This is a genomic window from Paenibacillus glufosinatiresistens (genome assembly GCF_031470375.1).
GTDB classification, from domain to species: Bacteria; Bacillota; Bacilli; order Paenibacillales; family Paenibacillaceae; genus Paenibacillus_AQ; species Paenibacillus_AQ glufosinatiresistens.
On record NZ_JAVFHT010000002.1, the window covers coordinates 1 to 57245 of the forward strand.

A 57245-nucleotide genomic window follows, 5' to 3' on the forward strand; every position below is an offset into this window, starting at 1 on the left:
CCGCGGCGCAGCGGCCTTGGGCGCGCCGTCCGAAGCGGCGCGCGGCGGGGTCACCCCCGGCAGGACGCCGGGGGTAAGGGCGAGCGGCGCGGGGGTCTGCGCCGCCAGGGCGTCCGCGCGCGCCTTCGCCGCGCGGTCCAGGGCGGCCAGCGTCTTAGCGGCCGCCAGCGCCTCGCCCGCGGCCGCAGCGCGGGCCGCGAGGGTCTCCCGCCGCTTGGCCACAAGCGGCGGAAGCCCGGCGAGCGCTTCGTCCGCGAAGCTTAGCGCGGACTTGCGCGCGGCGGCGCGGATATCCGCCGCCAGTCTCTGGCAGAGGTTCAGCAGCCCTCCGCCCGAGGAAGGCGAGCCCGGCGGCACGGCAGCCGCCACCGCGTCCTTGTCCCAGACGGGCAGCGGCGCCTCCCGGGCCGCCTCCGCCGCTTCAGGGAGTCCTGTCTCTGCCGTCCATTCCGCAAGCAGTGCCCGCACATGCCAGTCCAGCGCCGCCCGTGTCGTCTCTGACCAGTCCGCGGCAAGCTCTTCCAGCCGGCGCTCCCGTTCACGCTCCTTCTTGGCCGCTGACGGCAGCAGTCCGACACGGAAGCCCGGTCCCAGAGTCTCCGCGTACCGGCCCACCAGCTCGCGCAGAGCGGCCGGCATCAGATTGGCACTCTCCAGCAGAGTGTCCAGCCGCTGCCGCAGACGGCCGCGGGATTCGTCTTCAAGATTATCCAGCCGCTTCCCCTCTGCCTCAAGTTCAGCGGCCTCCTCTTGAAGCTCTGCCGCCGTTCTCCGGCCGGCCATCGATTCCAGGGGCTCCCGCTTCCCGGCTTCTTCCGATTGGAACCGTTCCTGCATGGCCTGAAACGTATGCTGGACCGACCGGGAGACGCTGTAAGCCAGCAGTTCCCGGCGTTCTTCCAGAAGCTTGGCAATCAGCGCCGGGAGCTCCCGCCACTGGCTGAGCGGGTGATCCTTTGGTTTCAGGGAAGTGGTCAGCAGACCGGCATAGCGGATGCCCCAGTCCTTGAAGGCGCTTTCCACTTGCTGCCGGTACAGCCCGGCGTCAATCTCGTTCGCCCGGTGTTTGTCGATCTGGTTCACGATCAGGTACAGCGGTTTGCCCCAATCGCTGAGACTTTTGGCAAAAGCCAAATTGTCTTCCGATTGGACATGGTTATAGTCCATACAGTAGAAGACGACATCCGCCAGATGCAGCGCCGAACGGGTCGCAGAGCGGTGTCCGTCGTCGGTGGAATCCACGCCTGGCGTATCCAGCAGAACGCCGTGCGCGCCCAGAAGCGGCACCTCAGCCCAGACCTCAATGGACTCGTACCGGCCGCCGTCCCGGCATAGCTCCGCCAGACGCTCCGGCGTCGTCTCGAACGGCTGGCCCTTGCCTTCCTGAAGCCTCGGATAGACCACCACCCGCGGCGATCCGCTGCGGATTGCGACGACATTGGCGCTCGTCGGAACCGGGCCCGCAGGCAGAACGGTGCTGCCGCAGAGCGCATTAATCAGGCTGGATTTGCCTGCCGAGAAATGGCCGCAGAACGCCAGTGTCAGCTCTCCGTCCGCCAGCTTACCCGCCAGGTCCCGAAAGATGTCCGCAGCCTCCGGATTCCCCTGCTCTTCGCTCCACTGCGCAAGCGATTTCAATGGTTCTTGTGCGCTGCTGTCCGTATGCTTCTCCACCCGTTCCGCTTCCATGGATTTGCTGCCACCTTTGCGATGAATTCAAGAGCCCCTTTAATATGAATCCATTTTATCACCAGATTGCCACAATTTAAAGCAGGAAAGCGCCGCTGTCCGCAATCCGGGCATTCTTTGAAGAAACCCAACGTCAAACAGCCGGACGGGGAATCCGTCCGGCTGTTTGACGCGGCCGCTGCTCAAAACGAGCGGCGCGGCCATCTGTTCGGGTATTACGCTCTCTGAATGAAAGAATCCGTCTAGGCAATCTCCAGCGCCGGAAGCAGAATCTCAAATACTTTGCCGTGCTGCAAAATCGTCAGACCACGGGTCTTGTCCTTCATGACCACCACTTCAGGCTTCTGGGCCATCCGTTCCAGGTAGTGCTCGGGCACGTCGCCGGAATGGCTGATCGTAATCCCTTCGACTTCCTGCTCTTCGTTCTCCTCCAGCGGGCTCTCCACAACGCGGTCGAAAATATCGGAGAACAGCTCAAAATTGTTCGTGTAGACCGAAATGCACTTCATTCCTATCCCATCCTCTTCTTCATCTCTAGCTTTTTGGGGCTTTCGCCTGTTTCTTAGTTTTGCTGATCTGCGCAGATTTCATACGCTTCTTGCCTTCCCGGCACACATCGAGAAGCGGACATACCTGACAGAGCGGATTCTGGGCTTTGCAGTGGTAACGGCCGAAGAAGATCAGCCGGTGATGGGTAAGCGTCCATTCCTCGCGGGGGACCGCCTTCATCAGCTTCTTCTCCACCTCCAGCACCGAGTCGCCGATGCCGGCCAGACCCAGCCGCTTGGCCACCCGCTCGACATGGGTATCCACGGCGATCGCCGGCACGCCGAAGGCATTCGAGACGACCACATTCGCGGTCTTCCGTCCTACGCCCGGCAGCGTCACCAGCTGGTCATGGCGTTCCGGTACTTCTCCCCCGTACTGCTCCATCAGAATCAGGCACAAATTCCGGATATGCTTCGCTTTGTTCCGGTACAGCCCGATGCGCCGTATATCCTGCTCCAGCTCTTCCAGCGGGACGGATACGTAATCCTGCGGAGTCTTGTACTTCCGGAACAGATCGGCCGTCACCTTGTTGACGGTAGCGTCCGTACACTGCGCCGAGAGCAGCACCGCAATCGTCAATTCAAACGCATTGGCATGATTGAGCTCGCAGTGGGCATCCGGGAACATTTCACCGATGGTGTCGAGAATGTATCGAACTGCCGAAGACTTCATAGCCTGTCCCTCTCCAAAACGAATGACTTCTCCGGCATGGCGGAAGATTCATTATACCGAACGCCTTACCGCCTGACAAGAAGTCCGGGGGCATCGTTCCGTCATTTTCGCCCGGCCTCAAAAAAAACGTCCTGACGCGAATCGCGGGATTCGCGCCAAGACGGCGTCTGCCAAGAAGCCACCATTATAATTTCACGATTTCAACAACGACATTGTCATTGAAATATAGCGTTATTTTATCATTTTCTTTCAAGGATTGCACGGATAAAGTCGTGTCGCCTTGGTGAATGTATACATTCGGACTTAGAATAAACTGATTCTTCTCATCCAGCGTACTCCGGGTGACCACAATCTGATTGGTGGAAGACTCGTACCAGGCCAGTGTGCGGCTCAGAGAAGCCAGCACCTGAACGGTCAGCTTGCCGTCGGCATCCTGGCGAATCACCGCCCGGTCCTCTGCGGTCAGCCCTGCAAGCGTGCTGCTTGCGGCGCCGGAACGCAGAACCTGTACCCCTTTGGAGGCATCCAGGACGCGAACCCGGCCGCCATACTCCTGCACCGTCAGCTTGGAGCCTGCCGTGTCCACCGCCGAGATGCGTCCGGTCGTCTGCAGCACCCGCTGGACCGAGACCGGCGATCCTCCGACAGCCGTAACATTGAGGAGGTCCCCGCTCTTCAGATCACCGATCTTAATCACAGTACCGTTCTCATCGGTCATCGGCACGGTCAGCGTATAGATGTCCAGAGTACCTGCCGGCGTGTTCACCTTCAATTTATTAGCAGCCGCATCCAGGAAGCTGATCGCGAACTGCTGCGTCGTCTTCACTTTCAGGGAAGTGACCGTCGACTGGTTCGGCGCCAGCGTTGCCGTTACCATAGCGCCGGTCGGCACATCCGCAACCGTCTTGTTGTTCTGGCCGAAGATCTCGACGGCGCCCGGATAAGGCAGCGTCAGCGTTCTGCCATCGCTCGTCTTGATTGCGATCGTCCGGGCCGTTGCCGAATAAGAAGTGAACGTTCCGTCGTACTGGCTGACGAACTCCAGCGACAGCAGACGCTGACCAATGGCGTTCAGGTTCAGCTTGCGGTCTTCCGTCAGCATCGGGCCGACCGTAGCCAGCGTCGGCGTGATTCCGAAGTTGGCGGAGAACTTGGTCTTGTCGTCCAGCTTCACGGCCTTGGCGTTGCCGGAAGCATCCAGAACGGTAAGCAGCTTGGTTGTATTGTTGTATCCGGCAACGGTAACGCCGTAGTACTGATCCATCTGCCGCTTGACTACCGAGATGCCGGTAACCTTGTTGGCCGAGTCCAGCGTCAGCTCCACCAGATCGCCGCCGGCCGCATCCGCCACCAGATCATCCAGCGACGGCGAGGTCACGCCCGGAATGGTCACAAGCGGCTTGTCCGCCAGCATTTTGACCTCCAGCGATCCGTCAGCCTTCTTATAGATCAGGGAATTGGACGTCTTCTCGGTCAGCGTACCTTGCAAGGAACGGTTCTTCAGATCCGTGGCTTCAACGGACGCAATTTTGCTGTTCTGAATTTTGTATTTGACCGCAGCGCCAACCGTCAGATCGGCTGGAGTCAGAATACTGTTCTGGTACGTGAAGAGCGTATCGGAAGTCCACGCGAAGGTCTCCTCGGCGCCCGTCGAAGCGGTGAATGTTAGGGTCTGTGCGGTCCGGTCGATGGCCTTCAGGACGCCGGTCGCCGTTTTGTTGACTACGCCCGAGGTAACGACCACTTTAATGATCTTGTTCTGTCCCGTATACTTCTCGCGCAGAAGCGTAACTGCGCTGTTCTCGGTAATGGCGGACGGCTCCACCGCATTGCCCGCCGCATCCGTGAACACCGCCGCATCGTCATAGCTGTACTCCGGATAACCGTCATCCGTCATGAGCCACAGCTTCTTCGTCCCTGCCGAAATCCGGGCCAGCTTTCCCTGAAGGGTCTCGATCTGCGGAGTCGTATCCGTGACTTCAATGTAGGAAGCGACGGTTCCGCTGGCGATCACCGTTGCTCTGGTGTAAGGCTGAAGCTCGGTCAGAGCGATTGCGGTTTCGGAACCCGCCTTGAAATATCCCGTGCCGGACGACAAGGTGTATACGGTCTTGGCTGCCCCGTTATAGAGCGTCAGGCGGCCGTCTTTGATCTCCAGGATTGTTCCGCTTGCCGTATTGGCATAAGCCACGGTGGAGTACGCCTCCGCCCGGCTGAAGAAGGTGGCGAGCTGCGCCCGGGTCACTTCCCCCTTCGGACTGAAGAGGTTGCCGTTCAGACCGGTTGCCAGGCCAAGATCAACCGCTGTGTTTATGTATCCCCGCTTGTCGGCAGAAATTTTCGCATCATCCGCAAAACCTGAATTCTCTCCCGAAGCGGCCTGCGCATCGCCGCTCTTGCCGAGCGAACGGATCAGCAGCTCCGCGATCCATTCCCGGCTTGCCGGGCGCATTCCCCATGCCGTCTTGCCTGCTGCCTCTGCGGCCACTTCGGCCTTGTCCAGCAGGTTCATCTGAAAGGCAAGAATAACGTAAGGCTTGTAATAATTGGACACTTCGATGCCCCCAGGCAGTGCGGTGTCCACTGTGCCCGCAGCGGCCTTCGTATCAGCGCCCATAAACCGAAGCGCCATCAGAACCGCTTCCTGCTGGGTAACGGAATCGCCGGGACGGAACTTGCCGTTGTTCCCGATAATAATGCCCTGTCCGGCGAGCTTGTAGATATGCTTCTCGGCCCAAAAGCCTTTTGCTACATCGCTGAAGAATCCGGCTGCCGAAGGTGTGGCGGAGGCGGCGGGTGCAGCGGTAGCTGCGGGTGCAGCGGTAGCTGCGGGTGCAGCGGTTGCGGTTGGCTTGGCCGTGGCTGCGGGTGCAGCGGTGGCGGTCGGTTTGGCCGTAGCTGCGGGTGCAGCGGTGACGGTCGGCTTGGCCGTAGCTGCCGGGGCAGCGGTGGCGGTCGGTTTGGCCGTAGCTGCGGGTGCAGCGGTGGCGGTCGGTTTGGCCGTAGCTGCGGGTGCAGCGGTGGCACTCGGCTTGGCTGTGGCTGCCGGGGCAGCCGCTGCGGCCAGGGACGATGAAGCGGACGCTGCCAGTGCAGAGGCGCCCCCTCCCAGCGTCATGGCGCCTGCAAGCAGCGCCGCCACGGTCTTGGAAGCAAGACGGCTTCCGGCTGATGCTGCGGCATTCGGCTCTACATGAGACTCTGTATGATTTCGGTTGAACAAACGCATGATTCCCCTCTCTGCATGGTTCTCCTGAAGATCTGATTTGATTTCAAGCGGCCCCTGCGGCCGGATGGATACCCATTCGCCACAGGATGCGCTTATTCCTGCGAAGGCGCCGAATTGGCCCGGGTGAACGGATAGAGCAGATCGACATGGCCCATCAGGCTCTCTGTCTGCTCACCGTCTACCAGCACTTCGATATTCTGGACTTCCGTGAACTGGAACATCGTGGAAGTCAGCGCCTGAATGGCAAATGACTCGCCGCCAGCTCCGAGCTGCGCTTCCTGCGGCTTATGGATGTCCAGAGTCAGCAATCCGTTGGTGAAGGTGACCGACTTCAGTTCAATGCGTTCCCACAGCGGCACGAGATCCGGATTGTCGCTGGTCTGCAGCGCCCGGAACGCTTCGCGGTATTTGTCGGCGGCCTCGTCTTTGAACGAAATCTTCGCCTTTGCCGGGACAAGATCCATCTGTTCGGCATCGGTGTAATACACATTGATTTCGCGGCTCTGCTTCTCTTCCGTATCCGCCGGCGAAGACGAAGTTGCAGCAGGGGCCTGCGTCGCTTCTGCGGCGGCGGAAGCGGAAGCAGATGGGGACGGTGCGGCCGTCGCCGACGGCGCAGGGCTGGCCGCGCTCCCCTCCGCCTGCACGGCAGGCGATGCGGAAGCGGCCGACGGCGCGGCGGCCGGCTTCGATCCGCAGCCGGCAAGGAGAACCGCCAAGGTCATTCCGGCAGCGGCAATGGGCAATACTTTTTTCATCATAATCATAACGCCTCCCTATTGAACGAAGACCGTCCGCTCCATAAAGCGGGAGAATCTCCCGTATCAGAACGGCCCGGTCCGGCTCTTTATTTGAACTTGTAGAAGTGTCTTATTTCATACCCAGATATTCTTTGACGCCTTTGACTATGGCAGCCGCCACCCGGTTCTGAAGATCCTCCGTGAACAGCAGGGCCTCGTCGTTCTTATTGCTCAAGTACCCGACTTCCAGCAGAATAGCCGGCATCGTCGTCTCCCGGATGACATGGAAATTGCCATACTGCACGCCCCTGTCCTTGAGGCCGGTCGCCTCGACCAGGTACTTGTGCATAACGCCGGCAAAATCCTTGCTGGCTCCCGAACGCTTGTAGTACGTCTCGGTTCCGCTTGCCGCGGAAGAAGAGCTGCTATTGGCATGGACCGAGATGAAGAGATCGGCATTCAGATTCTCCGCAATTGCAACCCGTTCCTTCAATTCAAGGAAGGTATCATTGCTGCGGGTCGTCACCACATCGATATTGGCCTCCTTGCGAAGAAGCTCGGCGGCCTTGAGCACAACGGCCAGATTGAAATTCTTCTCGTATTTGCCCGTAATTCCGACCGCTCCCGAATCCTTCGCTCCGTGCCCGGCGTCCAGAACGATAACCTTGCGTCCGTCGCTGCCCGGCAGGACTCCTCCCCCGCTGTCTCCGGCGGACGGGACGCTCGCGTTCAGATTGACGACCGCCAGCCGGGAAGCGGAGTCCCCGGTCGTTTCGACGGCGAAGCTCTTCGAGCTTCCGGTCAAATCAATAACGAACCGGACCGTGTAAGGGTTGCTGCTGTAGAGCGAATAACGGACCTGCTTGACGTCGGGATAGCCGTCGACCGCAAGCGTTCCGACCAGCTCCGGCTTGAGCTGCTGGCCTGTGATGAACGAATCGGAGAACGTCGCGTTGGGAATGTCGATGATGATCTTGCCTGTCATCGTCGAGGTGACCGGCTTCGCGTCCCCGCTCATGGCAATCATGAACATATTGTCGCTGAAGCTGATGCCGTTGATCTGGCTTAGACCCGCCGTTGTGCCGGCCGGTGGAGACGTTACCGTTCCGCCGCTGGCGGCACCGGATGCGTCCCCGCCCGAAGTTCCGCCTGTGCTGCCGGACGGTCCGGTTACCGGGGCGGAATTCGGGGTAATAAGAGATACGATCTTCTGGGTGTTGTCCCAATTGACGGAGACGCCGAACTGTTCGCTGATGAAGCGGATCGGAACCAGCGTCGTGTAATTCTTCATATAGGGAACCTGGCTAAGCTCCAGCGACTTGCCGTCTACCGAGGCGGTCTTCTGGCCGACGACCAGCTTCAGTTCCTGGCTCTGTTGGGTAATCGTTACGGTCTGGGAAGCTTGATTCCAATCGACCTTGTACCCCAGATTCTCGCTTATCATACGCAGCGGAACCATAATGGTTCCCTTCACATTCTCAACCGGGACCGATTGCCCGGCCGTCACATCCGTTCCGTCGAGGATGATCTTGTTGTTTCCAGCGGCGGCATGCCCTTCCCGGGGCCATACCAGTACGAACAGAAGCAGCAGCAGTATAAAACCGAATTTCTTCATCTTTCACCTCTAAGACTCTAGTATTCCGCCCTGGAATTGGCGTTGTTGGGGCTTCCTGCGACGACCTTTGACATCTATTAGACGCCTTTCTTCCGCAAAAGTTGCGAATATCTCCCATTTCATTTGGCAGGTTCCGGCATCTTTTCTATTCTTATATTCGTCATCGGACTCCGCAGATTGAATGGTTGTCCGCAAAATAAAAACAGCCTTTCCGATAACCGGATTGTTCCGGCATCTATCGGAGAGGCTGTTTCTGCTGGCGATCAGGCCCGGGCGAACAGAGTATCGGCATTCCGCTGCTCGTAAGCGGCGATCTCATCCTCATGCTTCAGCGTGAGGCCGATATCGTCCAATCCCTGCAGCAGGAACTGGCGGCGGTGCTCGTCCAGATCAAAGTCGATGCGGAGTCCCGCTTCGTCGGTAATTGTCTTGTTCTCCAGGTCAACCGTCAGCGCATAGCCTTCGTGTGCAGCCGTCCGCTGGAACAAGTCTTCTACCTGCTCTTCGGACAGACGGATTGGAAGAATTCCGTTCTTGAAGCAGTTATTGTAGAAGATATCGGCGAACGAAGGCGCGATAACTACCTTGAAGCCGTAATCCAGGATGGCCCAGGGCGCATGCTCCCGGGAGGAGCCGCAGCCAAAGTTCGCCCGCGAGATCAGCACCGAAGCGCCTTGGTAACGCGGCTTGTTCGGCTCGAAGTTCTCATTGACCCGCCCTTCCTCGTCGAAGCGCCATTCGTAGAACAGGAACTGGCCAAAACCTGTGCGTTCGATTCGTTTCAGAAACTGCTTCGGAATGATAGCGTCTGTATCTACATTGACCCGGTCCACCGGGGCGACAATTCCTGTCCATTTCTTAAAAGCTTCCATATTCGATTCCCTCCGCTCTCTTCTTAAACGCCAACGGCTTCCGTCTTGTAGTTCCAATCCCGCACATCGGTGAACCGGCCGGTAATCGCCGCCGCCGCTGCCATTGCCGGCGACACCAGATGCGTGCGTCCGCCGCGTCCCTGCCGTCCTTCAAAATTGCGGTTGGACGTCGAGGCGCAGCGCTGTCCCGGCTGAAGCACATCGGGGTTCATCGCCAGGCACATGCTGCAGCCCGCTTCGCGCCATTCAAATCCGGCTTCCTTGAAGATCACATCCAGCCCTTCCTTCTCGGCCTGCATCTTCACTCGTCCCGAGCCTGGCACGACGATGGCCGTAACCTTGCCGGATACCTTGTGGCCCTGGGCCACCTTCGCCGCCGCCCGCAGATCCTCGATGCGCCCGTTCGTGCAGGAGCCGATGAACACATAGTCGATCTCGATCTCCGACATCGGCGTGCCGGGAGTCAGCGCCATATATTCCAGTGCCTTCTCGGCCGCCTTCCGCTCGTTCTCGGTCGCGAAATCGGCCGGATTCGGCACGGAGGAATTGATATCGGTGCCCATGCCCGGGCTTGTTCCCCAGGTTACCTGCGGAATCAGCGATTCCACATCGAATTCAACCACGGTATCGAACTCGGCGCCTTCATCGGTCACGAGCGCTTTCCAGCGTTCTACAGCGGCGTCGAGCTCGGCGCCCTGCGGCACATACTGGCGGCCGCGGAGATACTCGAACGTCGTCTCGTCCGGAGCAATCATCCCCGCCCGGGCTCCGCCCTCGATGGACATGTTGCAGACCGTCATGCGTTCTTCCATCGACAGCTCGCGAATCGCTTCTCCGGTATACTCAATGACATAGCCTGTGGCAAAATCGGTGCCGTACTTGGCAATTACGCCGAGGATCATATCCTTGGCCGTCACGCCCGGGTTGCGTCTGCCGACGAACCGGACTTCCATCGTCTTCGCCTTGGCCTGCTGGAGACACTGCGTCGCCAGCACGTGTTCGACTTCGCTTGTTCCGATGCCGAAAGCCAGAGCGCCGAAGGCGCCGTGCGTGGAGGTGTGGCTGTCGCCGCAGACAATGGTTTTGCCGGGATGGGTGAGTCCGATCTCCGGTCCCATGACGTGCACGACCCCTTGGTCGATGTCGTCAAGGTCGAACAGCCGGACGCCGAAGTCGGCGCAGTTCTTGGACAGCGTATCAATCTGCTGCTTGGAGATCGGGTCCTTGATATTGTAACGGTCCTGGGTCGGCACGTTATGGTCCATAGTAGCGAAGGTCAGCTCCGGACGGCGCACCTTGCGCCCGCTGAGACGCAGGCCCTCAAACGCTTGGGGAGAGGTCACTTCGTGTACGAGATGAAGATCGATATACAGAATGCTCGGCTTGCCCTCTTCCGAATGAATCACGTGGTTGTTCCAAATCTTCTCAAACATTGTCTTCTTGCCCATGTTCTCACCTCGTCGGTTTAATCGTTCGTCTGAAGAGAGCGTGGAGTCTCTCTTGAATGGTTTAAATATAACACGGGCTGCTTTATAATACTAAGATATAATAGCTATAGAAGTTATAAGTTGAACCTATAACAGAAGGGATGTTCTTCCATGGAGCTTCGCCAATTGCAATACGCGCTGCAGATTGCAGCCGAGCGCAATTTCTCCCGGGCCGCCGAGAAGCTGCACATCGCCCAGCCCTCGCTCAGCCAGCAGCTCTCCAAGCTGGAGAAGGAGCTTGGCGTTCTGTTGTTCCAGCGCAACACCAGCACCGTCGAGCTTACGCACGCCGGAGCCCGGTTCGTCGAACAGGCCCAGCACATCATCGATGCCGTTGAATTGCTCCGTCAGGAGATGTCGGATATCTCCCAGCTCCGGACCGGCCATGTCGTCGTCGGCAGCATGCCGATTACCGGCGCCCACCTCCTGCCCCATGTGCTTCCTGTCTTCCAGAAGAAATATCCCGAAGTCGAGATTACCCTGCTGGAAGACTCCTCCATGAATCTGGAAAAGCTTACTGCCGTCGGACAGACCGACCTCAGCCTGCTGTCTCTCCCGATCGAGAGCCCGGCTCTGTCCTGCCGTGTGATCGGGGAGGAGCGAATTGATCTGGCCGTTCCCCCCGGCCATCCGCTGGCGGAGCGGGCCGCGGCCGGGCAGCGGACTTCGCTGTCCGAGCTGAAGGATGATCCTTTTATTGTGCTGAAGGAAGGCCAGGGCTTCCGCAAAATGACGATCCAGCTCTGCGGCGAGGCCGGCTTCGAGCCGCGGGTGGTTTTTGAGAGCAGCAATATGGAGACCGTCCAGTCGCTCGTTGCCGCCGGCATGGGCGTTACGCTCGTTCCCCGCTTCATTGCCAGAGCGCCGCGCGGCGAGTTCGTTCCGGTCTATCTGCCGCTGGCCGAACCGGTACCGAGCCGGACGCTCGTATTCGCCTACCGCAAAGGACGCTATCTGTCCGTCGCTGCCGAAGCGTTCATCCAGACCTTCCAGGCGACCGTGGCAGAGCTTGCAGGGGAATAGTCCTCCCTGATTCCGCGCACAAGTTCCGGCTGCAACGCAAAACGCCTTTCCGTGATCGGAAAGGCGCAGGGCGAACGCTTCATTTCTTCCTTATTTACGCAGATTGTGCTGCGAGATCAGGCGGTTCTGATTGTCGGGCAGGCGGGCGGTATCTTCGTTGACCGGTCCCGGCGCTGCGGGCTCTCCCGTCCGGTTCTCCAGAAAATCGCGGGTTGCTTCGATCTGGGCTTCCTGGGTGTTCTCCGGTTCCTTTGACATGGTGTGCCACCTCCAGGTATGGGATACTCTTATTTTACCCGTCTTCGTCAGGAATAAACGGCCATTTGCACAGGCCGCATTCGCTTCTCCGGCAATCGGCACTTGGCAAATTCCTCTTCGCCGTGGTATTCTGTATGGCAAATGATACACGTGAAGACGGGACCAGTACGAGCGTTACCCGGCTGCGCCAGAGAGTAAATTCCATGGGCTGAGAGAATTTACCGCGGCTACCGCTCCGAATCCTACCCCTGAACGGCCTGCCCAAAACAGGACGGCACCTCCCGTTACGAGGCCATAAGCCGGATGATCCCTCATCAATGAAGGTGGTACCGCGGAAGTCGACCAAGCTTTCGTCCTTTGCACAGTCTCAGGATGGGGGCTTTTTTGTATTCTTTTGTTGAAGGAAGTGACTCGGATGTCGAACCGAATTGTCGTCAAAATCGGGAGCAGCTCCCTCACCGCGCCGGAGGGCGGCCTCAGCCGTCCGGCCGTAGCCTATTTCGCGGCCGAGCTGGCCGCGCTGCGCCGCCGCGGCGACGAGGTGCTGCTGGTCACCTCGGGAGCCGTAGCCGCCGGCTTCCGCAGCATCGGCTACGCTTCGCGGCCGAAGCTGCTGCATGAGAAGCAGGCCGCCGCGGCCGTCGGCCAGGCCCTGCTGATGCAGGCGTATCAGCAGGCACTGGCCGAGCATGGCCTGACGGCCGCCCAGATTTTGCTGACGCGCACCGATTTCTGCAGCCGCCGGGCAATGAACAACGCCGTGATGACGGTGGAAGAGCTGCTGCGGCAAGGGGCCATCCCCATCTTTAATGAGAATGACACCGTCTCGGTCGACGAGCTGAAATTCGGCGACAACGATACGCTGTCGGCGCTCGTCGCCAACCTGCTGAAGGCGTCCCGCCTGCTCGTCCTCACGGACACGGACGGGCTCTACAGTGCCGACCCGCGCAAGAATCCCGATGCGGTCCGCATGCGCGAGGTCGAAGAGATTACGCCTGAAATCTATGCCATTGCGGGCGGGGCCGGGTCGGCGGTCGGCACCGGCGGCATGCGCTCCAAGATTGACGCCGCCAAAATCGCCACGCGCGGCGGCGTCCCGGTCTTTGTCGGGCGCGCGACGGAGCCCGGCGACATTGCACGAGCTGCGGACGGGGAAGGCCGAGGAACGTATTTTGCCACAACACTCTCCGCGCTCCCGGTGAAGAAGCAGTGGCTCGGCTTCATGTCCATGCCGCTTGGTACGCTCACCGTAGATGCGGGCGCGGCCGAAGCGCTGCTGCACGGTGGACACAGCCTGCTTCCGGTAGGAGTCCGCGAGATACAGGGCAGCTTCCACGCCGGGGATGTAGTCGAAGTGCTTGGGCCGGACAACTCCCTGCTGGGCCGGGGCATCGTCAATTATGACGACGCCCAGCTTCGGACGATCAGAGGACTGGGCAGCGGAGAAGCCGTCGCCCGGCTGGGCGAGATTCACCGGCTGGAAGTGATCCACCGGGACGAATGGATCACGCTGAAATAGGCGTGAACTTGGCTAACCAAACTTAGCCTATGCTTCCGGTGCAAGTTTTGCCGACCCTTATTCATAGAAGTGAATCCTAACAAAACTTAGCTTATGCTTTCGATGCAAGTTTTGCCGACCCTTATTCATAGAAGTCAACTCTAACAAAACTTTTAGGAGGTTTTCCCATGAACAAAGCGATTGTTTATACCGGCGGCGAAGTCGCCGCCAAAGCCGGCCTTGCCCGCGGAGCAGCCGGTACGCTGGCTGCCCTGACCACCTCGGAGAAGAACGACGCGCTGCTGGCCATGGCCGATGCGCTGGTTGTGCACGAGCAGGCGCTGATTGAAGCGAACGCCGAAGACCTGGCCCGCGGCCGCGAGAACGGCACCCCGTCTTCGCTGCTGGACCGGCTGGCGCTGGACTCCTCCCGTATTCATGCGATGGCGGAAGGACTGCGGCAGATTGCGCTGCTGCCCGATCCCGTCGGTGATACGCTGGAGGTGCTGGACCGGCCCAACGGGCTGCACATCGAGAAGATTCGCGTTCCGCTCGGCGTTATCGGCATTATCTACGAAGCCCGGCCGAACGTAACGGTGGACGCGGCGGGACTCTGCCTGAAGACCGGCAATGCCGTTGTGCTGCGCGGCGGGTCTTCGGCCCTGTCCTCGAACCGGGCCATTGTCGGAATTCTTCACGAAGCGCTGGCCGCAACGGTAATGCCGCCGGCTGCCCTGCAGCTGATTGAAGACCCGAACCGCTCTTCGGTAGACGAGATGCTGAAGCTGAACGGCCTGCTGGACGTCATTATTCCGCGCGGCGGCGCGTCGCTTATTCAGAACGTCGTGCAGAATGCCACGGTGCCGGTCATTGAGACCGGCGCAGGAATCTGCCATACGTATCTCGACGCCCAGGCCGATCCGGCAATGGCGGAAGCGATCAGCCTCAATGCCAAAGTCCAGCGGCCATCCGTCTGCAACGCCATGGAGACGCTGCTCGTTCACCGCTCCTTCGCCCGGGAGCATCTCCCATCGCTCGCCGAGTCCTTCCGCCGGTCCGGCGTGGAGCTCCGCGCCTGCGAAGAGACGCTTGCTCTGGTTCCGTGGGCGGTTCAGGCGACGGACAAGGATTACGCTACGGAGTATAATGATTACATCCTGAATGTGAGAATCGTCGATTCTACGGAAGAGGCGATGGCCCATATCGCCCGCTACGGCACGATGCACTCGGAGTGCATCGTCACCGGAAACGCAGAGGAAGCCGCGAAGTTCCAGCAGGGAGTCGATGCGGCGGCGGTGTTCCATAACGCCTCCACCCGTTTTACCGACGGCTTCGAATTCGGATTCGGCGCGGAGATCGGCATCAGCACCCAGAAGCTGCACGCCCGGGGACCGATGGGTCTGCCCGCTCTGACCTCAACGAAATACAAAATCTACGGCACCGGCCAAATCCGGGGATAGTTCCCGATGGCCCATCACAGATAAGGAGGACACTTGAATGTGTCAGCAACCCGCAAAACCGCTTATCAAGGAACGTATTGTCTTTTACGGAGCCGGTTCCATGGCCGAAGCCATCGTCCGCGGACTGGTGGCCCGCTCGGTTGTCGCTTCCGATCAGGTTGTGATGCTGAACCGCAGCGGCAGCGATCGGCTCGCCGAACTGCGCTCGCGCTATGGAGTCAGAGCTACGAATGATCCGGTCCAGAAGGAGGAGTACCTCTCCTCCTCCCCGATTATCGTTCTGGCCATGAAGCCCAAGGACGCGGCTGAAGCGCTGCGGAAGCTGGGGCCGATCCTGTCCGGCGAACAGCTTATCCTATCCGTCATCGCCGGCCTGTCGATCCGAACCATCCAGGGTCTGCTCGGCACCGCGCAGCCGGTAGTTCGCACCATGCCGAATACATCGAGTTCCATCGGCCTCGGAGCGACGGGTATCGCCTTCTCGCGCGAAGTCTCCGAGGGACAGCGCCAGCTTGCGCTGCAGATCTTCAAAGCCGTGGGAACAACGACGATTATTGACGAAGAGCGGATGGAGACGCTGACCGGCATTTCCGGCAGCGGACCGGCTTATATCTATTACATGATGGAAGCCATGATCGCTGCCGGCATCCGCGGCGGTCTCGGTAAGGAGCAAGCGGCCGAGCTTACGGTCCAGACGGTGCTGGGTGCCGCCCGGATGGTCCAGCAGACCGGCGAGGAACCGGCGGCTCTGCGGAAGAAGGTCACTTCTCCGAACGGCTCCACCCAGGCTGCCCTGGAAGTGCTGGACCAAGGCGACTTCTACGAGACAGTCATCGCCGCTGTTGCCCGCTGCGCGGAACGCTCCCGCGAGATGGGCGCGGCGCTGGACGCCGAACTGAAGAAGAGCGCCGGGGAAGAATAGCCGGGCCTGCCCTATCGTATCATCCATGCCATGTCGCATCCATGCCAAAACAAGCCGAGCCGCAAGGTATCCCCTGCGGCCCGGCTTGTCTGCTGTTGGAGCTGCTCCGGCCTATTCAGCGCGCAGCCCGATCTAGCGGCCTCCCCGGAACTTCTGCGCGTATGCCTTGACATCCTGGGCGGTCTTCACCCGGTTGCGGCTCCATTCCAGCAGAATCCGGTCAATATAGCGAAAATGAATCTTTCCGGCGAAGACCGATTCCTTCAAGGCCAGCAGAATCAATTCTTCCGCATAGCGGTCCTGATCCAGCCAGCCCGAGATCGTCTCGCATTCCATCGGAGAGAGCGGACGTCCGAATTCCTTCTCGAAGATTCCGAACAGGCTCTTGCTCTCCTCCAGCCCTGCCGGGTTGTTGTCCCGGCCAAATCCATCCGAACCGGCAGACCTGGGCGCTGCCGCTTCCGGCGGACGGTATTCGCCCCCAGAAGCGGCACTTCCTGCCTGCGGTACCGGATACCTCGGCCCTGCTTCGACGGTCCGGCCGTCCCTGGCCTGCTCCGCGAGATGGCGTCCCAGCTTCGAATACAGGCCGGCGAAGTTATAGCGCTCGTAATGGACCCCGCGTTCTTCGTCGCTCCCGCCTTCGATACTCAGGAAGCCTTCCTGAATCAGCTTCCGCAGTTCACCGGCAATCACCGGAATGCTCCGGCCGGTAACCTCCTGCAGGTCCTCCAGTGTCGGGAAGTCCATCCCCTCCACCTGGCGGAAGGACAGCAGATGAATCAGCAGCATGGCTTCACTCCCGGTCAGATGCAGCTTCCGGTAGGATTTCAGAAGGGCGTAAGGGATAACGGCCATGCCCTGTTCCAGGCCAAAGGCTGCTCCTTCGCTCCAGCCGCTCCAGTCTTTGCCTTCCATGAATGGCTCCCTTCCTTACGGGTAGAGGCGGTACAGCGTACGAGGGAACGGAATAGTCTCGCGGACATGGTCCAGTCCGCAGATCCAAGCTACCGTCCGCTCCAGACCCAGGCCGAATCCCGAGTGCGGTACAGAACCGTACGTGCGGAGATCCATATACCACTGATAGGATTCCATCGGCAGCTCATGCTCCTTGAAGCGCTCGGCCATCAGCTCCGGATCGTCGATCCGCTGCGATCCGCCGATGATTTCTCCGTACCCTTCCGGCGCGATCATGTCGGCGCAGAGAACAACCTCCGGACGGTTCGGGTCCGGCTTCATGTAGAACGCCTTGATGCCGGCCGGGTAATTCGTAATGAATACCGGCTTGTCATAAGCTTCGGCGATCGCCGTCTCGTGCGGTGCGCCGAAATCTTCGCCCCAAGGCAGCTCGAACCCGTTCTCGTTCAGGAACTGGATGGCATCGTCGTAGCTGATGCGCGGGAACGGAGCCTGAATGTTCTCCAGCTTGGAGATATCCCGTCCGAGCGTCTCCAGCTCGGTCCGGCAGTTCTTGACGACCGACTGCACCACATGCGTAATGAAGTTCTCCTGAACGCGCAGGCTCTCTTCATGATCGGTGAACGCCATTTCCGGCTCGATCATCCAGAATTCGATCAGGTGCCGGCGGGTCTTCGATTTCTCGGCACGGAACGTCGGACCGAAGGAGTAGACCTTGCCGAGCGCCATCGCGGCGGCTTCCATATAGAGCTGGCCGCTCTGCGTCAGATAGGCGTCTTCTTCAAAGTATTTGGTGTGGAACAGATTCGTCGTCCCTTCTGCCGATGTCGGCGTAAGGATCGGCGGGTCCACTTTTGTGAAGCCGTTCGTATTGAAAAATTCCTGAATCGCCCGGATAATCTCCGCGCGGACCAGCAGAACTGCGCGCTGCTTGGTCGAGCGCAGCCACAGATGGCGGTGGTCCATCAGGAAGTCGATGCCGTGTTCCTTGGGCGTAATCGGATAATTCTCTGTAAGGTGCAGAATTTCGATGCCGGTTACGGTCATTTCGTACCCGGATTGGCTGCGCGGTTCTTCCCGGATAATTCCGGTAACATACAGCGAGCTCTCCTGGGTCAGGCTCTTGGCGGCGTCCCAGATTTCCTCCGATACCTCGGACTTCACCACGACGCCCTGAATATAGCCGGTTCCATCGCGAAGCTGCAGGAACTGGATTTTGCCGCTGGAGCGCTTGTTGTTGACCCAGCAGCCGATGATGACGCTTTCCCCGACATGCTCGTTCACATTGCGGATGACGGTTTTGTTGGACATGCCTTCTATCTCTCCTCTTGACTTCTGATAAGGCTAACGCAGCCAAAGACCGCGGGAGCGGCCTTTGGCTGCGGACGTTCCTGTATATTATTGTACAGCCTTACGCCTGAGATTGCACGATGCGCAGCGTATCGCGGGCGATGACAAGCTCCTCGTTCGTCGGTACGACCAGCACCTCAACCTTGGAGCCTTCCTTCGTAATCCGGCGCGGATCGCCTGAGCGCACCTTGTTCGCTTCCTTGTCCAGGTCGATGCCGAGGAAAGTCAGATTGCTCAGCACTTTCTCGCGCAGCAGAGCGGCATTCTCGCCGACGCCGGCCGTGAATACGATCACGTCAACGCCGTTCATCGCTGCCGCGTAGGAACCGATGTACTTGCGCAGCCGGTATTCATACATTTCAAAGGCCAGCGTCGAGTTGGCATCGCCCTTCTCGTAGCCGTCGATGATATCGCGCATGTCGCTGCTTGTGCCCGAGATGGCCAGCAGACCGCTGTGCTTGTTCAGCATCGAGTTGACTTCGCCCGGAGTCAGTTCTTCCTTGTTCATTACATAAGGAACGACAGCCGGGTCGATGTCGCCGCTGCGTGTGCCCATCATCAGGCCTTCCAGCGGAGTCATACCCATCGACGTATCCACCGAGACGCCGCCTTGAACGGCAGTGACGCTCGCGCCGTTGCCGATGTGGCAGGTAATGATCTTCAGCTCGTCGAGCGGACGGCCCAAATATTCGGCAGCGGCTTTGCTGACGAATTCATGAGACGTGCCGTGCGCGCCGTAGCGGCGAACCTTGTACTTGTTGTACAGGACACGCGGAATGGCGTACATGTAGGCTTTCTCGGGCATCGTCTGATGGAACGCTGTATCGAACACGACAACCTGCGGAACGCCGGGCATGTTGACTTCGGCAGCCGTAATCCCCATAATGGCAGCCGGATTATGCAACGGTGCCAGGTCGAACAGGCGGCGGATCTCCGATTTGGCTTCCCCGTTCACGAGCGCCGACTCCTTGAACACTTCGCCCCCGTGTACGACGCGGTGGCCGACGGCATTAATCTCGTTGATGGAACCGATGACGCCGTGTTCCTTGTCGGTGAGGCTGGACAGCACCTTGCGGATTGCGGTGGTATGCTCCAGAATTTCACTGACTTCAGTCACTTCCTGCTTGCCGGTCGGTTTGTGCGTCAGAATAGAGGAATCCATTCCGATACGTTCCACCAGACCCTTAGCCAGAACGGATTCATCCTCCATATTGTAGAGCTGGTATTTCAGCGAGGAACTGCCTGCATTGATTACGAGAATATTCATATCCGGTCACCGTCCTTGTCGTACTGGAAGAAGCCCTCTCCCGATTTCATGCCGAGCTGTCCCGCGCGCACCATCTTCTTGAGGATGGTCGAAGGACGGTATTTCAGTTCGCCGTATTCGCGGAACATCCGCTCCAGAGCGGCAAGTACGGAGTCCAGACCGAAACGGTCGGCCATTTCAAGCGGTCCGTACTGGAACTGGTAGCCGATCCGCATGGCGTCGTCGATGTCCTTGGCGGAAGCTACGCCTTCCTGAAGAACATGCATCGCTTCGTTGATGAACAGACAAATAAGGCGAGATGTTACAAATCCCGGGGATTCGTAAATCATAACGCCCTTCTTCTCCACCACATCGTCGACAAAAGCCTTGGTGTTCTCGAATGTTTCTTCGGACGTCTTCAGACCGCGGACGATTTCAACGACGTTGACCTTCGCAACCGGGTAAATGAAGTGCATGCCGATGACGCGCTCCGGATACATCGTGGAGCTGGCCAGCTCGGTCAGACTGAGCGTGGAGGTGTTGCTGGCAAGGATAATATGGCTCGGACATACCTGGTCAAGCTGGTTGAATACCGCTTTCTTGGCTTCCAGGTCTTCCGTAATCGTCTCGATTACCATGTCGCAGGCGCTGAGCTCCGCGAAGTGGATTACCTTCTGGATGCGGCCGAGAATCAGTTTCTTCTCCGCCTGGGTAATGGCCCATTTCTCAAGCTGCTTGTCGAGGCTGGTCTCAATCATGCTGTACGAGTATTCCAGCCGCTCCGGCGTCTTCTCCACGAGAAGAACATCCAGGCCCTTGGCCGCCAGCATTTCGGCGATGCCCTGGCCCATGGTTCCTCCGCCGATGACGCCGATCTTTTTAAAATTCATAAAAAAGCCTCCATCCTTTCGGTATCTCTTTATATAATACCCTGAGTGAGCCGACATAATAGCACACACTCCGACATATAATAATATCTTAGCATGCCTGAAAAGTAAAAAAAAATAACCGGCATAAAGATTTATGCCGGCAACCGAACGCTGTCACGAAATTGACAACGAAATTGCTCTCCGGAGAGAACTTCTTCCTTCATAAGAATATCCAGGGAATATTCGAATACCGGACGCTTACTCTCCAGCAGATTCCGGGTCCGCGCGGTGAGCTCGTCCAGGATCTTGCTGTTCTCTCTCATCAGCTCTTCCGTCGTCACCATATCCAGCTTGGCAATGCCAAGCGACGTCAGACCGGACTTCATCATCATCTCCACAATGTTCAGAGCCTGGTCAAAATCTCCCCGCGAGCCCGTGCTCCGCCCGCCGTAGAACATTTCTTCCGCGGCCGCGCCGCCGAGCGCGATCATGATCTGCTCTTCCAGGTATTCCTTCGTGTAGAGATACTGCTCCTGCTGCGGGTTATGACGCACATAACCGAGCGCCTGTCCGCGCGGAGTCAGCGTAACTTGGCTCACACTGCCGGGACGGAGCACTTCTGCCATAATGGCATGGCCGAGTTCATGGATGGCTACCCGCTTCTTCTCTTCCTGGTTGGTCTCGCGGTCGGTCTTCTCGCCCATCATGACCTTGTCGATAGCCATCGCCAGATGGCGGTGTTCAACCTGGGTCAGATTCTCGCGCATCATATAGATGGCGGCTTCATTCATGACGCTCTCGAGCTGGGCGCCCGAGAAGTTGTAGGCTTCTTCCGCGATCTTGTCGAGATTCACACCGGAATGCAGCGGTTTGTTCTTCGCATGCAGCTCCAGAATGGAGCGGCGTCCCTTCTTGTCCGGCAGATCGACCTGAATGTGGCGGTCAAAACGTCCCGGACGAAGCAGCGCGCTGTCCAGCATTTCCTTGCGGTTGGTCGCGGCAATCAGCAGGATGCGCGGCGTATCGGAATTATAAATCCCGTCCATTTCGGTGAGCAGCTGGTTCAGCGTCTGATCGTACTCGCGCTGCTGCCCGCCTTCGCGCTTGCCTCCGATGACATCAATTTCATCAATAAAAATAATGGCGCTCTGCTTGTTCTCCTTGGAGGCCCGGGTCCGGGCTTCCTTGAACAGGTCGCGGATGCGGCCCGCACCGACGCCCACATACATTTCAACGAACTCACTGCCCGACGCGGCAACGAACACGGAATTCGTATAATGGGCCGCGGCCTTCGCCATCAGCGTTTTGCCCGTTCCGGGAGGCCCTGTCAGCAGAATGCCCTTGAGCGGGCGAATCCCGAACTTGCTGATCTCTTCATGCCGAATCAGAAAATCAAGCGCTTCGCGCAGCTCCTGCTTCGCGTTGTCCTGTCCGCCGATCTCCTCGAACGTCAGCTTCGAAGGGCCGTTCTTCTTGCGTTTCTTCTCGGCGCTTGCGCCTACGGCAAGCCCGCCCCGCATCTGTGTAATGAGGAGCAGCGCTCCGATCATTCCGGCGGCCACCAGGACGGGAATAATATTAAGTCCCATAAAAGCGAGAAAAATCACCAGCACCGGCACAAAGCCGATCAACGCTTCCTTCATCCATTTAGGCATTGGTCCAAACCCCCATTGTATCGGATTCGCGCGGCAGAATCACAAATTTGCTCTCGGTGCCGTTCCACAGGCTGACATAGACATTGCGGTCATCGATATCCGTCTCTACCGTGATGCCCTTGTACTGACCGGACAGTTCTTCCAGCGTCTGCGGGATCAATGTGTACTTGCGGCTCTCCATGGCTTCGGCGACGCTGAACATCGCCTTGTCCCAGTATTCATCCAGCTGTTTGCCGGAATGCTGCTCGACATCGAGCTTCAGCGTCCGGCTTCCGATTTCGGACTTGCCTTCGCTGTTGATATATTGAACCAGGTCGCGAAGTTTCGTTCCCGGCTGCAAATCGAGTTTCAAAAGTACCTCATGGCGGTTAATAGTAATGTGGGATGACTTCACTCCCTCATAGCGGTCAACGATGCGCTGGAGCGGTTCCTGAACGGCATAGTGGCGATACAGAAACCATCCGCCGAACAGTACGGCTACCGACAAGAGCGACGTCAGCAGAATGGGGACAATACGCAGCTTCACAGGTTACGTCCTCCTTTAATGAATGTGAAAAGAAAAGGCCCCGGGTACATGCCGAGACTCGTCCGAAGCGGCATGTGTTTTGTCATGCCCTAATACAACAAGTAGTATATCATAGGTGTATATACGCGGCGAAATATAATTGTGAATATATTTAAAATTTTTTATTTCCAATTTCGCCTTTTTCTTATATCGGAAGCAAGAGCCGCAGCGATTAGCGCTGCGGCTCTTGAATTTGAAATCTCTTCTTCTGTCAGAATGATATACCGATCTATCTATAGATCGTATATCGCGATTTACCGATTCGGGAGCGCGTACGGTTCGCCGATCGGCTCTCCGTCCGCAAAGCGATAGAACTGATAATAATAGCGGCCCTCCATTTTGTAGAACGCCTGCCATACATATTCCCCGTAGTAGACGCCCGGCAAGAGACGGCGGATATCCGCACGCGGAAGCGCCGAAGCGATCTTGGAGCTCATTTCGCCTCTGGACAAGCCGGAGGACGCATCCTCCGTATGTACCGGCTCCCCGGAAGGCTTCCCCTGCTCCGTGAACTTCACCCATACCAGCTTGCGCTTGCCGTTCTTGTCGTCTCCGGTCACGACCCAGTAGATCGAGTCGGCGTCCCAGACCGATTTGTCGCTGCGGACGACCTTCGTCAGCCCCGCCGAGGAGCGGGCCGCATTTTCGGCCAGACGCTGCTCCTTCCGCTGGTCGTTCAGCACGTAAGCATAAAAAGCATATAGAGCTGCGGCCAGCAGGATCAGGACGACAATCCCCAGCGTGACCCATTTGCGCTTCGTTCTCAAGCTGCCAGCCTCCTTGCCCTACCGGTTCAGCAAGCCTTCAAAGGCTTCCTGGGCCTCGCGGCGGATTCGTTCTTCGTCCAGCGTCAGGCATTCGCCGTTCTTAACCAGCTGCTTGCCGTCCACCCACACATGCGCAACATCCTTGGCTGACGCCGAATAGACGGCGTGGGACAGCAGATCGCTGTGCGGCAGCAGATGCGGCTGGTCGATATCAATGGCAATGAAGTCCGCTTTCATCCCGGGAGCCAGACGGCCTACGCGCTCCAGGAACAGCGAAGCGGCTCCGTACTCGGTGGCCATCTTCAGCGCTTCCGCAGCGGGAACGGCCGTCGGGTCGCCGCTGACACCCTTGTGGATCAGCGCCGCCAGACGCATTTCCTCGAACATATCCAGGTTGTTGTTGCTTGCCGCTCCGTCCGTACCGAGCGATACCGGCACTCCGGCCTTCAGCAGTTCGGGAACGCGGGCAATTCCGCTTGCAAGCTTAAGGTTGCTGCCCGGATTATGCGAGACGCCGACCCGGTGGCGGGCAAGAATCCCGATCTCCTCGTCGGTCAGGTGCACGCCGTGCGCGACAAGCGACGGGCGGGTGAACATGCCGAGCTTCTCCAGATGCGCAACCGGGCGCAGGCCGTATTCCGTGACGTTCTGCTCCACTTCGGCGCGCGTCTCCGACATGTGCGTGTGCATCGGCAGATCCAGATCATGCGCCGCCTGCACGAACTTCTCGATAAAGGCCGGAGGGCACGTATACGGAGAATGCGGAGACATCATGGCCGTAATCCGTCCATCGGCCCGGCCGTGCCAGTTGCGAGCAAATGCCACCGCTTCGGCCAGCTTCTCGCGCTGAACCTCTTCCGGACACAGTCCGATGGCGCCGCGCATCAGCACGGCCCGGATGCCGGACTCTTCGGCCGCCTCGGCCACCCGGTCCATATGATCGTACATATCGAGGAAGGTGGTAGTACCGCCCTTGAGCATCTCCAGGATGGACAGCGCGGTTCCCCGGTAGACATCCTCTCCGGTGAACTTGGCTTCCATCGGCCACATCTTCTCCTGAAGCCACGTCTGCAGAACCATATCGTCGCCATAGCCGCGAAGCAGCGACATCGCCGCATGTCCGTGCGTATTCACGAGACCCGGCAGGAACAGCAGCCGGCTGCCGTCCATGCGCTCTACGCCCTCTTCGGGCGCAGGAGCCTCCTCGCTGATGGATACGATGATATCGTCCTCTACCGTCATGTATCCTTGGAGGACGGGTCTGTCCGCTCCGGGTACGGCAAAATAACCGCCAGCTATCACCCATTTATTGCTCATTCGGCTCTTCTTCCTTTCCGTCCTGGAGATAATAGGCCAGACTCTGCAGGTCGGTTGTGAAATCCGCCGCATGCACCCGCACATAAGGGGGAGTCTTCAGGATCACCGGCGCGAAGTTCAGAATTGCTTCGATACCGGCTTCAATCAGCAGGTCCGCGACGTTCTGCGCCTCCTGGTCGGGAACCGTGATGATCCCGATGCGGATCCCCTGGCTCCGGACCGTCTCCTGCAGCTCGCTCATCGGCTGAACGGTCAGGGAATGGATCTTCTGTCCCACTTTGGGCTCGTAGGCGTCGAATACGGCGGTAATCTTCATCGTATCCTTCAGATACGCATTATAGTTCGACAGCGCATGGCCGAGATTGCCGGCTCCGACCAGCGCCACGTTGATCGGCTGGTCAAGCTTCAGAATATGGCGGATTTTCTCGATCAGATACGGAACGTCATACCCGATGCCCTTGCGGCCGAAATCGCCGAAATAGGCCAGATCCTTGCGGATCTGGGCAGGGTTGAGGTCCAGCTTCTGACCGAGCTCCTGGGAGGAGACGGTGGAAATTTCACGCTTGTTGAGATCATTGAGGAAGCGCAAATACACAGGTAGCCTGCGCACGACCGCTTCCGAAATTTTGTCCGATTTCATCTGGCGTTCCTCCTAAACAAAGTACAAGCGGTTCCTTGCATCTATACCTAAAGCGCGGCTGGTCCCATAATTCTAGGAACCGCCGCCCTCTTGAAGCCACTCTTCAATCCGGGGCACCATCTGGCGGGTCGTCATATGCTCCATCTTCGGCCCCGGAAGCGAATACAGGAAGTATTTCCCATAATAAGATTCAATTACTCTGGTATCATATACAATAACAATGCCCTTATCCCGGTTCGTTCGCACCAGCCGGCCGAAGCCCTGCTTGAAGCGGATGACCGCCTGCGGAACCGACAGCTTCATGAACGGATTCTTCTTCTGCGCCTGCAAAAGCTCGGATTTGGCTTCCACCAGCGGATGATTCGGCGGCTGGAAAGGTAGCCGGACAATCGCCAGGCAGGTCAGCGCCTCGCCCGGGATGTCCACGCCTTCCCAGAAGCTGCTGGTTCCCAGCAGCACGGTTCTTGCATTCTCCTGGAAGCGCCGGATCAGCTTCGTTCGGCTGCCTCCTTCGATGCCCTGCCCCAGCACGGCGATATCGGAGGCGGCCAGGGCATCGCGCAGCGGTTCATAGACTTGGCGCAGCATCCGGTAAGAGGTGAACAGAACCAGCATGCGTCCGCCCGTGGCGGCCGCGGCTTCGGAGAGCGACTGAACCAGCTTCTCCACGAATACCGCATCGCCGACACTGCCCTTCACACTCGGAAAATCGCGCGGGATCACCAGCAGCGCCTGCTCCCGGTAACGGAACGGCGAGGGAAGCTGCGCAGTCAGCAGCCGGTCCTGTTCCGCCGCAGCCCCAAGCCCCAGATTGTCAATCATGTACTGAAAAGATTTATCCACGGTAAGCGTCGCGGAAGTCAGCACAATCGCTTTCTTCTTGTCGAAGAACAGCTCTTTGAGCTGTCCGCTGACATCGACGGGAACGGCGTACATCTGAAGCGATTTGGCGCGGTATTGGCCGCTTGCCTCCAGCCAGTAGACCGTCTTCTCGTCATCCAGCGCCATAAAGAAACGAACCTGCTCCCGGATCGCGGCCAGATCCTTGAACAGCCCGCCGACATCGGTCACCAGGTTGTCCGCCGAGGATTGGCCCTCCTGCTCGCGCATTTCCGTAATCATGCGGTCTCCCTTGCGCACCGCTTCGCCGAGCGCAAGATGGAACGCATCCGCAAGCGTAACGAGCTCCTCCCAGCCCTTCGGCCGTCTGCCGGGCTGAAGCCGCAGCACAAGCTGGCCGGCCTCGCTCGCGGAAGCGTCCGACTGCGACGGCATCAGCGCGAACAGCCGCTCGCTGAGCTGGTCCCAGTTCTCCTTCACCGTCAGCAGATCGGGATAGATGCTGTCGATGGCAGCGGTCCATTCGGAGGCCTGTTCGCTTCCGGCGGACTGGAGCGTCTGCCGCAGCGCAGGGAGCTGGCCGTTGCGGCTGTCCTTATACAGCCGAAGCAGGGTATGTGCAAGAGTGAAATGCTTCATGTGCATGCCCAAATGCTTCCCGGCTACGTCCTCCAGATGGTGCGCCTCGTCGATGACGAGATGCTCATAGGACGGCAGAAGCTGATGTCCCGCCTTCACGTCCGCGAACAGCTTGGAGTGGTTCGTAACGACCACGTCGGCATTTCCCGCCTCGTGCTTGGCACGGTGATAATAGCATTTGCGGAAGAAGGGGCAGGACCGCCCCTGGCAGGAATCGGTATCGCTGGCCACCGTCTCCCAGAAGTCGCCGCCCCGTCCGCCCAGGTTCAGCTCTTCGTCGTCGCCGGTCTCCGTCCGCGTCAGCCAGACGAGCATCTGGGCGGCAATCAGCGCATCTTCGCGGGGACCCGCAAGGTTCTGATTGATCCGCTGCTCGAACTTGCGCAGACAGAGATAGTGCCCTCTGCCCTTGAAGATGGCGGCCTTGAACGGAAACGGCACGGCTTCGGTCAGCAGCGGAAGGTCGCGTTCCCGGAGCTGGTCCTGAAGATTGATGGTATGTGTGCTGACCATAACCTTCTCACGGTTCCGGACACTGTGGTAGATGGCGGGAAGCAGATAACCGAGCGACTTGCCTGTTCCTGTTCCGGCTTCGATCAGCAGATGCTTCTCCTCTGCGAACGAACGATGGACCTCGCCGAACATCAGGTCCTGGGCCTCACGGCTCTCATAGCCCGGAAGGATCGTCTGCAGCCGCATCTTCACATTCTCCAGAAAGGACTCGAAGGTCTCGTCTTCCAGCGGATTCAAATGGCTGTCCGCCCGCGGAGGCTCAAGCTCGGCCCAGTCCGATACGCGGAGCGCCAGCTGGCGGAAATGGTTCATCCCGTCTTCGGGCTGGAACGTCTGGCGTTCCCGCTCCTGAAGGAGACCGTCGAAATACCAGCCCAGATCGCTGTCCTCCGAAGAGAAGAGGTCTGCAATTCGCTGCATGGTCAACAGCGGCAGGTCTTCCAGCTCCTCCAGACAACGCAAAAATACGAGCGCGGTCGCCAGCGCATCGCTGTCGGCCTGGTGAGGGCGCTCATGCTTCAGGCCGAACTGGGCGGTTACCGCTCCGAGCTGGTAGGAAGTCAGGGAAGGATAGCTGATGCGCAGGAAATCGATCGTATCCAGAATCCGGCCCTGAAAAGGCAGGTATCCGCAGCGATCGAGCGCATTTTGAAGAAAATGGAAGTCGAAGGCGACATTGTGGCCCACGAGCACGACATCGTCGAGCATCGGCACAAGTTCCATCATCATCTCTTCCAGTTCGGGGGCGTTCTCGACATCGCGGTCTGTGATGCCGGTAAGTCCGGTAATAAAAGCGGGAATCGGTCCTCCGGGCTTGACGTAGGAACCGTATACCCGGGAAATTGACCGGTCTTCTTCTATAATGGCAAGTCCGACCTGGATAATTTCACCCACGGACTGGGTTCCCGTTGTTTCAAAATCAAGCACGGCAAATTTCATGATGTCCTTGTTCCCTTTCAATTGAGACTCTTCATCAGCATAACAGAAGTTGCGAAAAAAGGCGATGCGCGCCGCCGGCCCGGCGGGCGCATCGCATTAGAGAATCGCGCGGATGTTCCGTCACAGCAGCAGGGTCAGATCGCTGCCGTATAACAGCTTGCCGCTTCCGCGGCGGCATACTTCCAGGTTGCGCGCCGGTTCCGGCATCGCCGGGTCATGCCTCGCCGCCTGCAGGAACAGCTCTTCGGCTTCCCCGAACTGCCGCTGCCCGGCCGCGATGCAGCCGATGGCATTCAGCAGCATCGCCTTAAGCCTGCGCCCCCTGACATGCGGGAGCATATGCTCCAGATGGGTCCGGGCTTCGGCGCGCTCATCCTGATACAGATGGGACATTGCCAGATACAGCCGGGCCGGGAGGCTGTCCGGATAGCTGTCCACGACCTCCAGGAAAGAAGCGACGCACTGGGGATACATCTGAAGCTTGTAGTATCCCTGGCCCCGAACGAACTGCTCCATGGCCAGCTCCGGCGGCTCGGCGGCTTCCGCCGCGCTGCCTTCGGGGCCGGAGAACGGCGGCTCCTGAGGATCGCCCCCGTCCTCGTCGCCCACGCCGGCAGCCTGCCTGAAGCGGCTCAGGTGCTCAGCAAAGACAAGCCATTCGTCCAGGGCTTCGTCGCTGAGCCGGCGGAGCATCCGGTACTTCTCCATCAGCTCTCGCCGCTCCGAGTCGCCTGCTCCGGCATACCGGGCGGCAATGTCGGACAGCATATCGTTCATTTCGGCAAACATCTGTTGAAACACCAGGCCATTCCCCCTTGCGGAAATGAAATCAGTGCAGCTTGCCTGAGTTCATTGTTCGCTGCGGACGGCCCTTATATCCGTGGCAGTGCATGGGATGCCCTGGGGGCTTTAGCCCACGGTAGCGTGGATCTCGTGATCGGCAAGCTTCGACGGACGGTTGTGTTCATCCACAAAAACGACCGTCGGTCTGTGGCCGGCCAGTTCTTCCTGCGATAAGACCGCGTATGAAATAATAATTACCGTGTCGCCCGGCTGCACAAGACGGGCGGCGGCGCCGTTCAGGCAGATCACCCCGCTGCCGCGCGGGCCCGGAATGACATAGGTCTCCAGCCGGGAGCCGTTGTTGTTGTCTACAATCTGCACTTTCTCGTTCTCCAGCAGGTCGGCGGCTTCCATCAGATCCTCGTCGATCGTGATGCTTCCGACGTAATTCAGGTTCGCTTCCGTAACGGTGGCGCGGTGAATTTTGGATTTCATCATATGTCTAAACACAGGCAGGTACCTCCTTCGGGGTAAATACGATATTGTCGATCAGCCGCGTACGGCCGAAGCGGACGGCAAGCGCCATGATGATCTCCCCTTCCACCCCGGACAGCGGCGCATTCTCTTCGACCGGCTCCAGTTCCGGGAAGGTCAGCACTTCGGCATAGTCGATATCGGCCAGCGGCGAAGAAGAGATGACTTCCGTAAGCAGGCTGCGCAGCTCTCCGGCAGTCTCCAGGCGTCCCTCCTCGAAGGCAGAGCGGGCTTCCCGCAGGGAACGGGACAGCACCAGCGCCTGCCGGCGTTCCTCGCCCGACAAATACACATTACGCGAGCTGAGCGCCAGACCGTCTTCCTCGCGGATAAGCGGACAGGGAACAATCTCGACGTTCATGTTCAGGTCGAAGACCATCTGCTTCAGGACGGCCACCTGCTGGGCATCCTTCATGCCGAAGAAGGCAAAGTCCGGCTGAACCAGATTGAACAGCTTGGAGACCACCGTCGTCACGCCGTCAAAATGCCCCGGGCGGGAAGCGCCGCAGAGCTTCGAAGTCAGGCGGGAGACGATGATTTGGCTGCGGTTCTCCTTCGGATACATCTCCTGCACGGACGGGATGAAGACCAGATCGGCCCCTTCCCGCGCCGCCAGCGCCAAATCCCGGGCTTCGTCGCGCGGATAGGTCTCGTAGTCCTCGTTCGGGCCGAACTGAAGCGGGTTGACGAAGATGCTCATGACTACGGTTCCGCAGGCTTTCCGGGCTTGGCGGAGCAGACTGGCATGTCCTTCGTGGAGATAGCCCATCGTCGGCACGAGGCCGACGGCGCCGGTCCCCTGGGCGCGCCGCAGCCGCAGCTCCTGTCTCAGTTCATCAACGGTTCTTACGGTCTTCATTTCGAATTCGCTCCTTCTCCGGCTGCGCCGTATAGACTGTCCAGCACGCTCTCATCCGCCGCGAACACATGCTCTTCGGCCGGAAAAGCCCGCTCTTTCACTTCCTGCACATACCGGGTCAATCCGTCCCGGATCACGCCGCCGATATCGGCGTACGTCTTGACGAACCGCTTCTCCCGGTAGGGAGAGGCATATTGCAGCACATCGTGGAACACGAGCACCTGACCGTCGCAGCGGCGGCCGGCTCCGATGCCGATGGTCGGGATCCCCAGCTCGCGCGTGATGGCCTCGGCCACCTCCTCGGTAACCAGCTCCAGCACGACGCCGAAGGCCCCGGCCTGTTCCAGCGCCTTGGCCTCCTTCATCAGCCGCCGCGCGTCTTCCGGGTCCTTGCCCTGCACACGGTACCCGCCGATCGTATGCACGGACTGCGGCGTCAGGCCAATATGGGCGAGAACGGGCACTCCGGCGTTCACGACGGCCCGCACAGTATCGCAGATCTCAAGGCCGCCTTCCATCTTCACGGCATGGGCATGTCCTTCCTGCATCAGCCGGCGCACGCCCCGCAGCGTCTCGTCGATCCCGCCGTGATACGTCATGAACGGCATGTCCGCTACAATAAAGGTATTGCCCGCTCCCCGCGCCACCGAACGCGTATGATAGACCATATCGTCGAGCGTAACGGGCAGCGTGGAGTCATACCCCAGCACAACATTGCCCAGCGAATCGCCGACCAGGATCAGATCGACGCCCGCCTCTTCCGCCAGCCGGGCGGAAGGATAATCATAAGCGGTCAGCATGCTCAGCGGCACGCCTTCCCCCTTCATTTTCTTCATTTTGATTACATTCAGAGCCATCTTCATTCCCCTTTGCTGTCGAGTGACCGCGCCAGAAGCGCAAACAAAAAACCTCTTTAGCAGTCCGCTAAAAAGGTCCGAAGGGCAAAAAAGAGTCACTCGCGATCGTCCCTTCTGTCTCGGTCCTTACGGCTCAGAGCAGAATCCAACGTAGCTGATTCCAGGCCATCCAACTGCTTGCAAGTGCAGGCCGGGCAACCCGGTTCCGCCTCGCTCTAGCAGTATACCAAATCCCTCGCCTAAATACACGCATAATTAAACCCTCTAAACCGACTAGAATATAAGGAGATTTACCGGTCGCATTCCTGAACCGGACTCTTACAAGGACCGCTCGGGCAAAGCCCGTCTCCGGCCTCCTGCCTCTTCGCACCCGGCGTCGGCTCCGGCCTCTCTTTGCAGAAGCAGCCCCGGCCGCAGGTGCGGTCAGGGCTGTCCGTTAAGTCAGGCGGTTCGTTAATTCAGGCGGTTCGTTAAGGCTTCAGTTCATCCACTCAATCTCGCCGGAGAGCACGGTGAACGTCTCTCCGGCATCGTCCACCAGCCGAAGTCCCCCGTTCTCATCCAGTCCGGCCGCCACACCTGTTCGCTGCTCCTTCGGTCCGGCAAGCGCAATCCGCCGGCCAAGGGTAACAGACAGCTCTTCCCACCTTGCGGCGATCGGGGCAAAGCCTTCGGCGAAGTACTGCCGATACCGTTCCTCCAGACCGGACAGCATGGCTGCGGCCAGCTCTTCCCGGTCTACCGGAACGCCGCCGCGTTCGATCCGCAGCGAGGTGGCGACCGCGCGAAGCTCCTCGGGAAAGTCCTCCTCCACGGCCAGACAATCCACCCCGATTCCGGCGATCAAATAATCCGGCACGCCTTCGCGAAAATGCGCTTCAAGCAGGATGCCGCATACTTTGCGTCCGCCAATCAGCAGATCGTTCGGCCATTTGATCCCGGCCTCTACCCCGGCGACTTCGCGAAGGGCCTCGCAGACCGCGACTCCGGCCAACAGCGTAAGTTGCGGCGCCGCGGCGGCGGTAAGACGCGGACGCAGCACAACGCTCATCCAGATCCCCTGGCCGCGCGGCGAATGCCAGCGCCGGCCTTGGCGGCCGCGTCCCCCGGTCTGTTCCTCGGCCATCACGGCTGTTCCTTCCGGAGCGCCGCTCTCGGCCAGCCGTCTTGCTTCTTCCTGGGTCGAGATTACGGTATCCAGCCGCACCAGCCTCTCCAGCCAGCCGCCTTCGGCCCCGTTATGCCTGTCCATGCTCATCCATCCTTCCCGCTGCTTCGATCAGCGCCTCCCGGTCATTCGGAAGTTCGCCCAGCGCCGCCTGCAGCAGCAGCTCCTGCAGCAGGCGGCCCAGCCACGGTCCCGGCCGCCGCTCCAGGGCGGCCGTCAGGTCTCCGCCGGCTACGGCGAGCTCTCCGAGGCCGGAGACCGGCATCCCGGCCATCCAGCCGCGTGCTGCGGCGATGCCGGTCCCTCCGCCGCCGGGCAGCGCCGCGGCGACGTCCAGCCAGCCTTCGGCCGCGCCGCGGCCGAAGCCCAGCACGGCGGCGATCCAGCGCCGCCGGTCCTCTCCGTCCGCCCCCGGCAGGGCGGACGCCGCCCGCGGGTCCCACGCTTCGCGGACCCGCAGCACCCGGACGACCGCCTGGCGGATCGTCCCCGGGAACGTCCATGCCCGCAGCAGTCCGTCGGCCGTCTCGGCCGGGGTGCCCAAGGCATGGAGCAGCAGCGCCCACCGCAGGGGGGCGCTCTTCAGTTCCCCGATGCGGATCAGCCCGGCGGCTCCGGCCGCCAGGGCTTCCCCGTCCCAGGGGAACGGGGCCTTGACGCGCGCGGGCAGTCCGCCGCGCGCAAGCATCGCCAGGCCGCGCAGCGGGCGCGGCCCTTCCATGATGCGCGCAAGCTCTGCGTAGACGCGCTCCACCGCAATATGCGCCAGCTTGTCGCGCTGGCGCAGCAGGCCGCGCCACGTGTTCTTGGCGACGGCAAAATTCAGCGTCGACGCGAAGCGGACGCACCGGAGCATGCGCAGGGCGTCCTCTCCGAAGCGCTCTTCCGCGTCGCCGACGCAGCGGACGAGCCGGCGGTCCAGATCTTCGGCTCCGCCGAACGGATCCACCAGCCGTCCGTCGAGCCCCGCGCAGATGGCGTTCATCGTGAAGTCGCGCCGGCGAAGGTCCTCGGTCACATCCCGGACGAATGCCACCCGCTCCGGCCGGCGGAAGTCGGCATAGCCGCTCTCCGTCCGGTAGGTGGTCACCTCGAAGCCGTAGCCGCCGTGCAGCACCGTGACCGTACCGTGCTGAAGACCGGTCGGCACGCAGCGCGGAAAGACCGACATCACTTCCTCCGGCAGGGCCGAGGTTGTAATATCCATATCGTGTACAGGCCGTCCCAGCAGTTCATCCCGGATACAGCCGCCTACCCAGTACGCTTCGCTGCCCGATTCCTCCAGCGAAGACACCACGAAGCGGGCCGCCTCCGCCATTTCGGGTTCGGCCATGGTCCAATTCATTGTTCAAGTCCTCCTGCCCGCACAGCCGACGCTAGTCTGCAAGCCCTTGCGCTTGACCCAGCACGCGGTAATAAATGTCCTCGTATTGATTCGTAATCCGGTTATTGCAGAATTCGCTGCACGCCCGGTGCAGACAGGCTTCGCGGAACCGGGCCGCAAGCTCCTCGTCGCCGAGCAGGCGCACCGCATGCTCGGCCATGGCTTCCGTATCCCCGATCGGAGCCAGATAGCCGGTCACGCCATGCTGAACCAGCTCGGGAATGCCTCCGGCTTCCGATCCGACGGTCGGAACGCCGCAGGCCATGGCTTCCAGCGCGACCAGCCCGAAGCTCTCCTTCTCCGAAGGCAGCAGCAGCAGATCGGCCAGGGAAATGACCTGGGCAATCTCATCCTGCTTCCCGAGGAAGCGGACCCGGTCCTCCAGGCCCATCTCGCTGATCTTGGCCTGGATCTTCGGAAGATCCGGGCCTTCTCCGACCAGCAGCAGCCGGGACGGAATCTGCTTGGAGACGCGGGCGAAGATGTCTACGACATCGCCGACTCTTTTGACCGGACGGAAGTTGGAGATGTGCATCAGGATCTTCTCGTGCGGCTCGGCAAAATCGCCCCGCATGCCGCTCACGTCGCGCGGATAGTAGACCCGCTTGTCCACAAAATTGTAAGTCAGGTCGATATCGCGCGTAATGTCCAGCGCCCGCCGCGTCTCTGTGATGAGATCGTTGGACACAGCGGTAACCGCGTCGCTCTCGTTGATGCCGAGCCGGATCAGATCCTTCAGCGACTCATCCTGGCCCAGAACCGTGATATCCGTTCCGTGCAGCGTCGTGACTACCTTCAGCCGGTCGCCGACCATCTGTTTGGCCAGATAGGCGCAGACGGCGTGCGGCACCGCATAGTGAACGTGCAGGAGGTCCAGATTCTGCATCTTGGCGACCTGCGCCATCCGGGTCGCAAGCGCCAGATCATAAGGAGGGTAGCGAAAGACGTAATAGTCGTTGACTTCCACTTCGTGATAGTAGATATTCCGGTGAAACGTTCCCAGACGGAACGGAATGCTGTGCGTAATAAAATGGACTTCGTGGCCCTTCTCGGCAAGCAGCTTGCCCAGCTCGGTGGCAACCACCCCGGACCCTCCAAGGGACGGATAACAGGTGATGCCAATTTTTAATAATCGTTCCATAACCGTCTCCTCAAAGTTTTGCGTGGATATAGCTACTGTGAATCTGCTTCAGCAAAACTTGCTTCGGAAGCATACACCTAGTTTTGCGTGGATATAGCTACTGTGAATCTGCTTCAGCAAAACTTCCTTCGGAAGCTGCCTCGTCACATCCGGAACAGGTCCAGCGCGAACGGAACCTTGGCGGCGAACCCCTCCGCCAAGGCGAAGCCCTGGCGCTGGCCGGTCAGCATGTCGCGGCTGCGCACCCGTTCCACATACCCTTCGGTCAGCGGTGTCGCAACCGCGTCCTCGCCCGGGGGCCGTTCGAACTGGGAGCGGTAGCACCCCAGCGCGCGCTCCTTGATCTCGTAGTATGTCGACACATCGACCACCAGATCGGCAGGTCCCCCATCATTGATAAAGTAAAAATAAAGCTGCGGAGCCGGTATAGCCGGGAGATCCGGCATGTAACGGCGCAGCTTGGCGCTGAATACGGCCTCCTCGACCAGCCGGCTTGCAGCGACATGGTCGGGATGGCGGTCTTCCCAATACGGGGCAAACACAATGGAAGGAGCGGTCCGGCGAATCTCCGCCGTGACGGCTGCAAGCTGCTCTTCCGTGTGGCGCAGTCCCCGGTCGGGCAGATTCAGGTTGCTGCGGTACGGAACCCCCAGCGTCTCGGCCGCCTGCCGCGCCTCCTCGAGGCGGCGCTCCACCGTGCCGTTCGAGGACATTTCCGCCCGGGTCAGATCGCAGAGGCCGACGTCGTATCCTGCCGCGATATGCTTCGCAATCGTACCGGCCATTCCGATCTCGGCATCGTCCGCATGGGCGCCGAAGACGAGAATATCGAGCTTCATTCGTCTACGCCCGGCTTGTACTTATGCACCAGATCGCGCCAGGCGAAATCGCCGCGGTCGATTGCCTTTACCAGAATTTCGGCAGTGGCGATGTTCGTCGCCACCGGAATGCCGTAGACGTCGCACAGCCGGAGCAGAGCCGAGATATCCGGTTCATGCGGCTGGGCCATCAGCGGATCACGCATAAATATAATCAGGTCCAGCTTGTCCTGCGCGACAAGGGCGCCGATCTGCTGGTCCCCGCCGAGCGGACCCGACATGAAGCGGCTGATCTTCAGCGAGGTCGCCTCCATGATCCGCTGTCCGGTCGTGCCGGTTGAGTACAGCCCGTGGCCCTTGAACACATGCTCATACGCCGTTACAAAATTGACCATTTCATCCTTCTTGCGGTCGTGTGCGATAAATGCGATTTCCATCCGATGTTCTCCCCTGACTTAATCAATAAAATGATCGAATCCGTATATCATTCCCGTATAACCCATCACTTTCTCGATCCCCAGCTTGACGCCAGGCATATAGCCGGCCCGCTCATAGGAATCGTGGCGAATCTTCAAGGTCTGGCCATAGTCGCCGAACACGACTTCCTCCTGCGCAAAAATGCCGGGCAGCCGCACGCTGTGAATACGGAACCCGTTGTAATAGCCGCCCCGCGCTCCTTCAATGGTCTCTTCCTCGCGCGGATTGCCCTGCTTCATTTCCTTGCGTACTTCGGATATCATTTCCGCCGTCTTGACGGCCGTTCCCGACGGAGCATCCAGCTTTTGATCCCCATGGTATTCAATGATCTCCAGATGCGGAAAATACTTGGCGGCCTGCGCCGCAAACCGCATCAGCAGAATGGCGCCGATCGAGAAATTCGGCGCAATCAGCCCGCCGATTCCCTGTTCCTTGCACTGCTCGTCCAGTTCCCCAATCTGCTCGGGCGTGAAGCCCGTCGTGCCGATGACCGGCCGCACCCCGTATTTAATCGCAAGCGACGTATTCGTATACGCGGCCTGCGGGGTCGTGAAGTCCACGAGAACATCCGCTCCGGCGGTCGCGAGCGCCGTCTCCAGATCATCGGTCACCCGCACTCCCGCTTCGCCCAATCCAACCAATCCGCCGGCATCCACGCCATGCGAAGAACGGTCGATTGCCGCCGCCAGCTCCATTCCTTCGTCCTGCAGCACCAGCTTGATGACTTCCTTGCCCATTCGGCCGCCCGCTCCTGATACGGCTACCCTGATTCTTCGGTTCATTTCATGCAGCGCCTCGCTTTCGGCTGTAATGGTTATTTCATGTATCCCCGCAGGGACTTCTGCAGATCCTTCATTAATTCACGCAAGCCCGCATCGTCCGGATGAAGCGCGATGACTTCCCGAAGCGCGGAAATGGCGGGAAGATGCTCGTTGACCCGGCTGTAAGCCAGCGCCAGCCAGACATAGGCGTCTCCGTAGAGCGGATCAAGCGAGACGGCTTCTTTTAATAAGGTAACCGGATGATAGGGATTGATTCCCTTTCCCTTCTCCTGCTCCAACAGCCTCCGGGCTTCCTGAACGAGCGTCATCGCCTGCAAATGCTGAAGATGGAGCCGGTATTCCGGATGCTCTTCCCCCGCCAGATCCACCGCAGCCTGCGCATGTTCTACCGCCCGGTCCAGCCGCCCGTTCCGCGCATAGGTGATGGAACAGCGGTAGCGCACCTGCGCGTCATCCGGCCGGGCGGCAATGGCCGCCTCGAAGCACAGAATCGCCTCGGCAAAATCGCTGCGCAAAATGCAGCGGTACGCTTCTTGCACATATTCCTCGGGACTCATGTTGGCACCTACCTCCGTCATATGCTCCAGCATATGCGGAAGACGCCTACTCGGTGTCTTTTCTCGTCCAGCGGTCCTTGTCCCGGGTATTGAACTTGTGCATCACTTTATCGTGTGCTTCCGTAAGGTCGATTCCCAAAGAATTCGCGAAGCAAATCGTAATAAACAGGATGTCTCCGAGCTCCAGTTCAATGGAATTGTCGGCCTCGTCGGCCTTCTTCGGCTTCTCGCCGAACTGATGGTTCACCTCGCGGGCAAGCTCTCCCACTTCTTCCGACATGCGGGCCAGCATGGAGAGCGGACTGAAATAGCCTTCCTTGAACTGGGATATGTAGGCATCGACTTCCCGCTGGATGTCCTCCAGACTTTTGCTCATACCTTCTCTCTCATCCCCTCAGGTCTTTATTGCCTTCTGTTTGCCCCTATGTTATCGTAAAGACGTTTTGAAGACAAATCTTTTTTAACTTCCGCATGCAGGGTTATACTAAGGAACAGAGCGCCTGCTGCGGCCTATTCCGCCCGTTCAATCGGGCTACAACGAGGGATTTCTCATGAATTCATCCAAACTTAACGCCATCGCCAGAACCGTTGCCCCGATTATGCTGGGAACGGCTGTTTACGCCTTCGGACTTCTCTATTTTATCCTTCCGAACGAATTAATGGAGGGCGGCGTGACCGGGATTACAATCCTGCTCAATTACGCTTTCGGAATTCCGATCTTCCTGACCACGCTGCTGATTAACCTTCCGCTCTTTCTGATGGGCTGGAAAATGCTCGGCGGCCGCCAGATTGTCTACACCGGCGTCGGCATCGGCTCCCTGTCCTTCTTCCTGTGGCTCTTCGAACGGGCGATCCATCTCGGCTGGATCGAGCCATTCGCCACCAAGCAGGACTTCATTCTGGCCTCGCTCTACGCGGGCGTCACGCTTGGACTCGGACTCGGCATCGTCTTCCGGTTCGGCGGAACAACCGGCGGCGTCGATATCGTCGCCCGTATCGTCGGCCGCAAATTCGGCTGGAGCATGGGCCAGTTCATTCTCGCCTCCGACGTGGTGATCATCGGCGCTTCCCTGCTCTTTATTACCAAAGAACGCGTGCTCTACACGCTGGTTGCCGTGTTCATCGCTTCCCGGGTCATCGACTTCATCCAGGAAGGCGCCTATGCCGCCAAAGCCTTCACGATTATTACCGACCACGGCGAAGAGATTGCCCGGCTGGTCACGACCGACCTGGACCGGAGCGCGACCCTGATTCCTTCGATCGGCGCTTATTCCAAGCAGGCCAAGCATATGGTCTACTGCGTGGTGTCGCGTCAGGAGATCCGGCAGCTCAGCCAGCTCGTCAAGTCTGTCGATCCCCGAGCTTTTGTCATTATCAGCGACGTCCACGACGTTCAGGGAGAAGGCTTCCGGGAAGTCTAATGAAGTCTAAGAAAGTCTAATAAGGAACCGCAAGAACCCTGCCGGGGAGAGATGCTGCATCTCTTCCCGGCAGGGTTGCTTGTTGCTTGTAGGGACCGGCATCCGCAATCAGGCGGCTATCTGGGACGCCACGCTTTCTGCCCTCCCCTGTATTTGCGCCAGGCCGTATAGATCAGAGCGGCGGCAATGAATCCCCAAGCCAACCAGCCCCAGCCGCCCAAGGTTCGTTCCGGCAGCGGCAGCGACAGCGCAGGCTCATCCTTCTCCTTGCCGAACAAGGTCCGCAGGGCATCGCGCCCGTAGGAGACCATCTGAAGAAGCTGTGCCCGTTCCGGACGCTCGCCCCCGTTGCCGGGGTTCGCCGCTTGTCTTAGCCAGCTCTCAAAAGCATTGACTTCGGACGGGCCCCGGGAGATCAGCACGGCTGCCCGGATATGGCTGTACCGGGACTGAATGGAGGAGACGGCGCGGTCCCATCCTTCTCCGTCGCCTGCGGCTGCGCTCTTCTCCAAATTCCGCAGGTCTTCCGCCATCAGCTTGTAGGACTGGCTCCAGAGAGGGGCCCGGGGATGCGCCAGACTGTCGGCGGCAAATCTTAGCCTGGCCGCTGCCGCCTCCAGCCGGTCCGGCTGGATCTGTACGGCGGCGAGCGCGTCCTTCACATCGGTAATGGCGCCGGAGAAAGCCTGCACGCCCTCCACCGAGGTCAGTCCTTTGAATGAACCGGCCAGAAACAGCCGCGATATTTCATCAATTCCCGCCTGGGCTTTGGTCAAATCCCCCTCCAGCACACGCTCATACAGCGCCTGCGCTTCCTCATCCATCTTCAAGGCTCCCGCCTTCGGCGAGAGAATGGTATCCGCCGCAGGAGCCGCGGAAGCCCGCTCCGCTTCGCCGGTCTGCTGCGGTTCGCGGGAAGCCGCTGCAAAAGAACGGAACCCCGCCTCTCCGGTTCCGGCCAACATCCGGTCTCCAGTCGCCGCCGCCCTTGCCGCCGGCGGCGCGGCCGCCCCTACCAATCCAGCTATCAGCATGATCCGCACCCACAGCCGTCGCATGAGACATCCCTCCTGCCCTATATGTATGCCGGGGGACAAGGGGTAGAACTGCAAAAATTATGGCCTGCGCATGCGGGCTCGCGGTGTTCGCCGTGTCGGCGACCAGTCATCTCCCGAAGCGATCCAGGCCAGGGCTCCGCTGAAGAGACTCAGCATGAGCGTGAAATACTGAACCTGGACGACATTATCCTCCAGTTCGCTCGGCAGCCACGGATATACGCCAAGGGTATAGTCCACCAAATCATTGAGAATCGCCCAGCCGAGCGCTGCCGGGATCATGCGGCGGCAGCCGAATTTACCGGCGTAGAGCAGCGCCTCCAGCGCCATTCCCGCATGGGAGAAGATCAACATCCCGTCTTTCAGATCCAGCGTTCCTCCCTGATAGCCGCCCGCCAGGATAACCGTGACCGCCCAGACGCCGTATTTGAATGAAGTCACAACCGCCAGCGCTTCCACCAGATTCCGGACGACGGTTCCCCCTACGCTCCGGGGCGGATAGAGCAGAAACAGCAGGGCCAGCGAGAAGAAGAGACTGGCCGTAGGGCTGTCGGGAACAAACGGAAGCACCCAGGCCGGCTGTGTAGAAGCGGTATAGTCCATTTGATTCCCATACCAAATATACCCGTAGACGGTACCCGGAATATTGATCGCCAGCAGGGCCCAGATGACCCATCGGCGGGTTAATCCTTCCTGAATCCAGACTCCAATGCGACGCACAGCTTGTCCTCCTTATAGACCTCAAAAAGCCTGACCGCACGCGATCAGGCCGTTCCCTCCTATTCTACCTTGTTTGGTTTTGGCTCTGCAAGCTGACGCCCGTTCGAGACAAGGACGGCCGCTTCTTCCCGATTGGAAAGAGCGGCCGTCCCCGTTCTTGATGGTTGCTGTATGGTGTCCTGCTTATGCAAGGCTCTTCAACTCTTCGGTCAGATGGCGGAATGCGTTCTCGTCTCCGGCAGCCAGCGCCGTGTCGATCTCCCGGTACAAGATGTCGCAGCGGCGCTTGCGAAGCGCCTCGTCCCAGACCATTTCCGCTGCCAGCCCCAACATCACTTCATAGGTTGCTTTCATTTTGTCCATTCGATACACCTCCGCTGTGTAAGAGAGTTCCGTATTCTTGGGCTTTCTGTATATAGCTCTCGCAGGTGCGCTTCATCCGGAGCAAATCCTGCTCGGTCAGCTCCCGTACGACCTTGGCCGGCGTTCCGAGAGAGAGCGTATAAGGAGGAAGAATACTGTTCTCGGTGACCACCGACCCGGCTCCTATTAAAGCATATTCACCGATCTGCGCCCCGTTCAGTACAATTGCTCCCATTCCGACTAATGTGCCGCTGCCTATCCGGCAGCCATGTATAATAGCTCCGTGTCCCACTGTGATGTCGTCTTCCAGTATCAGAGGGTGTTCGCTTGCTACATGTCCGATAGCTCCATCCTGGATATTGCAGCGCCGACCAATGAGGACGGGGGCCAGGTCGCCCCGGAGCACGGCATTGAACCAGACGCTGGAGCGCTCGCCGAGCCTCACATCGCCGATCAGCTTGGCTCCTTCCGCCACATAGACCGATTCATGAAGCTGCGGTATGTAGTTCCCTAACCCGATTCGCAAGTTACCCCTCCTTTGCGCCCGATCGACCGTTCTAACCCGCTGTCACCGCTGCGGCCGCCTCCCGTCCCCGTTCCGTTATCCGGATAACAGGACCGGCAGCGGTATCGCCGGCTCGGATCATTCCCAAATGAAGCATCATCCGCAGAATGCGGTTCTCCAGAATGGATTCCGGAGTATCATAATAGAACGGTTTGATCAGGTAATCGAGATTGTACTGGAGCGCAGGCACTTCAATCCAGTTCTCTGCCGCCGCGGTGCTGATCCAATAAACCAGAGAAGGAAGATTGGGTACTGCGCCTTTATAAAGTCTTAACCAAAACGAGAAAAGGTTTAACAGCGATTCCGATTTTCCTTCTTCCAGCCGTTCGGCCCCGGCGGACGTAAGCTCCAGCCGGCCGCCTTCTTCCGCCGTCCATCGGAGGTGCCTGGCATAGTCGGCCAGCAGCGCAAGCCTTGGCGGATAGTGCTCGCAGGCCCGGCCGTAGCCGAACCGCCAGCCTCCCTTGGCGAGCAGAGGCTCCTGGATATGCAGGGCGCTCATCAGGAGCTGCTGGTACCGTCTGTGCATGCCGCCGTCCAGACTGATCTCGGGCCGGTACTCTCCGATAAAACGCAGCAGCGCTTCAAGATCCGCCGCCGCCAGATTCCCCTCATCCCGGTAAGCTTCCGGTTCTTCCGCTCCGCCGACAGACTCCTGCAGAAGACGCCCCATGGTGAGCCGGGCCCGCTTCTTCAAATCCCGGGGCACCTGGTACAGGTAACGGGACTGTGCGGAAATACCACTGTACAGCCAGCCTCCGTTCTTGAACCGGGCGATTCTCTCCCGTGGATTTCCCTTCCCTTCTTCGTCGAAGGCCGCCCGGGCGGCGGCCGCCAGCAGATCTTCCGGGGTGAGGAAGGGACGGTCATCGAACAACAGGTCATTCAGGAACCGGAGATCGGCGCGGGAACTTTCCCGAATGAGAGATTCCAGCACTTGATTGCTGCCAAGCGCCACCAGCAGTGACTGGATCAGTTCATGCTTGGAATGGGTCTGACTCGGACACCGGTACCGGTTCGCCATCTCATGGAGCTGACCGATATCCGCGTAACTGAGCATTTCCGCCAGATTCATCGCATCATCGCCTCGCCGTTTTAATACCATTATGGGAAATGAAGCTTTTTTTATTCCATTGCTGGCAAAAAAAAATAACCCGCTGACGGGTTATCGTTGGCGGGTTATCGCTGGTTCTGCAAAATATGGCGGGTGCAATTATAGAGCAGCGGATTCCATGCCGCTTCCTTTTTCTCCAGTATAGTCAGGGACAGGTTGCCGATGCGCTCCCGGTATTGGTTCTTATAGAGCGCGATATATAGCTGCGCCAGCAAGCCGCCGTGGGTAATGACAAGCAGATTCTGCTCCGGATGCCTGGAAGAGATTTCTTCCATAAAAGCAAGCGCGCGGGCCTGCAAAGGCTCATCTTTCTCCTGGCCCAGGTCCAGTTGATCCCAGGCTGTTCCCCACTTCGCTTCGCGCTCCTCGGCGGTTAATCCTTCGATCTGACCGTAATAGCGTTCGCGCAACCGTTCATCGGGCTCCAGAAGAGGAATGCCAAGCTTCCCGGCAATGATCCGGCCTGTCTCCTCGGCCCGGCTGAGCGGGCTGGTGATGCAGGCATCCCAGCGGTAAGGCTCTTCCAGAAGCCGATCGGCGAGCAGTTGTGCCTGTCTGCGGCCTTCGTCGTTAAGGGGTATGTCACTTTGTCCCTGTATTCTTCCCACGGCGTTCCAATCGGTCAGACCGTGACGAATCAATCCGATTAACATCAAATGACATCCACCTTTCATTGTTTTTATTACTTTACCATAGGCAGCCTGCATTTGTCCCGCCGTCCAGAAGAAAGAGCCTCTGCCCGGCGAAGCGGACACAAGGCTCTTATTGTCTGCGGTAGCGATTGAGACGAAGCAGCGAGAAGACGGACAGCGCGATGCCGAGCATCGACAGCAGCATCCAATATTCCGGATGGGTCGGGTCCATGTTCACAACGAGCGGTTCGAATATTCCGCTCTGGCTGGACGCTACCGGCTGCGCCAGATCCCAGCCCGCCGATCCTGCGACTCCGGTCGGCATCATGCCGCTGGAAGCGGCGGAGGGCTCCGCGCTGTGCTGGAAGAAGACGAAGTAGAGAACACTGCTCAGGAACACGGCCAAGAAGCAGGAGATCCAGAGCATAAGACGCCGGCGAAACGGCACCGACGTCCCTGCGCTCTTGCCGTCCCCCGGAAGAAGCCAAGGGTTCTCCAGATAAATACGTTCCATAACCCGGGCGTTGATAGCCTCGGCGCGTTCATCGCTGACCGCATCCTGCAGGGATTGCGCCAGAAAGCTGCCTTCCTGAAGCAACGCCCATTCCGCCTGACAACCGGCGCAGTCCGACAGATGACGTTCCAGCTGTCTGCGTTCGGGGTCCTGGGGATTGACATCGATCAGAAGCGGCATCCGTTCCTGCGCTTCCCTGCAATTCATTGGCTGTTCATCCTCTCGGTGTGCTCATCATATAGAGGTTCATAAAAGTAAGATTCCAATTGAAGCTTCACGCTGCTTCTCGCGCGGAACAGCAGCGATTTGACGGAACTGACGCTCTGTTCCAGAACCAGGGCGATTTCCTGGTAATCCATCTGGTCGTACTCGCGCAAAATAAGCGCGGAGCGCTGTTTCTCGGGCAAATTATTAATGGCCTGGCGCACCAGATTCATTCGTTCGCTTCGCAGCACCGCTTGTTCAGGGGCCACATCCGCAGGCGCCACAGGCGTGTAGCCGCTCTCCTCAAGAGAGACATTGCCAGCCCGCTGCTTGCGCAGCTCGCTCAGAACCGTATTGCGGGCAATCGTATACAGCCAGGTTGAGAACGAGGCATCGACTTCCCGGAAGGAATGAAGGCTTCTGAACGCTTTGTAAAACGTTTCGGAACAAAGGTCCTCTGCGGCGTGCTCCAACTGCGAACTCTTAAGCATATGATAGACAAAAGCCAGAATTTTACGCTGGTAGCGGCGCATCAGCTCCGAATAGAGCTCCGTATCGCCTTGTTTGATCTGCTGAATTAACTGGGAATCCGTCATGGTGGGTGAGTCCTCCTCGCCATAGCACGTCGTTCCCCGCCGTATGTATCAATAGGTACCGGCCGGGAGTCAAAAAGTTGCGGTCTCTCCAAAATAAATTAACCATTCTGCTCGCACAATCACTATGTATATTCACAACTTCGGCTGTTCAGTCAATGGGTATGGGGAGTCGATCTTTCTCTCTATTCTCTAAAAATACTAATTCAGTGTATCACACTTCGGTCTGTTGTGACAAAAACAGACTTGTAACCTTATTCCATTTAATAGAAACCGGTTCCTTGTCGACACGAAAGCGCCATCTTTAGATGCCCGGGACTAATTTTCCGCAGCCTCCCTCGCAAAGTAAGCATTTTCAAAAAAGGGGTTGACAGAATGTAAACGTATACATATAATAAAAGTACAGTATGGTTTCTCTCCACTCCTATCCAATACTACTGCTCCAGTGAGCAGAGGCCGCTTCTTGTAAGCGGTCTTTTTTTTGTTCGCTGACCTCGGTGCAGACTTGTCCGGGCTCCGTCCCAATGTCCCCGCCCCAATGTCCCGATCCGCAGCAAGGCGGCCGGGAGAATCCCGGCCGCCTCTATCCATGAATGTGGTATTCAGACATATACCGTATAATCCTGATGCTGAAGCAGTTCTCTCGCCCGCTCCCAGTCCTTCTCCTGCCGGAAAGACAGCCTCAGGATGCCAGGCACATCCTCGCGGCTCTCGATTATCTGCATGTTGCTGAGGTTGATGCCCCGGTCTCCGAGTTCGGTAGCGATCCGGCCGATGATGCCAGGATGGTCCGGCACATCAATATGCAGATCGAACAACGGAGTAATGATTCCTTTGCGCCGCTCGGGAAGTCTTCCCCGGAAGTCTCCCGCCTCGGCGAAGGCGCGCTGAATACCGTCTCCGTCCGACGTCTCCAGAAGCCCCATGAACCGTTCAATCCCCCGGTTCCAATCCTGAAGCAGCTCCAGCATCACGCTGCGGTTGCTCAGCAGAATATCCCGCCAGATTACCGGATCGCTGGAAGCAATGCGCGTAATGTCACGGAAGCCGCCTGCCGCCAGCGTGCTGTAGAGCGAATCCTCATCGTCGTAATCGTGAATCTGCTTCACCAGCGCCACGGCAATCACATGCGGAAGATGGCTGATCGCTCCGACAATCTCGTCGTGGCGCTCGGGGTCCATTCTTACAATATGCGCGCGGGTGTGCTGAAGCAGGCTGTGAAGCGCCAGATAGGCGTCTTCGGAAGCCCCCGGCTGAGGGGTAAGGACGTAGTAGGCGTTCTCGAACAGCAGACTCGAAGCCGCCTCAACGCCAGAACGCTCGGAACCGGCCATCGGATGGCCGCCGATGAACGTCGCGCCGCCCAGATCCAGCGCTTTGGCACAGTGTGCGATGCCTGCCTTCGTGCTACCGACATCGGTTATAATGCAGCCGTCCTTCAGCGGCAGCTCGCTGAGCCGGTGAAGGTACTCTTCCAACTTGCCCACCGGCACGCAGAGGAAGATGAAGTCGGCTCCCAGCGCCGCCTCCTCGAAAGACAGCGTTGCGCTGTCGACGACGCCTCTGCTCACATATCTGGCCGCGGATTCCGGCCGGTGCGCATGGCCGACCACCGTCATTCCGTCTCTTCCCTTGAAGCACAGCGCCAGAGAGCCGCCGATCAGGCCGACGCCAAAAATCGCAATTTTGGTCATGTCTTTCGTACAACCCTTCCCCATTAAGTTTCCGCAGCGCAGGCTTTACGGTTCGATCTTCTTCAAGCCTGCACGCTCTCCTCCTGCAGCACCGCTTCCAGCTCCCGGATAAAGACGCGGTTCTGCTCCGCGGACCCTACCGTCACCCGCACCCAGGTCGGATATAATCCGAAGCCGGCTCTTACAATGACTCCTCTGCGCATCAGCTGCTGAAAGACGTCCACAGCCGGCTTGCGCACATCGACCATGATGAAGTTGCCGTGAGCCGGGTAATAATCCAGGCCCAGCCGGTCGAACTCTCCCTGAAGCTGAACGATTCCCCGGGCATTCCGGTCCCGGCATTCTTCCACATACGCCTGATCGTTCAGCGCCGCCCGTGCGGCTGCCTGAGCCAGCGCCGTTGTGTTGAACGGCTCGCGCACCTGATTGATGAGCTGGATCACACCCGGCGAAGCCACTCCGTATCCGATGCGCAGCGCGGCGAGGCCGTAAATCTTCGAGAAAGTCCGGAGCACCGCCAGATTGCGGTACCGGGGCAGAAGGGCAATGCCGTCCGGATAATCGGAATCGGTCACATATTCATAATAGGCTTCGTCCAGGACTACGAGCACGGAGGATGGAACGGCGTCTAGGAACGACTCCAGCGCCGTACGGGAGACAATCGTTCCGGTCGGATTATTCGGATTGCAGATCCAGATGACCTTCGTCTTCTCCGTCACGGCCGCCAGCATGGAATCCAGATCATGGGTCCCGTTCTTGAGAGGCACCTCAATGCTGACCGCTCCTTCAATGTCGGCATTGCTCTTGTAGACCGAGAAGGTCTGATCCGCCATGATGGTCTCGTCGCCCGGCAGGAAGAAAGCTCTGGCAATCAGCGCTATGATTTCGTCCGATCCGCAGCCGAACAGAATCTGATCATTCTCGACGCCCAGACGTCCGGCAAGCTCGGAGGTCAGTTCAACGGCAGAGCCGTCCGGATACAGGCTGATCTCATCCAGGACGCCCAGAATGGCCGCTTTGGCGCTGGGGGCCGGTCCGTACGGATTCTCGTTGGAAGCCAGCTTGATGACCTCGCTCAGTCCGAATTCCTTTTGCACTTCACCGATGGGCTTGCCCGGCTTATACACCGGCAGGTTGACGATATGCGGTTTCGGCTTCATCGATCTTCCTCCACTATTCAAATATCCCCCTCTGTACGAGGGGAGCTGCATGCAAGTCGGCTCACGCCTTAGGTTTTAATTGTGCCACAAAATCATGGATTTGCAACAGACCCTCAGCAAGGGTCTGCGGATTCTCCAGCAGCGGAATCGCTTCTTCGACCTTGCGCACGATGGCGCTGCCGACCACTACTCCGTCGCAGATCCGGGAGAAGCGCTCCACCTGCTCGGCTGTCGAAATGCCGAATCCGACCGCAACGGGCAGATCGGTAGCTTCCCTCACCGAATGGATGAACCGGTCCACATCCGAATGAAACGAGGCACGCTCGCCCGTAACGCCCAGGGAAGAGACGCAGTAGACGAACCCGCTTGCTCCGTCCACAATTCGGGCGATCCGCTCATCCGAGGTTGGCGCAACCAGCGGAATCAGACTGATGCCCGCTTCCGAGCTGCGGCGGCGCATATCGGCCGATTCTTCGACCGGAAGATCCGGGATAATCAGCCCGCTGATCTCATGGTTCGTTAATTCTGCAAAAAAGGCATCCAGGCCCATCTGCAGCACCGGATTGTAATAGGTGAACAGAATGAACGGCAGTTCGCTGCCGTTCTCTCTGGCCTGCCGGGCCGTCTCCATGCAGACGCGGAGATTGACCCGGCCCCGGAGCGCCCGGGAAGACGCCCGCTGGATCACGGGACCGTCTGCCAGCGGGTCGGAATAGGGAACGCCGAGTTCCAGAACATCGGCGCCGGCCGATTCGAGTTCCCGGATAATCTCCAGAGTCGCGGCAATATCGGGGTCTCCAACGGTGAGAAACGGAATCAGCGCCGTGCGCCCTTCCCGCTTCAGCCGAGCGAAGGCCTCGTCGATCCGGTTGGTCGTTTGTGCAGTCACAGCGATCCCTCTCCTTCCGTATAAGCCATAATCGACTCCACGTCCTTGTCGCCCCGCCCGGAGAGACAGATCACGACGACATCCTCACTGGACAGTTCGGGCGCGATCTTGGCTACATGGGCGATGGCATGGGCGGATTCCAGAGCGGGAATAATCCCTTCCGTTACGCAGAGCAGCTTCAGCGCATCCAGCGCTTCCTTGTCGGTAATCGGAACGTACTGCGCGCGCTTGATATCCTTCAGGTAAGAATGCTCCGGACCGACGCCCGGATAATCCAGACCCGCCGAGATGGAATGAGCCTCCTGCACCTGTCCGTACTCGTCCTGGAGCAGATAGCTCATCGAGCCTTGGAATACGCCCTTCGTGCCTCTGCTCATCGTGGCGGCATGATACGGCGTATCAATGCCTCGGCCTGCCGCTTCCACGCCGATCATGCCTACCCCTTCATCTTCGACAAAAGGATAGAACATCCCGATCGCGTTGCTGCCGCCGCCGACGGCGGCGACAAGCAAATCCGGCAGGCGGCCTTCCGCCTCCAGAATCTGCCGCCGCGTCTCATCTCCAATGACGCGCTGGAAATTGCGGACCATCATCGGGTACGGATGAGGTCCCACCACGGAGCCGAGCACGTAGAAGGTATCATCGACATGGCTGACCCAGTAGCGGAGCGCTTCATTGCCTGCATCCTTCAGCGTCCGGCTGCCGGAGGTCACCGGAACCACTTCGGCTCCGAGCATCTTCATCCGGAAGACATTAAGCTGCTGGCGGCGCGTATCCTCTTCGCCCATGAAGACCTTGCACTCCAGGCCGAGCAGGGCGGCAACCGTTGCCGTGGCCACGCCGTGCTGGCCGGCACCCGTCTCGGCAATGACCTTCTTCTTGCCCATCATCTTCGCCAGGATGCCCTGTCCGATCGCGTTGTTGATCTTGTGCGCGCCGGTGTGGTTCAGATCCTCGCGCTTCAGATAGATCCGGGGTCCGCCCAGCGTCTCGGTGAGCCGCTCCGCATAGTAGAGCGGCGTCTCCCGTCCTGAATACTGCTTCAGCAGATAGTCCACCTGACGCCCGAACTCCGGGTCGGCGCTGAACTTGCGGTAGGCCTCCTCCAGTTCAATCAGCGCGTTCATTAAGGTCTCGGGTACAAAACGGCCCCCGAATGAGCCGAAGCGGCCCTGCTGGTCCGGTACTTGCTGGTTCATTAACCTTTCACCCTTTCGACAAAAGCCTTCATCTTGGCGATATCCTTCGCCCCTTCAGTCTCCACTCCGCTGGAGACATCCACTCCGTATGGCATGTACGTTCCGATCAGCTCCCGGATGTTGCCGGGATGGAGTCCTCCGGCAACGAAGAGCGGCAGGCCCAGCTCCTCGGCCCGTTGCCGGTAAGCCGGAATCCGCTCCCAGGCAAAGGTCTTGCCCGATCCGCCCCGCCGGGCCGGATCGAAGGTATCCAGCAGCACGGCATCGACAGCTCCGGCGTAAGGGTCCAGATCCTCAGGTCCGTGTCCGGGGGCGCTGCCTGCATTCCGTGCCTCTTCCTCGCCGCCGATGGACAACGCCTTCCACACCTGAATACCCGGATGGCGCCGTCTCGTCTCCCGGCAGTATTCCGGGCTCTCTTCGCCGTGCAGCTGGACGACGGCCAGCGGCACCTCGGCCAGAATCCGGTCTAGTTCCTCCGGGCCCGGATTCACGAATACACCGGCAGCCAGAGGAGGCTCCCCGTTCCGCCAGTTCTTCAGCTCGGCGGCCAGCTCTGCCGCCTGTCCGGCCGTTACCCTGCGGCGGCTCGGCGCGAACACGAGTCCGATATAGTCGATCTCTAAATCTACCATAGATTTTAGCACTTCAACGTCCTGAAGTCCACAAATTTTCACTTTTGTCCCGCACCCGGCCATTTCTTCACCCTCGCCCTTTGCCGGCCGGAAGTCGGCCAAGCAGGCCATGTACCGCTTCCTCTACGTCATCGCGGCGCATGAAATACTCGCCCACCAGCACGCCGACCGCTCCGGCTGAAGCCAGATAAGCAATGTCTTCCGGTCCTGCAATCCCGCTCTCGCTGATGACCGGCACGCCGGGAACCGCAAGGGCGGCCAGTTCCTCCGTCACTGCCAGCGACGTCTCGAAGGTATGCAGATTCCGGTTGTTGATGCCAAGCAGGGCGCCTTGAAGCTCAAATGCTCCGGTGGAAGCCACAGCCTCCAATTCCGCCCGGCTGTGCACTTCAATCAGCACATCCAGCCCGAGAGAAGCCGCTTTGTCGGCCAATTCCCGAAGCACGGAAGGCTCCAGGATCGCTGCAATCAGCAGCACTGCGTCCGCTCCCAGCAGACGGGCTTCAACAATCTGCCGCTCGTCGATGATGAAATCTTTGCGCAGCAGCGGTAGATCCACGGCTGCGCGAATCTGCCGCAGGTAATCCCCGCTTCCCTGAAAGTACGATTCATCGGTCAGCACGGACAGACAATCGGCGCCTGCCGCCGCATAGGCTTCGGCGATTCGGACCGGATTGAAATCCGGCCGTATCAGCCCCTTGGACGGCGAAGCTTTCTTGACTTCCGCGATCAGCCCCATGGACCGGTTCCGGCCCTCGGTCAATCTGCGCCGGAACCCGCGGGTCGGGGCCATCGCCAAGATGGCGCGCTCCGCCTCAAGCCGGTTAAAAGATCGCTCCAGGAGCGCGACTTCCTGTTTTTTGGTGGCGACAATTTTATCCAGATACATATTGAAGCTCCTTTGTGAGGGCTGTAAGCTGCTCCAGCTTGCGAAGCGCCGCACCCGAATCGATCGTTTCGGCAGCCGTCCGGACCCCTTCCGCATGGCTGTCGGCCAGTCCTGCCACGTAGATGCATGCTCCCGCATTGGCCAGCACAATGTCCCGGTACGGGGTGAGGACGCCTTCCAGCACAGAGCGGATAATCGCCGCATTCTCGGCAGCATCTCCTCCAAGAACATCCTGCAGCCGGTGCTCCTGAAGCCCCAGGTCTGCCGGCCGGATCTCATAGGTTCTGATCTCGCCGTCCCGAAGCTCGGAGACCCGGGTTGGCCCCGAGATGCTGATCTCGTCCAGACCCTCCAGGCTGCTGACGACCATCGCCCGTCTCGAACCCAGCTCTCTCAGGACCGCTGCCACCGTCTCCGTCTTCTCGCGGTCATAAATGCCGAGAAGCTGCCGGTCGGCTCCCGCCGGATTGGTCAGCGGGCCAAGCATATTGAAGACCGTCCGGAAGCCCAGCTCCCGCCGCGGAGCGGCGGCATGCTTCATCGACGGATGATAAATCTGGGCGAAGAGGAAGCAGATCCCGATGCTGTCGAGACAGCGGCGGGCCTGCTCCGCATTCAGATGAATGCCGACGCCGAGCGCCTCCAGCACATCGGCGCTGCCGACGCGGCCGGAAGCCGAGCGGTTGCCGTGCTTGGCGACCCGCACACCGGCCGCCGCCGAGATCAGGGCGGAGACCGTCGAGATATTGAACTTATGGATGCCCGACCCGCCGGTGCCGCAGGTATCGAGCAGTCTTCGGTTCTCGGTGGAGACCCGGCTGCCGAATCCGCGCATCGCTTCTGCGAAGCCGGTAATTTCCTCGACCGTCTCTCCCTTTATTCGTAGAGCCGTCAGCATCGACCCGATCTGGGCCGCAGTCGCTTCACCCTCCATGATCGCGCCCATAAGCGCGCGCGCTTCGCCGCGCTCCAGATTCCGTCCCTGAAGCAGGCTGCTGATTCCTTCCTGCATAAGCTGCTGGGCATTTGCACTCATTCTCATCTTCTCCTTCCTCCGCTTCCTCCCCGGGTCAACGCACCCGGTACAAGTAATCCTGATTCAGTATGCCGCTCTCCTGACTGCGTCTCGGGAACATGGCCTCCGCGATGCGGATGGCCTTCAGCATTCCTGCCGCTTTGTTGACGGTCTCTTCATACTCCTTCTCCGGCACCGAATCCCAGACAATGCCGGCTCCCGCCTGAACATAAGCGCGGCCTCCGCGGAAAATGATCGTCCGGATGGTAATGCAGGAATCCATATTGCCGGAGAAGCCCAGATATCCGATCGCTCCGGCGTAGGCGCCGCGCGCCTCTTTCTCCAGCTCCGCAACAATCTCCATCGCCCGCAGTTTCGGAGCGCCGGAGACGGTGCCGGCCGGCAGGCAGGACAGAAAGGCGTCGAAGAAATCTTTGCCTTCGGCCAGCGTGCCGGAGACATTCGATACCATATGCATCACATGGGAGTACTTCTCGATCTCCATGAAGGAATCACATTTTACCGTTCCAAAAGCCGATACCCTGCCCAGATCGTTGCGGCCCAGATCGACCAGCATGAGATGCTCCGCCCGCTCTTTCTCATCCTCAAGCAGTTCGGCGGCGAGTTCCCGGTCTTCCGCTTCGCTCTTGCCCCGGGGACGGGTTCCGGCAATCGGCCGGGTCTCCACCCGGTCGCCGTCTACTTTGACGAGCGCTTCCGGAGAGGTGCCGACGATGATGTCCTCATCCATTTTCAAATAGTACATATAGGGGGACGGGTTGACGGTGCGCAGCACCCGGTAGACCTGAAGGGGCGAAGCTTCGGTGTCGATATGGAAGCGCTGGGACAGGACCACCTGGAAGATATCGCCCGCCCGGATATACACCTTGGCTTGTTCCACATTGGCAATGAACTGCTCCTTCGTCAGGTTGGACTCAATCCGGCCCAGCTCCGTCTCCTGCGGAATGCTGCGGGTGTTGAGGTTCTCCTTCGGTCCTTCCCGGTGAAGCTCCTCCGCCGTCTCATCCAGCTTGCGCACCAGCGCTTCATAGTTGGTCCGGATATTCTCGTCGGTATCGCCGTCCTTCACATGCAGATTGCCGACCAGCAGAATCTGCTGCTTCACATGATCGAAGACGATGATGCGGTCGCAGAACATGAACCGGATGTCGTCCATTTGCAGATCGTCCTTGGCGTGCGCCGGAAGCTTCTCGTAATACTGAAGCAGATCGTAGCCGAAGAATCCGATCGCTCCGCCTGTGAAGGGCGGCATTTCCGGCAATTTCGGAGAGCGGTAGGAGCGCAGCAGCGTCTTCAGCTCCTCGACGGGCTTGCCTGTGAGCGTTCGCTGCTGGCCGCCGAGCTCGACGTGAACTTCGCCTTTCTTCCCGGTAATCAGAAGGAACGGATCGCTGCCGATGAACGAATAACGCGCCCATTGGACCCCGCCCTCCACACTTTCAAGTAAAAACGCCCGGTCGCGCTCTGCGTAGCGCTGAAACAGCCGGATCGGCGTCTCCATATCGGCCAGCAGGCGTTTGACGACCGGAATCAGATTGTACTGCCGTGCCAGGGACAGGACTTGCTCTACCTTGGGACTCGTCATTTCGCTCGTTCCTCCTTCTTCTGACTATACAAAAAAGACTATACAAAAAACCTCTGCCCATAGGACAGAGGTGGTTGGCATTCGCATAGGACCATGCAGAGGATGCGCAGGTGCCGCGGCCGTTCTCCCGCCATCTTCCTTCCGTCAGCCACCGGTCCCTGTGGACCCGTGCGCCAATCGGCGGTCAATGAAGGGCTACGCCCGGCGGATTCCGGTTCTTACCCGGTGTCCCGCATCCTTCCATATGTACTTCGCTCTGCTCTGCTCAACTTCGCTCAACTCTGCTCTACTCGGCTAAGACCACTATACTCGATAACGCCTTACTTTGACAACCCGGAATCAGGATTATTCCTCGGCCAGGTCCGGCCGCAGGCGCTGCGCTTCGCCCAGATAGACATGACGGATCTCACGCTGGCTCTTGTCCGTGTTCACCTGTACGAGCAGCCGGATGCAGCGCGGCAGACTGCCCTGCACCGGAATCTCGACGGCGCACATCAGCGGAACGAGCTCCCAGCCCTCCAGCCGGCGCACCGCCTGCGCCGGGAAGGTGGCGTCCAGATCCTGGGTCATGGTGATCCAGACGCAGCTTACATCCTCCGGCTTGAAGCCGTTGCGTTCCACAATCTCGCGCAGCAGGATTGCCGTCTCCTGAAGAATCTCCTGTTCATCGTTGCGGCTGACCGTTGCCGCGCCGCGTATGCCCCGGTTCACCATGGGCTGTCCCCCTTCTTCAATTGGCCGATCACTTCTCGTACCGCACTCTCTTCGATGCCTTCCACGATGCTCACCGAGCCGATCGACTCCGGAAGGATAAAGGTGACTTTGCCCTGCTTGAATTTCTTGTCGTGCATCATCGCCTCGATCAGTTCATCTTCGCTGTACCGGTCCGGCAGCACAGTCGGCAGCCCGAAGGCCTTCAGCACACGGATCGTATCGGTGTAGATCGCCCGGTCCCGGCCCAGCTTGACCGCAAGGAGAGCCGAGCCGGCCATCCCGATCGAAATGGCTTCCCCGTGAAGAAACGTTCCGTAGCCGCCGACCGCCTCGATCGCATGACCCAGCGTATGCCCGAGATTTAAGATCGCCCGGATTCCGAATTCCCGTTCGTCCTGGGTGACAACGCCTACCTTGATCGCGCAGCTATGTTCCAGCGCCTCTCCGATAAGATCCGGCCGGAGGGCCACCAGTCCCTCCGCATGTTCTTCCAGCCAGGCGACGAATTCCGGATCGATCATGAGTCCCTGCTTCACCACTTCGGCCAGTCCGGACAGAATCTGGCGTTTGGGCAACGTCTTCAGCGCGTCCAGGTCGTAGACGACCATCTTCGGCTGATGGAAGGCGCCGATCATATTCTTCGCCAGCGGATGATTGATCGCCACCTTGCCGCCGACGCTGCTGTCGTGGGCAAGAACCGTTGTGGGAAGCTGCACGAATGCAATGCCTCTCATATACGAAGCGGCCACAAATCCCGCCAGATCGCCGACCACGCCTCCGCCAAGAGCCAGCACGGCAGAGCTGCGGTCCAGTCCGCCGGTAATGGCGGTCGTCATAATCGCTTCAAAGTTCTCCAGCGATTTGGACGCCTCTCCGGACGGAATGGTGTGAATCACAGTCCGAAACCCTTCGTCCGCCAGCGAGGAAGCTACACGGTCCAGATACAGCGGACCTACCTCGCTGTCCGTTACTATAAGAAGCGGACTCTGGAGCGGGAATCCGGCCTCCCGGCAGAGCCGGCCGACCTCCGGCAGAAGGCCCGGCCCGATATGGATCGGATAAGAGCGATCCCCCAGATCTACCTTCAACGTCCTCATCGCTTAGTACCTCTCCAGTTGGGCCTGGTAAGCCTCGACATTGGCCCGGATCTCTTCCATCGAATCGCCGCCGAATTTGTCGAGGAGCGCTTTGGCGATCTCCCAGGCCACCACGCTCTCCAGCACGACGCAGGCTGCCGGCACGGCGCAGGCGTCGGAGCGTTCCACCTGGGCGGAGAACGGTTCCTTCGTGTCGATATCCACGCTGCGCAGCGGCTTGTAGAGCGTCGGAATCGGCTTCATGACTCCCCGCACTACAACCGGCATTCCGTTGGTCATGCCGCCTTCGAAGCCTCCGAGCCGGTTGCTGGCCCGGTAGTAGCCGCGCTCCGGATCGTACAGAATCTCGTCGTGGACCTGCGAGCCCCGAAGCTTGCCCGCTTCAAAGCCGATGCCGATCTCGACGCCCTTGAAGGCATTGATCGACACGACGGCTCCGGCAATGGCGGCATCCAGCTTCCGGTCGGCCTGCACATGGCTGCCGAGTCCGATTGGAACGCCTTCCACGATGCATTCGACAATTCCTCCGACCGAGTCTCCTTCTTCCTTGATCCGGTCTATGTACGCTTCCATCTTCTTCTCCGTTTCGGCATCGACCACCCGGACCGAAGAGCGTTCCGTCTGTTCGATCAGCTCGTCTGCGCTCAGATCATTCGCCGGGGCTTCGATTTCCCCGATGCGGATGACCTGTCCTGCGATCTTGATTCCAAACTGCTCCAGTAACTGCCGCGCCACCGCTCCGACCGCCACCCGGGCTGCCGTCTCCCGCGCGCTGGAACGCTCCAGCACGTTGCGAAGATCGGTCAGATTATATTTCAAGCCGCCGTTCAGATCGGCATGTCCCGGACGCGGGCGGTGCACCCGCCGCTTCTCTTCGTCGCTGCCCGGGATCGGCTCAATGTTCATAATATTCTTCCAGTGCGTCCAGTCCTTATTCTCTACCACGAGCGCAACCGGCGCTCCTGTGGTATAGCCGTGGCGAACACCGCCCACAATCTGGGCCGCATCCTTCTCGATCTGCATCCGCCGCCCGCGGCCGTAGCCCTTCTGACGGCGCTCCAATTGGTGATTCAGCCGCTCAAAATCAAGCTGCAGGTTGCTCGGCAGCCCCTCGATAATCGCCGTCAACTGAGGGCCGTGCGTTTCCCCCGCGGTCAAATAACGTAAACTCATGCAGCGTTCCCCCCATACTTTCAGACTGTAAACCACTAAAATCTTAATGTCTTTGCTCATTATAGTATAGGGGATTCCCGTTTGACAAGAAGCAACGGCCAGTGCAAATAACCTCGTTCATCAAAAGGGACCCCCCGGTTATGGAGCGCCCAAGAGGGTCCGAACGCCCTCGTACAGCCCCTTGGGTTCAAGCACCGGCCAGCTCTTGCAGCGCTTCCGATACGGAAGCCGTGTCGCACCGGCTCACACAGCCGTATACCCAGTTCCGGCGCTCCGGCGCTTCCCGGACGGCAACCGGTTTCTGCGCGATTTGGGACAGCTAGTTTTATATAAAAATTAATATTTTTAAAAAAAATGGATT

General features: G+C 59.3%; 55 protein-coding genes. 5 read left to right on the forward strand and 50 right to left on the reverse strand.

From position 1 onward, the window contains the following. The 8 genes from RBI05_RS02985 to leuC form a co-directional block, all read right to left on the reverse strand. Positions 1-1689 (reverse strand): dynamin family protein (locus tag RBI05_RS02985; protein ID WP_310550080.1); only part of this gene is annotated, 1689 nt, incomplete at its 3' end. A 242-nt stretch (positions 1690-1931) separates the two neighbouring features. After that, positions 1932-2198, reverse strand: coding sequence for an NAD/NADP transhydrogenase alpha subunit (locus RBI05_RS02990; RefSeq protein ID WP_150457125.1), 267 nt, complete (start codon positions 2196-2198; stop codon positions 1932-1934). A 25-nt stretch (positions 2199-2223) separates the two neighbouring features. After that, positions 2224-2910 (reverse strand): endonuclease III, encoded by a 687-nt coding sequence (gene nth, locus RBI05_RS02995; protein ID WP_310550081.1) that lies wholly within the window; start codon positions 2908-2910, stop codon positions 2224-2226. 184 nt (positions 2911-3094) lie between these two features. Continuing rightward, positions 3095-6139: an S-layer homology domain-containing protein gene (locus RBI05_RS03000; RefSeq protein WP_310550082.1), complete on the reverse strand. Its 3045-nt coding sequence runs from the start codon at positions 6137-6139 to the stop codon at positions 3095-3097. A 92-nt stretch (positions 6140-6231) separates the two neighbouring features. After that, positions 6232-6900 carry a GerMN domain-containing protein gene (locus RBI05_RS03005; RefSeq protein ID WP_150457122.1) on the reverse strand — a complete coding sequence of 223 codons (669 nt, stop codon included), beginning with the start codon at positions 6898-6900 and terminating at the stop codon, positions 6232-6234. A 109-nt stretch (positions 6901-7009) separates the two neighbouring features. Then, on the reverse strand, positions 7010-8494 hold the full coding sequence (locus RBI05_RS03010; RefSeq protein WP_310550083.1) for an N-acetylmuramoyl-L-alanine amidase: 1485 nt from the start codon (positions 8492-8494) through the stop codon (positions 7010-7012). Positions 8495-8757: 263 nt separating this feature from the next. Further along, the gene (leuD, locus tag RBI05_RS03015; RefSeq protein ID WP_150457120.1) at positions 8758-9366 is read right to left on the reverse strand and encodes a 3-isopropylmalate dehydratase small subunit; all 609 of its coding nucleotides are present in this window, start codon (positions 9364-9366) and stop codon (positions 8758-8760) included. A gap of 23 nt (positions 9367-9389) precedes the next feature. Next, entirely contained in the window at positions 9390-10814 is a 1425-nt protein-coding gene (gene leuC / locus RBI05_RS03020; RefSeq protein WP_310550084.1) for a 3-isopropylmalate dehydratase large subunit, read from the reverse strand. 150 nt (positions 10815-10964) lie between these two features. On the opposite strand from leuC, the gene RBI05_RS03025 reads away from it, so the two are divergent. Further along, positions 10965-11876 (forward strand): LysR family transcriptional regulator, encoded by a 912-nt coding sequence (locus tag RBI05_RS03025; protein ID WP_310550085.1) that lies wholly within the window; start codon positions 10965-10967, stop codon positions 11874-11876. 90 nt (positions 11877-11966) lie between these two features. On the opposite strand, the gene RBI05_RS03030 is transcribed toward RBI05_RS03025, so the two are convergent. After that, a complete protein-coding gene (locus tag RBI05_RS03030) occupies positions 11967-12134 on the reverse strand; it encodes a hypothetical protein (protein WP_191089477.1) in 168 nt (55 codons plus the stop codon). Positions 12135-12549: 415 nt separating this feature from the next. Here RBI05_RS03030 and proB point away from each other — a divergent pair, with 415 nt between their 5' ends. From proB to proC, 3 genes are all read left to right on the forward strand, one after another. After that, positions 12550-13653 carry a glutamate 5-kinase gene (gene proB / locus RBI05_RS03035; protein WP_310550086.1) on the forward strand — a complete coding sequence of 368 codons (1104 nt, stop codon included), beginning with the start codon at positions 12550-12552 and terminating at the stop codon, positions 13651-13653. Positions 13654-13820: 167 nt separating this feature from the next. Further along, positions 13821-15092 (forward strand): glutamate-5-semialdehyde dehydrogenase, encoded by a 1272-nt coding sequence (locus RBI05_RS03040; protein ID WP_310550087.1) that lies wholly within the window; start codon positions 13821-13823, stop codon positions 15090-15092. A gap of 37 nt (positions 15093-15129) precedes the next feature. Continuing rightward, on the forward strand, positions 15130-16014 hold the full coding sequence (proC, locus tag RBI05_RS03045; RefSeq protein WP_310550088.1) for a pyrroline-5-carboxylate reductase: 885 nt from the start codon (positions 15130-15132) through the stop codon (positions 16012-16014). Between the two features lie 132 nt (positions 16015-16146). Here the strand turns inward: proC and RBI05_RS03050 are convergent, their stop codons facing one another. From RBI05_RS03050 to RBI05_RS03155, 22 genes are all read right to left on the reverse strand, one after another. After that, the gene (locus RBI05_RS03050; protein WP_310550089.1) at positions 16147-16932 is read right to left on the reverse strand and encodes a DnaD domain protein; all 786 of its coding nucleotides are present in this window, start codon (positions 16930-16932) and stop codon (positions 16147-16149) included. A gap of 15 nt (positions 16933-16947) precedes the next feature. After that, the gene (gene asnS / locus RBI05_RS03055; protein ID WP_150457112.1) at positions 16948-18243 is read right to left on the reverse strand and encodes an asparagine--tRNA ligase; all 1296 of its coding nucleotides are present in this window, start codon (positions 18241-18243) and stop codon (positions 16948-16950) included. Positions 18244-18343: 100 nt separating this feature from the next. Further along, a complete protein-coding gene (locus RBI05_RS03060) occupies positions 18344-19549 on the reverse strand; it encodes an acetate kinase (protein WP_150457111.1) in 1206 nt (401 codons plus the stop codon). After that, on the reverse strand, positions 19546-20418 hold the full coding sequence (locus RBI05_RS03065) for a 3-hydroxyacyl-CoA dehydrogenase family protein (RefSeq protein ID WP_150457110.1): 873 nt from the start codon (positions 20416-20418) through the stop codon (positions 19546-19548). Before RBI05_RS03065 ends, RBI05_RS03060 begins: the two co-directional genes overlap by 4 nt. 131 nt (positions 20419-20549) lie before the next feature. Then, entirely contained in the window at positions 20550-22052 is a 1503-nt protein-coding gene (locus RBI05_RS03070; RefSeq protein WP_310550090.1) for an AAA family ATPase, read from the reverse strand. Next, positions 22045-22578 carry a hypothetical protein gene (locus RBI05_RS03075; RefSeq protein ID WP_150457108.1) on the reverse strand — a complete coding sequence of 178 codons (534 nt, stop codon included), beginning with the start codon at positions 22576-22578 and terminating at the stop codon, positions 22045-22047. The genes RBI05_RS03070 and RBI05_RS03075 overlap by 8 nt, the downstream gene beginning before the upstream one ends. Before the next feature lie 293 nt (positions 22579-22871). Next, entirely contained in the window at positions 22872-23384 is a 513-nt protein-coding gene (locus RBI05_RS03080; protein WP_310550091.1) for a cell wall elongation regulator TseB-like domain-containing protein, read from the reverse strand. A gap of 18 nt (positions 23385-23402) precedes the next feature. Next, positions 23403-24701, reverse strand: a complete 1299-nt coding sequence (locus RBI05_RS03085; RefSeq protein ID WP_310550092.1) for an amidohydrolase — start codon at positions 24699-24701, stop codon at positions 23403-23405. Beyond that, complete coding sequence (locus RBI05_RS03090) at positions 24691-25341, reverse strand: redox-sensing transcriptional repressor Rex (protein ID WP_150457105.1); 651 nt, start codon at positions 25339-25341, stop codon at positions 24691-24693. The genes RBI05_RS03085 and RBI05_RS03090 overlap by 11 nt, the downstream gene beginning before the upstream one ends. A gap of 72 nt (positions 25342-25413) precedes the next feature. After that, positions 25414-28272, reverse strand: a complete 2859-nt coding sequence (dinG, locus tag RBI05_RS03095) for an ATP-dependent DNA helicase DinG (RefSeq protein WP_310550093.1) — start codon at positions 28270-28272, stop codon at positions 25414-25416. A gap of 120 nt (positions 28273-28392) precedes the next feature. Beyond that, positions 28393-29073: a tetratricopeptide repeat protein gene (locus RBI05_RS03100; RefSeq protein ID WP_310550094.1), complete on the reverse strand. Its 681-nt coding sequence runs from the start codon at positions 29071-29073 to the stop codon at positions 28393-28395. A gap of 108 nt (positions 29074-29181) precedes the next feature. Beyond that, a complete protein-coding gene (gene panD, locus RBI05_RS03105; RefSeq protein ID WP_150457102.1) occupies positions 29182-29565 on the reverse strand; it encodes an aspartate 1-decarboxylase in 384 nt (127 codons plus the stop codon). Next, complete coding sequence (panC, locus tag RBI05_RS03110) at positions 29558-30448, reverse strand: pantoate--beta-alanine ligase (RefSeq protein WP_310550095.1); 891 nt, start codon at positions 30446-30448, stop codon at positions 29558-29560. The genes panD and panC overlap by 8 nt, the downstream gene beginning before the upstream one ends. Continuing rightward, the gene (gene panB, locus RBI05_RS03115) at positions 30445-31311 is read right to left on the reverse strand and encodes a 3-methyl-2-oxobutanoate hydroxymethyltransferase (protein ID WP_408638286.1); all 867 of its coding nucleotides are present in this window, start codon (positions 31309-31311) and stop codon (positions 30445-30447) included. Before panB ends, panC begins: the two co-directional genes overlap by 4 nt. Positions 31312-31783: 472 nt before the next feature. Next, positions 31784-32557: a biotin--[acetyl-CoA-carboxylase] ligase gene (locus RBI05_RS03120; protein WP_310550097.1), complete on the reverse strand. Its 774-nt coding sequence runs from the start codon at positions 32555-32557 to the stop codon at positions 31784-31786. After that, complete coding sequence (locus RBI05_RS03125; RefSeq protein WP_310550098.1) at positions 32544-33818, reverse strand: CCA tRNA nucleotidyltransferase; 1275 nt, start codon at positions 33816-33818, stop codon at positions 32544-32546. The genes RBI05_RS03120 and RBI05_RS03125 overlap by 14 nt, the downstream gene beginning before the upstream one ends. 31 nt (positions 33819-33849) lie before the next feature. Beyond that, complete coding sequence (gene bshA, locus RBI05_RS03130) at positions 33850-34998, reverse strand: N-acetyl-alpha-D-glucosaminyl L-malate synthase BshA (protein WP_150457097.1); 1149 nt, start codon at positions 34996-34998, stop codon at positions 33850-33852. A gap of 143 nt (positions 34999-35141) precedes the next feature. Next, entirely contained in the window at positions 35142-35837 is a 696-nt protein-coding gene (gene bshB1, locus RBI05_RS03135) for a bacillithiol biosynthesis deacetylase BshB1 (RefSeq protein WP_150457096.1), read from the reverse strand. After that, positions 35834-36253 (reverse strand): methylglyoxal synthase, encoded by a 420-nt coding sequence (gene mgsA, locus RBI05_RS03140; protein ID WP_150457095.1) that lies wholly within the window; start codon positions 36251-36253, stop codon positions 35834-35836. Before mgsA ends, bshB1 begins: the two co-directional genes overlap by 4 nt. An 18-nt stretch (positions 36254-36271) precedes the next feature. Then, positions 36272-37075 carry a 4-hydroxy-tetrahydrodipicolinate reductase gene (gene dapB, locus RBI05_RS03145; RefSeq protein ID WP_150457094.1) on the reverse strand — a complete coding sequence of 268 codons (804 nt, stop codon included), beginning with the start codon at positions 37073-37075 and terminating at the stop codon, positions 36272-36274. A gap of 32 nt (positions 37076-37107) precedes the next feature. Further along, positions 37108-37632, reverse strand: a complete 525-nt coding sequence (locus RBI05_RS03150) for a tetratricopeptide repeat protein (RefSeq protein WP_150457093.1) — start codon at positions 37630-37632, stop codon at positions 37108-37110. Positions 37633-37678: 46 nt separating this feature from the next. Further along, positions 37679-38008, reverse strand: a complete 330-nt coding sequence (locus RBI05_RS03155) for a nucleotide pyrophosphohydrolase (RefSeq protein ID WP_150457092.1) — start codon at positions 38006-38008, stop codon at positions 37679-37681. Between the two features lie 175 nt (positions 38009-38183). Here RBI05_RS03155 and RBI05_RS03160 point away from each other — a divergent pair, with 175 nt between their 5' ends. Beyond that, positions 38184-39053, forward strand: a complete 870-nt coding sequence (locus RBI05_RS03160) for a YitT family protein (protein ID WP_150457091.1) — start codon at positions 38184-38186, stop codon at positions 39051-39053. A 116-nt stretch (positions 39054-39169) separates the two neighbouring features. On the opposite strand, the gene RBI05_RS03165 is transcribed toward RBI05_RS03160, so the two are convergent. From RBI05_RS03165 to aroC, 19 genes are all read right to left on the reverse strand, one after another. Next, positions 39170-40111 (reverse strand): sporulation protein YpjB, encoded by a 942-nt coding sequence (locus RBI05_RS03165; RefSeq protein ID WP_310550100.1) that lies wholly within the window; start codon positions 40109-40111, stop codon positions 39170-39172. Positions 40112-40168: 57 nt separating this feature from the next. Next, on the reverse strand, positions 40169-40828 hold the full coding sequence (locus RBI05_RS03170) for a DUF1405 domain-containing protein (protein ID WP_310550101.1): 660 nt from the start codon (positions 40826-40828) through the stop codon (positions 40169-40171). A gap of 183 nt (positions 40829-41011) precedes the next feature. Further along, positions 41012-41191 carry an IDEAL domain-containing protein gene (locus tag RBI05_RS03175; protein ID WP_150457088.1) on the reverse strand — a complete coding sequence of 60 codons (180 nt, stop codon included), beginning with the start codon at positions 41189-41191 and terminating at the stop codon, positions 41012-41014. Next, complete coding sequence (locus RBI05_RS03180; RefSeq protein ID WP_310550102.1) at positions 41166-41717, reverse strand: gamma carbonic anhydrase family protein; 552 nt, start codon at positions 41715-41717, stop codon at positions 41166-41168. Before RBI05_RS03180 ends, RBI05_RS03175 begins: the two co-directional genes overlap by 26 nt. A 31-nt stretch (positions 41718-41748) precedes the next feature. Further along, positions 41749-42831 carry a hypothetical protein gene (locus RBI05_RS03185; RefSeq protein WP_310550103.1) on the reverse strand — a complete coding sequence of 361 codons (1083 nt, stop codon included), beginning with the start codon at positions 42829-42831 and terminating at the stop codon, positions 41749-41751. Between the two features lie 104 nt (positions 42832-42935). Continuing rightward, positions 42936-43523 carry a histidine phosphatase family protein gene (locus RBI05_RS03190; RefSeq protein ID WP_310550104.1) on the reverse strand — a complete coding sequence of 196 codons (588 nt, stop codon included), beginning with the start codon at positions 43521-43523 and terminating at the stop codon, positions 42936-42938. A 109-nt stretch (positions 43524-43632) separates the two neighbouring features. Further along, positions 43633-44223 (reverse strand): anti-sigma factor, encoded by a 591-nt coding sequence (locus tag RBI05_RS03195; protein WP_150457084.1) that lies wholly within the window; start codon positions 44221-44223, stop codon positions 43633-43635. Continuing rightward, positions 44220-44816, reverse strand: a complete 597-nt coding sequence (locus tag RBI05_RS03200) for an RNA polymerase sigma factor (RefSeq protein ID WP_150457083.1) — start codon at positions 44814-44816, stop codon at positions 44220-44222. Before RBI05_RS03200 ends, RBI05_RS03195 begins: the two co-directional genes overlap by 4 nt. Before the next feature lie 599 nt (positions 44817-45415). Then, a complete protein-coding gene (locus RBI05_RS03205) occupies positions 45416-46507 on the reverse strand; it encodes a prephenate dehydrogenase (RefSeq protein ID WP_150457082.1) in 1092 nt (363 codons plus the stop codon). A 62-nt stretch (positions 46508-46569) separates the two neighbouring features. Beyond that, positions 46570-47667 carry a histidinol-phosphate transaminase gene (gene hisC, locus RBI05_RS03210; RefSeq protein ID WP_310550105.1) on the reverse strand — a complete coding sequence of 366 codons (1098 nt, stop codon included), beginning with the start codon at positions 47665-47667 and terminating at the stop codon, positions 46570-46572. Positions 47668-47728: 61 nt separating this feature from the next. Continuing rightward, entirely contained in the window at positions 47729-48556 is an 828-nt protein-coding gene (trpA, locus tag RBI05_RS03215; RefSeq protein WP_150457080.1) for a tryptophan synthase subunit alpha, read from the reverse strand. After that, positions 48553-49755: a tryptophan synthase subunit beta gene (trpB, locus tag RBI05_RS03220; protein ID WP_150457079.1), complete on the reverse strand. Its 1203-nt coding sequence runs from the start codon at positions 49753-49755 to the stop codon at positions 48553-48555. Before trpB ends, trpA begins: the two co-directional genes overlap by 4 nt. Next, positions 49755-50453 carry a phosphoribosylanthranilate isomerase gene (locus RBI05_RS03225; RefSeq protein ID WP_310550294.1) on the reverse strand — a complete coding sequence of 233 codons (699 nt, stop codon included), beginning with the start codon at positions 50451-50453 and terminating at the stop codon, positions 49755-49757. Before RBI05_RS03225 ends, trpB begins: the two co-directional genes overlap by 1 nt. 4 nt (positions 50454-50457) lie before the next feature. After that, a complete protein-coding gene (trpC, locus tag RBI05_RS03230; RefSeq protein WP_310550106.1) occupies positions 50458-51279 on the reverse strand; it encodes an indole-3-glycerol phosphate synthase TrpC in 822 nt (273 codons plus the stop codon). After that, the gene (trpD, locus tag RBI05_RS03235) at positions 51266-52315 is read right to left on the reverse strand and encodes an anthranilate phosphoribosyltransferase (RefSeq protein ID WP_310550107.1); all 1050 of its coding nucleotides are present in this window, start codon (positions 52313-52315) and stop codon (positions 51266-51268) included. The genes trpC and trpD overlap by 14 nt, the downstream gene beginning before the upstream one ends. Before the next feature lie 34 nt (positions 52316-52349). Further along, positions 52350-53900, reverse strand: a complete 1551-nt coding sequence (gene trpE / locus RBI05_RS03240; RefSeq protein ID WP_310550108.1) for an anthranilate synthase component I — start codon at positions 53898-53900, stop codon at positions 52350-52352. A gap of 345 nt (positions 53901-54245) precedes the next feature. After that, entirely contained in the window at positions 54246-54614 is a 369-nt protein-coding gene (gene aroH, locus RBI05_RS03245) for a chorismate mutase (RefSeq protein ID WP_150457074.1), read from the reverse strand. Beyond that, the gene (gene aroB, locus RBI05_RS03250; protein ID WP_310550109.1) at positions 54608-55711 is read right to left on the reverse strand and encodes a 3-dehydroquinate synthase; all 1104 of its coding nucleotides are present in this window, start codon (positions 55709-55711) and stop codon (positions 54608-54610) included. Before aroB ends, aroH begins: the two co-directional genes overlap by 7 nt. A 3-nt stretch (positions 55712-55714) precedes the next feature. After that, positions 55715-56884, reverse strand: a complete 1170-nt coding sequence (aroC, locus tag RBI05_RS03255; RefSeq protein ID WP_310550110.1) for a chorismate synthase — start codon at positions 56882-56884, stop codon at positions 55715-55717. Positions 56885-57245 lie beyond the last annotated feature (361 nt).

Bases quoted from the DNA above. Each gene is read 5' to 3' on its own strand.
- RBI05_RS02990 (WP_150457125.1), bottom strand. From the start codon at position 2,198: ATGAAGTGCATTTCGGTCTACACGAACAATTTTGAGCTGTTCTCCGAT.
- nth (WP_310550081.1), bottom strand. From the start codon at position 2,910: ATGAAGTCTTCGGCAGTTCGATACATTCTCGACACCATCGGTGAAATG.
- RBI05_RS03000 (WP_310550082.1), bottom strand. From the start codon at position 6,139: ATGCGTTTGTTCAACCGAAATCATACAGAGTCTCATGTAGAGCCGAAT.
- RBI05_RS03005 (WP_150457122.1), bottom strand. From the start codon at position 6,900: ATGATGAAAAAAGTATTGCCCATTGCCGCTGCCGGAATGACCTTGGCG.
- RBI05_RS03010 (WP_310550083.1), bottom strand. From the start codon at position 8,494: ATGAAGAAATTCGGTTTTATACTGCTGCTGCTTCTGTTCGTACTGGTA.
- leuD (WP_150457120.1), bottom strand. From the start codon at position 9,366: ATGGAAGCTTTTAAGAAATGGACAGGAATTGTCGCCCCGGTGGACCGG.
- leuC (WP_310550084.1), bottom strand. From the start codon at position 10,814: ATGGGCAAGAAGACAATGTTTGAGAAGATTTGGAACAACCACGTGATT.
- RBI05_RS03025 (WP_310550085.1), top strand. From the start codon at position 10,965: ATGGAGCTTCGCCAATTGCAATACGCGCTGCAGATTGCAGCCGAGCGC.
- RBI05_RS03030 (WP_191089477.1), bottom strand. From the start codon at position 12,134: ATGTCAAAGGAACCGGAGAACACCCAGGAAGCCCAGATCGAAGCAACC.
- proB (WP_310550086.1), top strand. From the start codon at position 12,550: ATGTCGAACCGAATTGTCGTCAAAATCGGGAGCAGCTCCCTCACCGCG.
- RBI05_RS03040 (WP_310550087.1), top strand. From the start codon at position 13,821: ATGAACAAAGCGATTGTTTATACCGGCGGCGAAGTCGCCGCCAAAGCC.
- proC (WP_310550088.1), top strand. From the start codon at position 15,130: ATGTGTCAGCAACCCGCAAAACCGCTTATCAAGGAACGTATTGTCTTT.
- RBI05_RS03050 (WP_310550089.1), bottom strand. From the start codon at position 16,932: ATGGAAGGCAAAGACTGGAGCGGCTGGAGCGAAGGAGCAGCCTTTGGC.
- asnS (WP_150457112.1), bottom strand. From the start codon at position 18,243: ATGTCCAACAAAACCGTCATCCGCAATGTGAACGAGCATGTCGGGGAA.
- RBI05_RS03060 (WP_150457111.1), bottom strand. From the start codon at position 19,549: ATGAATATTCTCGTAATCAATGCAGGCAGTTCCTCGCTGAAATACCAG.
- RBI05_RS03065 (WP_150457110.1), bottom strand. From the start codon at position 20,418: ATGAATTTTAAAAAGATCGGCGTCATCGGCGGAGGAACCATGGGCCAG.
- RBI05_RS03070 (WP_310550090.1), bottom strand. From the start codon at position 22,052: ATGCCTAAATGGATGAAGGAAGCGTTGATCGGCTTTGTGCCGGTGCTG.
- RBI05_RS03085 (WP_310550092.1), bottom strand. From the start codon at position 24,701: ATGAGCAATAAATGGGTGATAGCTGGCGGTTATTTTGCCGTACCCGGA.
- RBI05_RS03090 (WP_150457105.1), bottom strand. From the start codon at position 25,341: ATGAAATCGGACAAAATTTCGGAAGCGGTCGTGCGCAGGCTACCTGTG.
- dinG (WP_310550093.1), bottom strand. From the start codon at position 28,272: ATGAAATTTGCCGTGCTTGATTTTGAAACAACGGGAACCCAGTCCGTG.
- panC (WP_310550095.1), bottom strand. From the start codon at position 30,448: ATGAAGACCGTAAGAACCGTTGATGAACTGAGACAGGAGCTGCGGCTG.
- panB (WP_408638286.1), bottom strand. From the start codon at position 31,311: ATGAAGATGGCTCTGAATGTAATCAAAATGAAGAAAATGAAGGGGGAA.
- RBI05_RS03120 (WP_310550097.1), bottom strand. From the start codon at position 32,557: ATGGACAGGCATAACGGGGCCGAAGGCGGCTGGCTGGAGAGGCTGGTG.
- RBI05_RS03125 (WP_310550098.1), bottom strand. From the start codon at position 33,818: ATGAATTGGACCATGGCCGAACCCGAAATGGCGGAGGCGGCCCGCTTC.
- bshA (WP_150457097.1), bottom strand. From the start codon at position 34,998: ATGGAACGATTATTAAAAATTGGCATCACCTGTTATCCGTCCCTTGGA.
- bshB1 (WP_150457096.1), bottom strand. From the start codon at position 35,837: ATGAAGCTCGATATTCTCGTCTTCGGCGCCCATGCGGACGATGCCGAG.
- mgsA (WP_150457095.1), bottom strand. From the start codon at position 36,253: ATGGAAATCGCATTTATCGCACACGACCGCAAGAAGGATGAAATGGTC.
- dapB (WP_150457094.1), bottom strand. From the start codon at position 37,075: ATGAACCGAAGAATCAGGGTAGCCGTATCAGGAGCGGGCGGCCGAATG.
- RBI05_RS03150 (WP_150457093.1), bottom strand. From the start codon at position 37,632: ATGAGTCCCGAGGAATATGTGCAAGAAGCGTACCGCTGCATTTTGCGC.
- RBI05_RS03155 (WP_150457092.1), bottom strand. From the start codon at position 38,008: ATGAGCAAAAGTCTGGAGGACATCCAGCGGGAAGTCGATGCCTACATA.
- RBI05_RS03160 (WP_150457091.1), top strand. From the start codon at position 38,184: ATGAATTCATCCAAACTTAACGCCATCGCCAGAACCGTTGCCCCGATT.
- RBI05_RS03165 (WP_310550100.1), bottom strand. From the start codon at position 40,111: ATGCGACGGCTGTGGGTGCGGATCATGCTGATAGCTGGATTGGTAGGG.
- RBI05_RS03175 (WP_150457088.1), bottom strand. From the start codon at position 41,191: ATGGACAAAATGAAAGCAACCTATGAAGTGATGTTGGGGCTGGCAGCG.
- RBI05_RS03185 (WP_310550103.1), bottom strand. From the start codon at position 42,831: ATGAATCTGGCGGAAATGCTCAGTTACGCGGATATCGGTCAGCTCCAT.
- RBI05_RS03190 (WP_310550104.1), bottom strand. From the start codon at position 43,523: ATGTTAATCGGATTGATTCGTCACGGTCTGACCGATTGGAACGCCGTG.
- RBI05_RS03195 (WP_150457084.1), bottom strand. From the start codon at position 44,223: ATGAATTGCAGGGAAGCGCAGGAACGGATGCCGCTTCTGATCGATGTC.
- RBI05_RS03200 (WP_150457083.1), bottom strand. From the start codon at position 44,816: ATGACGGATTCCCAGTTAATTCAGCAGATCAAACAAGGCGATACGGAG.
- RBI05_RS03205 (WP_150457082.1), bottom strand. From the start codon at position 46,507: ATGACCAAAATTGCGATTTTTGGCGTCGGCCTGATCGGCGGCTCTCTG.
- hisC (WP_310550105.1), bottom strand. From the start codon at position 47,667: ATGAAGCCGAAACCGCATATCGTCAACCTGCCGGTGTATAAGCCGGGC.
- trpB (WP_150457079.1), bottom strand. From the start codon at position 49,755: ATGAACCAGCAAGTACCGGACCAGCAGGGCCGCTTCGGCTCATTCGGG.
- RBI05_RS03225 (WP_310550294.1), bottom strand. From the start codon at position 50,453: ATGGCCGGGTGCGGGACAAAAGTGAAAATTTGTGGACTTCAGGACGTT.
- trpC (WP_310550106.1), bottom strand. From the start codon at position 51,279: ATGTATCTGGATAAAATTGTCGCCACCAAAAAACAGGAAGTCGCGCTC.
- trpD (WP_310550107.1), bottom strand. From the start codon at position 52,315: ATGAGTGCAAATGCCCAGCAGCTTATGCAGGAAGGAATCAGCAGCCTG.
- trpE (WP_310550108.1), bottom strand. From the start codon at position 53,900: ATGACGAGTCCCAAGGTAGAGCAAGTCCTGTCCCTGGCACGGCAGTAC.
- aroH (WP_150457074.1), bottom strand. From the start codon at position 54,614: ATGGTGAACCGGGGCATACGCGGCGCGGCAACGGTCAGCCGCAACGAT.
- aroB (WP_310550109.1), bottom strand. From the start codon at position 55,711: ATGAGGACGTTGAAGGTAGATCTGGGGGATCGCTCTTATCCGATCCAT.
- aroC (WP_310550110.1), bottom strand. From the start codon at position 56,884: ATGAGTTTACGTTATTTGACCGCGGGGGAAACGCACGGCCCTCAGTTG.